50 protein-coding genes (2 of these 50 running past the window's edge) are annotated in these 56,471 nt (G+C 73.2%); 27 read left to right on the top strand and 23 right to left on the bottom strand.

Translation table 11 applies throughout. The annotated features are described in order from the left end of the window. Together ACZ5D2_RS11350 and ACZ5D2_RS11345 are read left to right on the top strand one after the other, a co-directional pair. Positions 1-917, top strand: the 3' portion of a protein-coding gene (locus ACZ5D2_RS11350) for a CoA transferase (RefSeq protein ID WP_371680371.1). It extends 868 nt beyond the left edge of the window; 917 of the gene's 1,785 nt are visible here — the last part of the coding sequence; the start codon falls outside the window, past its left edge; the stop codon is at positions 915-917. Next, a complete protein-coding gene (locus ACZ5D2_RS11345; RefSeq protein WP_371680372.1) occupies positions 914-2,611 on the top strand; it encodes a class I adenylate-forming enzyme family protein in 1,698 nt (565 codons plus the stop codon). Before ACZ5D2_RS11350 ends, ACZ5D2_RS11345 begins: the two co-directional genes overlap by 4 nt. Before the next feature lie 53 nt (positions 2,612-2,664). On the opposite strand, the gene ACZ5D2_RS11340 is transcribed toward ACZ5D2_RS11345, so the two are convergent. The 9 genes from ACZ5D2_RS11340 to katG all read right to left on the bottom strand — a co-directional run bounded on the left by ACZ5D2_RS11340 (position 2,665) and on the right by katG (position 13,098). After that, positions 2,665-3,495, bottom strand: coding sequence for a metal ABC transporter solute-binding protein, Zn/Mn family (locus ACZ5D2_RS11340; RefSeq protein WP_371680373.1), 831 nt, complete (start codon positions 3,493-3,495; stop codon positions 2,665-2,667). Further along, entirely contained in the window at positions 3,453-4,328 is an 876-nt protein-coding gene (locus tag ACZ5D2_RS11335; protein ID WP_371680374.1) for a metal ABC transporter permease, read from the bottom strand. The genes ACZ5D2_RS11340 and ACZ5D2_RS11335 overlap by 43 nt, the downstream gene beginning before the upstream one ends. Next, the gene (locus ACZ5D2_RS11330) at positions 4,325-4,960 is read right to left on the bottom strand and encodes an ATP-binding cassette domain-containing protein (RefSeq protein ID WP_371680375.1); all 636 of its coding nucleotides are present in this window, start codon (positions 4,958-4,960) and stop codon (positions 4,325-4,327) included. The genes ACZ5D2_RS11335 and ACZ5D2_RS11330 overlap by 4 nt, the downstream gene beginning before the upstream one ends. A gap of 205 nt (positions 4,961-5,165) precedes the next feature. Then, the gene (locus tag ACZ5D2_RS11325; RefSeq protein ID WP_371680376.1) at positions 5,166-5,693 is read right to left on the bottom strand and encodes a copper chaperone PCu(A)C; all 528 of its coding nucleotides are present in this window, start codon (positions 5,691-5,693) and stop codon (positions 5,166-5,168) included. Further along, complete coding sequence (locus ACZ5D2_RS11320; protein WP_371680377.1) at positions 5,690-7,990, bottom strand: heavy metal translocating P-type ATPase; 2,301 nt, start codon at positions 7,988-7,990, stop codon at positions 5,690-5,692. The genes ACZ5D2_RS11325 and ACZ5D2_RS11320 overlap by 4 nt, the downstream gene beginning before the upstream one ends. Positions 7,991-8,465: 475 nt before the next feature. After that, positions 8,466-8,924 carry an RrF2 family transcriptional regulator gene (locus ACZ5D2_RS11315; RefSeq protein WP_371680379.1) on the bottom strand — a complete coding sequence of 153 codons (459 nt, stop codon included), beginning with the start codon at positions 8,922-8,924 and terminating at the stop codon, positions 8,466-8,468. Positions 8,925-9,049: 125 nt separating this feature from the next. After that, positions 9,050-10,261 carry an acyl-CoA dehydrogenase family protein gene (locus tag ACZ5D2_RS11310; RefSeq protein ID WP_371680380.1) on the bottom strand — a complete coding sequence of 404 codons (1,212 nt, stop codon included), beginning with the start codon at positions 10,259-10,261 and terminating at the stop codon, positions 9,050-9,052. A 252-nt stretch (positions 10,262-10,513) separates the two neighbouring features. Beyond that, a complete protein-coding gene (locus ACZ5D2_RS11305) occupies positions 10,514-10,771 on the bottom strand; it encodes a hypothetical protein (protein WP_371680381.1) in 258 nt (85 codons plus the stop codon). A 137-nt stretch (positions 10,772-10,908) separates the two neighbouring features. Then, entirely contained in the window at positions 10,909-13,098 is a 2,190-nt protein-coding gene (gene katG, locus ACZ5D2_RS11300) for a catalase/peroxidase HPI (RefSeq protein WP_371680382.1), read from the bottom strand. 188 nt (positions 13,099-13,286) lie between these two features. Between katG and ACZ5D2_RS11295 the strand changes: the two genes are divergently transcribed. Beyond that, a complete protein-coding gene (locus ACZ5D2_RS11295; protein ID WP_371680383.1) occupies positions 13,287-13,715 on the top strand; it encodes a Fur family transcriptional regulator in 429 nt (142 codons plus the stop codon). A gap of 9 nt (positions 13,716-13,724) precedes the next feature. Here the strand turns inward: ACZ5D2_RS11295 and ACZ5D2_RS11290 are convergent, their stop codons facing one another. From ACZ5D2_RS11290 to ACZ5D2_RS11280, 3 genes are all read right to left on the bottom strand, one after another. Beyond that, positions 13,725-14,576, bottom strand: coding sequence for a class I SAM-dependent methyltransferase (locus tag ACZ5D2_RS11290; protein WP_468928737.1), 852 nt, complete (start codon positions 14,574-14,576; stop codon positions 13,725-13,727). Positions 14,577-14,666: 90 nt separating this feature from the next. Next, positions 14,667-16,145: a type 1 periplasmic-binding domain-containing protein gene (locus ACZ5D2_RS11285; RefSeq protein WP_371680385.1), complete on the bottom strand. Its 1,479-nt coding sequence runs from the start codon at positions 16,143-16,145 to the stop codon at positions 14,667-14,669. Positions 16,146-16,149: 4 nt separating this feature from the next. Beyond that, positions 16,150-18,150, bottom strand: coding sequence for a hypothetical protein (locus tag ACZ5D2_RS11280; protein ID WP_371680386.1), 2,001 nt, complete (start codon positions 18,148-18,150; stop codon positions 16,150-16,152). A 237-nt stretch (positions 18,151-18,387) separates the two neighbouring features. On the opposite strand from ACZ5D2_RS11280, the gene ACZ5D2_RS11275 reads away from it, so the two are divergent. The 6 genes from ACZ5D2_RS11275 (at position 18,388) to ACZ5D2_RS11250 (ending at position 25,677) form a co-directional block, all read left to right on the top strand. After that, positions 18,388-19,332, top strand: coding sequence for an aldose 1-epimerase family protein (locus ACZ5D2_RS11275; protein WP_371680387.1), 945 nt, complete (start codon positions 18,388-18,390; stop codon positions 19,330-19,332). 64 nt (positions 19,333-19,396) lie between these two features. Beyond that, on the top strand, positions 19,397-20,377 hold the full coding sequence (locus ACZ5D2_RS11270) for a cyclase family protein (RefSeq protein WP_468928734.1): 981 nt from the start codon (positions 19,397-19,399) through the stop codon (positions 20,375-20,377). A 150-nt stretch (positions 20,378-20,527) separates the two neighbouring features. After that, positions 20,528-22,108, top strand: coding sequence for a GMC oxidoreductase (locus tag ACZ5D2_RS11265; RefSeq protein WP_371680388.1), 1,581 nt, complete (start codon positions 20,528-20,530; stop codon positions 22,106-22,108). A gap of 151 nt (positions 22,109-22,259) precedes the next feature. Beyond that, a complete protein-coding gene (locus tag ACZ5D2_RS11260; RefSeq protein WP_371680389.1) occupies positions 22,260-23,099 on the top strand; it encodes an SDR family oxidoreductase in 840 nt (279 codons plus the stop codon). 47 nt (positions 23,100-23,146) lie between these two features. Beyond that, the gene (locus ACZ5D2_RS11255) at positions 23,147-24,625 is read left to right on the top strand and encodes a cytochrome ubiquinol oxidase subunit I (RefSeq protein ID WP_371680390.1); all 1,479 of its coding nucleotides are present in this window, start codon (positions 23,147-23,149) and stop codon (positions 24,623-24,625) included. Continuing rightward, complete coding sequence (locus ACZ5D2_RS11250; protein WP_371680391.1) at positions 24,622-25,677, top strand: cytochrome d ubiquinol oxidase subunit II; 1,056 nt, start codon at positions 24,622-24,624, stop codon at positions 25,675-25,677. Before ACZ5D2_RS11255 ends, ACZ5D2_RS11250 begins: the two co-directional genes overlap by 4 nt. Before the next feature lie 46 nt (positions 25,678-25,723). On the opposite strand, the gene ACZ5D2_RS11245 is transcribed toward ACZ5D2_RS11250, so the two are convergent. Continuing rightward, entirely contained in the window at positions 25,724-26,404 is a 681-nt protein-coding gene (locus ACZ5D2_RS11245; protein ID WP_371680392.1) for a DUF1345 domain-containing protein, read from the bottom strand. Between the two features lie 318 nt (positions 26,405-26,722). On the opposite strand from ACZ5D2_RS11245, the gene ACZ5D2_RS11240 reads away from it, so the two are divergent. Beyond that, entirely contained in the window at positions 26,723-28,501 is a 1,779-nt protein-coding gene (locus ACZ5D2_RS11240) for a cation:proton antiporter (RefSeq protein ID WP_371680393.1), read from the top strand. 18 nt (positions 28,502-28,519) lie between these two features. Here ACZ5D2_RS11240 and ACZ5D2_RS11235 read toward each other — a convergent pair whose 3' ends face one another. Continuing rightward, a complete protein-coding gene (locus ACZ5D2_RS11235; RefSeq protein WP_371680394.1) occupies positions 28,520-30,340 on the bottom strand; it encodes a glycoside hydrolase family 15 protein in 1,821 nt (606 codons plus the stop codon). A 291-nt stretch (positions 30,341-30,631) separates the two neighbouring features. Between ACZ5D2_RS11235 and ACZ5D2_RS11230 the strand changes: the two genes are divergently transcribed. After that, entirely contained in the window at positions 30,632-31,990 is a 1,359-nt protein-coding gene (locus tag ACZ5D2_RS11230) for a chloride channel protein (protein ID WP_371680395.1), read from the top strand. A gap of 55 nt (positions 31,991-32,045) precedes the next feature. Here ACZ5D2_RS11230 and ACZ5D2_RS11225 read toward each other — a convergent pair whose 3' ends face one another. Beyond that, on the bottom strand, positions 32,046-32,678 hold the full coding sequence (locus tag ACZ5D2_RS11225; protein WP_371680396.1) for a hypothetical protein: 633 nt from the start codon (positions 32,676-32,678) through the stop codon (positions 32,046-32,048). Positions 32,679-32,852: 174 nt separating this feature from the next. Between ACZ5D2_RS11225 and ACZ5D2_RS11220 the strand changes: the two genes are divergently transcribed. After that, complete coding sequence (locus ACZ5D2_RS11220) at positions 32,853-33,836, top strand: GNAT family N-acetyltransferase (RefSeq protein ID WP_371680397.1); 984 nt, start codon at positions 32,853-32,855, stop codon at positions 33,834-33,836. 55 nt (positions 33,837-33,891) lie between these two features. On the opposite strand, the gene ACZ5D2_RS11215 is transcribed toward ACZ5D2_RS11220, so the two are convergent. Continuing rightward, positions 33,892-34,566, bottom strand: a complete 675-nt coding sequence (locus tag ACZ5D2_RS11215) for a DedA family protein (protein WP_371680398.1) — start codon at positions 34,564-34,566, stop codon at positions 33,892-33,894. A gap of 155 nt (positions 34,567-34,721) precedes the next feature. Here ACZ5D2_RS11215 and ACZ5D2_RS11210 point away from each other — a divergent pair, with 155 nt between their 5' ends. Together ACZ5D2_RS11210 and ACZ5D2_RS11205 are read left to right on the top strand one after the other, a co-directional pair. Beyond that, a complete protein-coding gene (locus ACZ5D2_RS11210; RefSeq protein WP_266845957.1) occupies positions 34,722-35,093 on the top strand; it encodes a BlaI/MecI/CopY family transcriptional regulator in 372 nt (123 codons plus the stop codon). Then, complete coding sequence (locus tag ACZ5D2_RS11205; RefSeq protein WP_371680399.1) at positions 35,090-36,016, top strand: M56 family metallopeptidase; 927 nt, start codon at positions 35,090-35,092, stop codon at positions 36,014-36,016. Before ACZ5D2_RS11210 ends, ACZ5D2_RS11205 begins: the two co-directional genes overlap by 4 nt. Before the next feature lie 58 nt (positions 36,017-36,074). On the opposite strand, the gene ACZ5D2_RS11200 is transcribed toward ACZ5D2_RS11205, so the two are convergent. Further along, positions 36,075-36,911, bottom strand: coding sequence for an undecaprenyl-diphosphate phosphatase (locus tag ACZ5D2_RS11200; protein WP_371680400.1), 837 nt, complete (start codon positions 36,909-36,911; stop codon positions 36,075-36,077). A 265-nt stretch (positions 36,912-37,176) separates the two neighbouring features. Between ACZ5D2_RS11200 and ACZ5D2_RS11195 the strand changes: the two genes are divergently transcribed. Both ACZ5D2_RS11195 and ACZ5D2_RS11190 read left to right on the top strand, forming a co-directional pair. Next, positions 37,177-37,581 (top strand): BlaI/MecI/CopY family transcriptional regulator, encoded by a 405-nt coding sequence (locus tag ACZ5D2_RS11195; RefSeq protein WP_371680401.1) that lies wholly within the window; start codon positions 37,177-37,179, stop codon positions 37,579-37,581. A gap of 14 nt (positions 37,582-37,595) precedes the next feature. Further along, the gene (locus tag ACZ5D2_RS11190) at positions 37,596-38,537 is read left to right on the top strand and encodes a M56 family metallopeptidase (protein WP_371680402.1); all 942 of its coding nucleotides are present in this window, start codon (positions 37,596-37,598) and stop codon (positions 38,535-38,537) included. A 79-nt stretch (positions 38,538-38,616) separates the two neighbouring features. On the opposite strand, the gene ACZ5D2_RS11185 is transcribed toward ACZ5D2_RS11190, so the two are convergent. Continuing rightward, positions 38,617-39,315: an AAA family ATPase gene (locus tag ACZ5D2_RS11185; RefSeq protein WP_371680403.1), complete on the bottom strand. Its 699-nt coding sequence runs from the start codon at positions 39,313-39,315 to the stop codon at positions 38,617-38,619. 227 nt (positions 39,316-39,542) lie between these two features. Between ACZ5D2_RS11185 and ACZ5D2_RS11180 the strand changes: the two genes are divergently transcribed. The 3 genes from ACZ5D2_RS11180 (at position 39,543) to ACZ5D2_RS11170 (ending at position 42,720) form a co-directional block, all read left to right on the top strand. Beyond that, positions 39,543-41,525 (top strand): APC family permease, encoded by a 1,983-nt coding sequence (locus ACZ5D2_RS11180; protein WP_371680404.1) that lies wholly within the window; start codon positions 39,543-39,545, stop codon positions 41,523-41,525. Between the two features lie 82 nt (positions 41,526-41,607). Then, a complete protein-coding gene (locus tag ACZ5D2_RS11175) occupies positions 41,608-42,480 on the top strand; it encodes a helix-turn-helix domain-containing protein (protein ID WP_371680405.1) in 873 nt (290 codons plus the stop codon). Positions 42,481-42,597: 117 nt separating this feature from the next. Continuing rightward, a complete protein-coding gene (locus tag ACZ5D2_RS11170; RefSeq protein ID WP_371680406.1) occupies positions 42,598-42,720 on the top strand; it encodes a hypothetical protein in 123 nt (40 codons plus the stop codon). Between the two features lie 39 nt (positions 42,721-42,759). Here ACZ5D2_RS11170 and ACZ5D2_RS11165 read toward each other — a convergent pair whose 3' ends face one another. Beyond that, a complete protein-coding gene (locus tag ACZ5D2_RS11165; protein WP_371680407.1) occupies positions 42,760-45,156 on the bottom strand; it encodes an Orn/Lys/Arg family decarboxylase in 2,397 nt (798 codons plus the stop codon). 240 nt (positions 45,157-45,396) lie between these two features. Between ACZ5D2_RS11165 and ACZ5D2_RS11160 the strand changes: the two genes are divergently transcribed. From ACZ5D2_RS11160 to ACZ5D2_RS11150, 3 genes are all read left to right on the top strand, one after another. Beyond that, on the top strand, positions 45,397-45,591 hold the full coding sequence (locus ACZ5D2_RS11160; RefSeq protein ID WP_371680408.1) for a CsbD family protein: 195 nt from the start codon (positions 45,397-45,399) through the stop codon (positions 45,589-45,591). 234 nt (positions 45,592-45,825) lie between these two features. After that, positions 45,826-46,671 carry a class II glutamine amidotransferase gene (locus ACZ5D2_RS11155; RefSeq protein ID WP_371681382.1) on the top strand — a complete coding sequence of 282 codons (846 nt, stop codon included), beginning with the start codon at positions 45,826-45,828 and terminating at the stop codon, positions 46,669-46,671. 79 nt (positions 46,672-46,750) lie between these two features. After that, positions 46,751-47,173 (top strand): CBS domain-containing protein, encoded by a 423-nt coding sequence (locus ACZ5D2_RS11150; protein WP_371680409.1) that lies wholly within the window; start codon positions 46,751-46,753, stop codon positions 47,171-47,173. Between the two features lie 47 nt (positions 47,174-47,220). Here the strand turns inward: ACZ5D2_RS11150 and ACZ5D2_RS11145 are convergent, their stop codons facing one another. After that, a complete protein-coding gene (locus ACZ5D2_RS11145) occupies positions 47,221-48,342 on the bottom strand; it encodes an alkene reductase (protein ID WP_468928722.1) in 1,122 nt (373 codons plus the stop codon). A 205-nt stretch (positions 48,343-48,547) separates the two neighbouring features. Between ACZ5D2_RS11145 and ACZ5D2_RS11140 the strand changes: the two genes are divergently transcribed. From ACZ5D2_RS11140 to ACZ5D2_RS11130, 3 genes are all read left to right on the top strand, one after another. Then, a complete protein-coding gene (locus ACZ5D2_RS11140; protein ID WP_371680411.1) occupies positions 48,548-48,940 on the top strand; it encodes an STAS domain-containing protein in 393 nt (130 codons plus the stop codon). A gap of 87 nt (positions 48,941-49,027) precedes the next feature. After that, positions 49,028-49,207: a hypothetical protein gene (locus tag ACZ5D2_RS11135; protein WP_266845971.1), complete on the top strand. Its 180-nt coding sequence runs from the start codon at positions 49,028-49,030 to the stop codon at positions 49,205-49,207. A 396-nt stretch (positions 49,208-49,603) separates the two neighbouring features. Next, positions 49,604-50,383, top strand: a complete 780-nt coding sequence (locus tag ACZ5D2_RS11130; protein ID WP_468928719.1) for a crotonase/enoyl-CoA hydratase family protein — start codon at positions 49,604-49,606, stop codon at positions 50,381-50,383. Between the two features lie 202 nt (positions 50,384-50,585). On the opposite strand, the gene ACZ5D2_RS11125 is transcribed toward ACZ5D2_RS11130, so the two are convergent. After that, the gene (locus tag ACZ5D2_RS11125) at positions 50,586-50,933 is read right to left on the bottom strand and encodes a hypothetical protein (protein WP_371680413.1); all 348 of its coding nucleotides are present in this window, start codon (positions 50,931-50,933) and stop codon (positions 50,586-50,588) included. Positions 50,934-51,025: 92 nt separating this feature from the next. Next, entirely contained in the window at positions 51,026-51,703 is a 678-nt protein-coding gene (locus tag ACZ5D2_RS11120; protein ID WP_371680414.1) for a macro domain-containing protein, read from the bottom strand. A gap of 268 nt (positions 51,704-51,971) precedes the next feature. Here ACZ5D2_RS11120 and ACZ5D2_RS11115 point away from each other — a divergent pair, with 268 nt between their 5' ends. Together ACZ5D2_RS11115 and ACZ5D2_RS11110 are read left to right on the top strand one after the other, a co-directional pair. Then, complete coding sequence (locus ACZ5D2_RS11115; protein ID WP_371680415.1) at positions 51,972-53,594, top strand: ADP-ribosyltransferase domain-containing protein; 1,623 nt, start codon at positions 51,972-51,974, stop codon at positions 53,592-53,594. A gap of 408 nt (positions 53,595-54,002) precedes the next feature. Beyond that, positions 54,003-55,319 carry a polysaccharide deacetylase family protein gene (locus tag ACZ5D2_RS11110; protein WP_468928716.1) on the top strand — a complete coding sequence of 439 codons (1,317 nt, stop codon included), beginning with the start codon at positions 54,003-54,005 and terminating at the stop codon, positions 55,317-55,319. A gap of 46 nt (positions 55,320-55,365) precedes the next feature. Here ACZ5D2_RS11110 and ACZ5D2_RS11105 read toward each other — a convergent pair whose 3' ends face one another. Then, positions 55,366-56,471 carry the 3' portion of a transglycosylase domain-containing protein gene (locus tag ACZ5D2_RS11105; RefSeq protein ID WP_468928766.1) on the bottom strand. 739 nt of this gene lie beyond the right edge of the window, so 1,106 of the gene's 1,845 nt are visible here — the last part of the coding sequence; its start codon lies off the right edge, out of view; it ends in the stop codon at positions 55,366-55,368.

Below are 56,471 nucleotides of genomic sequence, written 5' to 3'. Positions count from 1 at the left end.
GCCGACCGCTGGCCGGGCTGACGGTGCTGGAGGCGGGCCGTCGCATCCAGGCACCCCTCGCCGCGCACCTGCTCGGCCTGCTGGGGGCCGAGGTCATCCGGATCGAGCCGCCGGGCGGGGACCCGCTGCGCGGCATGCCGCCCGCCTGCTCCGGGATCTCGGCCCGCTGGCTCGCCCTCAACCGGGGCAAGAAGGCCGTCGAAGTGGACATCAAGGCCGAGGCCGACCGCCGCCGGCTCCGGGAGATGGCCGCGGAGGCCGACGTCTTCCTGCACAACTGGGCACCGGGCAAGGCCGCGGAGTTCGCTCTGGACGCCGACGACCTCGCGCGGGTCAATCCGGCCCTGGTCCACGCGTACACGAGCGGCTGGGCCGAACGGCTCCAGGACGCCCCCATCGGCACCGACTTCATGGTGCAGGCCCGCACGGGGGTGGGCGAGGCGGTCCGCCCCGAAGGGGAGCCCCCCGCGCCCTCGATGATGACCCTGCTCGACGTACTGGGGGGTCTGCACGGTGCCGAAGCCGTTCTCGCGGGGCTGCTGCTGAGGGAACGCACCGGCCACGGCGTACGGGTGGACTCCTCGCTGCTCGGCGCCGCCGACTCGCTGACCGCCCCCGCCCTGCGGCGGGTGGCGCGCGGGGAGGCCGCCAGGCGGCCGGCGGGATTCCGGCACCCGCTGCCGACGGCCGACGGCTGGCTCGCCCCCGCCGACGAAAACGCCGGGGCCGCGGCCGCGTACGACCTGCGCGACCTCTCCACGAGCGACGCGGTCGACCGGCTGAGTTCCCACGGCCTCGCCGTCACCGCCGTCACCACCGACCTCCGCGACCTGCACCACGACGCGCGCTTCGCCGGCTCGGTCGGCCGTGACGCGCACGGTGCCCCCGCCGTCACCGCCCCCTGGAGCCTCGTATGACCGCCGACCGGCCCGTACTGCGCGACCTGCTGCCCGCCGATCTCCGCCGCTCCTGGGTGGTCGACGGCACCTGCCCCGACCTCGACGTCTACAGCCTCTTCCGGGCCCGCCAGATCGCCGGCCTGCACCGCACGGCCGTCCTGGATGCCAGGGGAAGGCTCTGCTACACCGCCCTGGACCGCAAGGTGCGATGTCTGGCCACCGGCCTCAGAGACCTCGGCATCCGCGAAGGCGACGTGGTCGGAGTGCAACTGCCCGACGACCGCAACGCCGTCATCGCCGACCTGGCCTTGGCCGCGCTCGGCGCCGTCGCCCTGCCGTTCCCCGTCGGCCGCGGCACCCTGGAGGCCGAGTGCCTGCTCCGCCGGGCCGGGGCCGTCGCCGTCATCGCCGCGGTCGAGCACCGCGGCTTCCACCACGCGGCCGGCCTGCACACGCTCGCGCGCGCACTGCCCGCCCTCCGCCACGTCGTCGCGGTGGGCCCCGGCAGCGCACCCGGGGGAACGACCTCGTGGTCGGACCTCATGCGCCGCGACCCCGGCGGATTCGTCCCCGCCCGCCCGGACCCCGACAGCGCCGCCCGGATCCTGGTCTCCTCGGGATCCGAAGCCGAGCCGAAGATGATCGCCTACTCGCACAACGCGCTGGCCGGCGGACGCGGGAACTTCCTCGCCTCGCTCATGCCCGACGGGACCCCGCCGCGCTGCCTCTTCCTCGTACCGCTGGCCTCCGCCTTCGGGTCCAACGGAACCGCCGTCACCCTCGCCCGGCACGGCGGCACCCTGGTCCTGCTCGACCACTTCTCGCCCGGGGCCGCCATCGAGGCCGTGCGCGAGCACCAGCCGACCCACGTCCTCGGCGTGCCCACCATGGTGCGCATGATGCTCGAACGCATCGACGCAGCGAGCGAGCGGCTGCCGGCCCCCACCGCCCTCGTCCTGGGCGGGGCTCCGCTCGACGAGGCCACCGCGGCCGCCGCCGCGCAGGCCTTCGGCTGCCCCGTGGTCAACCTCTACGGCTCCGCCGACGGCGTCAACTGCCACACGGGGCTGGCCGACACCGTGCCCCCGACCGACGCCGCGGGCGTCGTGGCGGGCCACCCCGATCCCCGGGTCGCCGAGATCCGCATCGCCGACCCCGAGACCCACGATCCGCTCCCCGACGGCGACATCGGGGAGATCGTCTCCCGGGGCCCCATGACCCCGCTGTGCTACGTGGGCGCGCCCGATCTGGACGCCCGCTACCGCACCCCCGACGGGTGGGTCCGTACCGGCGACCTCGGCTACCTCGACGCCGACGGCGTGCTGCACGTCGTCGGACGCCTCAAGGACATCGTGATCCGCGGCGGCGCCAACATCAGCCCGGCCGAGGTCGAGCGCGAACTCCGTTCGCACCCGCAGGTCCGGGACGTGGTGTGCGTGGGCGTCCCCGACCGGCTGATGGGGGAGCGGCTGGCGGCCTGCGTGGTGGCGCGGGGCCCGCAGGCTCCGACGCTGGACTCCCTCGGCGTCCACCTGGGCGCGCGGGGGCTGGAGCGGCGCAAGCACCCCGAGCGTCTCCTCGTGGTGGAGGAGGTGCCCCTGACGGCGGCGGGCAAGCCGGACCGGACCGCTCTGCGGGAACGCCTGGCCGGGAGCCCGCCGTCGGCGCGGAACGGTCTTCCCTGGACGCCGCCCCTGGCCCAGGCCGGATGACCGACGAGCCCGGCAGCCGAGGGCTGCCGGGCTCTCGCGGCGGGTCGCCCGGATCAGGAGCCGCCCGCGGCCTTCTTCAGCTCGGCCGCCGCGTTGCGGTAGACGGGCAGCAGATCGAGGTCCTCGGCCGGATAGTTGACGATCTCGACCTGCTTGGCGCCCGAGTCGGGCAACACGGTCCCGGTCGACATGTGGGCGTTGTCCAGGACCAGGGACGGCTTCTTCGCGGAGAGCCCGGCCAGCTGCGCCGGGGTCACCGCCTCCGGCCCGTAGGTACCCACCGTGGTGGCGCCCGCGAGCTTCGCGGCCCAGCCCGTGAAGACCTGGGCGACCACGGAGGGGCCCTTTCCGCCGGGCCACCCGGCCTGCAGTTCCTTGGTGAGCCTGCCGTACTCGCTGTCGAACCCGGACTTCCACTTCGTGGCCGCATCCTGCGTGCCGAAGAGCGCGCCCAGCTTGTCGACCTCGGCCCTGACCTTGGCAGGGTCGTTGTCGAGGTTGACCTCGACCAGCTTCGCCTTGGAGCCGGCGGCCTCCTTGATCTTCGCCGCGTACGGCTCGAAGGGCGCGTAGAGCACGAAGTCCGCCTTGGCGACGGCGGCGAGGTCGGAGGGCCTGGGGTCGTAGTCGGGGGCGTGGTGGACGGACTGCGGCACGATGACCTTGACGTCCTCGGCCCCGGCGGCCTTGGCGAACGCGCCCTCCCAGGTGGTGGTCACGACCACCACGGGCCTGTCCTTCCCGGGGGCCGGAGCGCCGCCCTTCGCGGGGGCGCCGGCGACGGCCTCCGGGCCGGTGCCGGCGCCGTCGCCACAGCCGGCGAGGAGGGCGAGGGCCGTGCTCAGTGCGAGGAGGGAAGAGGTTCGGACGCGGGTGCGCGCCATGAGCTGATTCTCCGTTCGGGAATGAAGTGGACGGCGAGGACGAGCGCCCCCGCCGTCAGGACGAGTACCGGGCCGGGCGGCCAGTCCAGCCACAGGGCCAGCAGGAAGCCGGTCGCGTTGACGGTCACGCCGATGCCGACCGCCCAGAGGGTGATCGACTTCAGAGAGCTGCCCAGGCGTCGCGCCGCGAGTGCGGGCAGCAGGGTCAGGGCGTCGACGAGCAGGGCGCCGGTGAGCTTGATGGCTCCGGCGACGGCGATCGCGACGAGCACCAGGAGGGCCGCGGTCAGGGCGCGTACGGGGACTCCGGAGCACTGGGCGAGCTCGCGGTCGTAGAGGAGGAGGCCGACGTCGTGCCGCCGCCACCAGAACAGGCCGGGTACGACGGCGGCCAGGACGCCGAGCACGACGAGGTCGGGCGTGCCGACGGAGAGGATCGACCCCCACAGCAGGGCGAAGGCCCCGGACGCGTTGACCCCCGACACGGCGAGGAGCAGCAGCGCCGCGGCGATGGCGAGGCTCATCAGCAGACCCATGGCTCCGGACAGGCCGTCCGGGGTACGGGCGAGCGGGGCGACGCCCGCTCCGGCCAGGGCGCAGGCGACGAGCGCGCACAGCATGGGGTCGAGGCCGGTGAGCAGACCGACCGCGATGCCCAGCAGCGCGACGTGCATCATCGCGAAGCGGACCGGCATGATGTCGAGCCCGACGATGACCACCCCGATGACCGGCAGGCCGATCGCGGCGAGCAGCAGCGCGAGCCCGGCCCGCTGGACCGGAAGCAGCTGCAGCAGCGCGCCGAGGTCGGCGGTGGCGAGGGACACCGGGGTCACCGGAGCTCCCGCAGCCGGCCCGCGGCCATCTCCAGCACCCGGTCGCAGCGGTCCGCCAGAGCCCGGTCGTGCGTCACCACGATCAGGGTGACCGGCAGTGCGGTGAGGACGTCGGCGGCCTCCGCCTGCCCGTCGAAGTCGAGGGCGGCGGTGGGCTCGTCGGCCAGCAGCACCTGTGCGCCCGCGGCGACGCAGCCGATCGCGCGGGCCAGGTACATCCGCTGCAACTGCCCTCCGGACAGGGTGTGCAGGGGGCGCTCGACCAGCGCGGCGACGCCCAGCCGGGCGGCGGCCTCGGCGGCGTCGTCCGGCGCGGTACTGCCCGCGAGCAACTCGGCCCCGAGCAGGGGGAACCGTCCGGCGGCCGGCTTCTGGGGGATCCAGGCGCAGGCCCGGCGGCGCCACGCCCACTCGGCGGCCGAACCGGTGGTCCGGCCGCCGACCCGGATCGAGCCCGTCACCTGTCGGTGCAGACCCAGGACCGCACGCAGCAGGGTGGTCTTGCCCGAACCGTTGGTCCCGGTCAGCGCCACGCGCTCACCGGCGGCGATCTCCAGGTTCACCTCGGAGACCGCCTCCACCCGGCCGTGCCGGCAGGCGACCGCCCTCATGTGCACATCGAGCCCGCCCATCCCACGCCTTTCCGTCGGTCCGTGCCGTGCGGGGCAACAGGTGTCCGCCGCCCACGTTCCAGTAGTCGGACGGCGATGGGCCGCAGTTCCCGGCGGGCCGGACATCGTCGCGGGTGAATCCCCTCCGACCCGCCGGGCCCCGGCATCCGCCGCCGGAGCGTTCGCACCGCCGCGGCGAGGTCCGTCGCCGCCGGACCGGTGGCGTTCAGCTGCCGGGCCGGATCGCGATCGCGATCGTCTCGACCGGTTCGCTGTGACGGAAGTGCAGGACGAAGCGGACGACCTGACCCGGCTGCCATCGTTCCTTCACCTTCACCATTACCCCCACCCCGAAGGGGGACATCTCCACCGCCCCTCCGGCCGGGATGCGAACGGGACCGTCCCTGTCCATGGAGTCGGCCCCGGTCCCCGTGCTCCGGTGCCGGCTCAGCACGGCCCGTTCCACGGCCGTGGAGGTCACGGACACCAACTCGTCCTCCCCGCCACCCAGGTTCGAGATCCTGAAGAACGCCGCGGTGTCCTCCCTGCCGGCGTACGGAACGAAGACGCGGCCGTCGTCGACCGCGATCCGGGGCGGGGTTCCGGCAGCCCCCGAGGCGGCCCAGGCCGTCAGACAGCACAGGCCCACCAGGCACGCGATCACCGGAGCGGCCGCGGCCAGGTACGCCTCGCGCAGACGCGGGCGCGCGGCCCAGCGGCCCTCCGTCGCTTCTCCTCGAACGGATTCGGTCATCGTCCACTTCCCGTCCGGGCGGTGCGGGCCCGCGCCCCGGCGGGCCGGCCGGCGGGGTCCCGGCCGCGCAGCCGCAGGCTGTTCCCCACGACGAGCAGCGAGCTCGCCGACATGGCCGCCGCGGCGACCATCGGGTTGAGCAGACCGACGGCGGCCGGCGGGACGGTGACGAGGTTGTAGCCGAACGCCCAGACCAGGTTGACCCGGATGGTCGCGAGGGTGCGGCGGGCCAGCCGGACCGCGTCGGCCACCGCCTCGACGTCACCGCGTACGAGGGTCACGTCCGCCGCACCGATGGCGACGTCGGTCCCGCCGCCCATGGCGATCCCGAGGTCCGCGCCGGCCAGTGCGACGGCGTCGTTGGCGCCGTCCCCGATGACGGCGACGCACCGGCCCTCGTCCCTCAGCCGTCCGACGAGAGCGGCCTTGTCCTCCGGCGCGCAGCGGGCATGGAGGCGGGCGATCCCGAGCGACGAGGCGACGGCCGCGGCCGGGGCCTCGCGGTCGCCGGTGGCGAGGATCGGCTCGACTCCCAGCCGCCGGAGGCGCTCGACGGCCCGGTAGCTTCCCGGCCGCGGCACGTCGCCGAGCGCGACGAGCGCCTGGGCGACGCCGTCGACCCGTACCAGGACGGGCGTGAGCGCGGCGGCCTCGGCGGCGGCCAGCGCCCGGGCCAGGGACTCGGGGAGATCGTCGCCGGGTGCGCACACCTCGACGGTACGGCCCTCGACCACACCGCTGACGCCCGCGCCGGGGACGGCCCCGAAACCGGTCACCGGTGGCAACGCCCTTTTGGGGACGCTCCGTTGGGCGTGGGCGGCCAGGGCCCTCCCGAGCGGATGCTCGGAGCCCTGTTCGACCGCGCCGGCCAGCCGGAGCACGTTCTCCCGGCCCAGGCCGTCGGGGACCGTCGTCAGCCGGGCGACGGTCATGTGCCCGGTCGTGAGGGTGCCGGTCTTGTCGAACACGACCGTGTCGACGTGCCGAAGGGCCTCCAGGGCCCGCGGTCCGCTGATCAGAATGCCCATGCGGGCGCCACGGCCCGTGGCGGCGAGCAGGGCGGTGGGTGTGGCGAGGCCGAGGGCGCAGGGGCAGGCGACGACGAGGACGGCGACGGCGGCGGTGACCGCCGGCTGCGGGTCCGCACCGGCGCCGAGCCAGAAGCCGAGCACGGTGACGGCCGACGCCAGGACGACGGGGACGAAGACGCCCGCCACGCGATCGGCCAGACGCTGAGCCGCCGCCTTTCCGGTCTGGGCCTCGGTGACCATGCGCGTGATGCGGGCGAGCCGGGTGTCCGCGCCCACCGCGGTGGCCCGCACGACGAGCAGCCCGCCCACGTTCACCGCCGCGCCGGTCACGGCCCGGTCCGGCCCGACCTCGACGGGATCGCTCTCACCGGTCAGCAGGGACAGGTCCAGGGCGGAGCTGCCGGAGACCACGACGCCGTCGGTGGCGACGCGTTCCCCGGGCCGGACCACGAATTCCTGCCCGACGGCCAGCTGTTCGACCGGGATCCGCCGCTCCTCGCCGTTCTCGCGCACGGTCACGTCCCCGACCGTCAGGGCGGACAGCGAGCGCAGCGCCGCGCCCGTACCGCGCCGTGCCCGCGCTTCCAGGAACCGGCCGGTCAGGACGAACAGCGGTACGCCGACCACCGCCTCCAGATAGACGTGGGCGACCTCGCCCCCGGCCGAGGGGAGGAGGGTGAAGGGCATCCGCATTCCCGGCAGGCCCGCGCCGCCGAGGAACAACGCGTACAGGGACCAGAGAAAGGAGGCGGCGACTCCGAGCGAGACCAGCGTGTCCATGGTGGCGGCCGAATGCCGCAGCCCCCGCAGCGCGCGGACGTGGAAGGGCCAGGCGCTCCAGACGGCCACCGGTGCGGCGAGCACGAGGCACAGCCACTGCCAGTTGCGGAACTGCAGGGCCGGGACCATCGACAGGGCCATGACCGGCGCACAGAGCAGGACGGTGATCAGCAGCCGGTCGCGCTCGCCGCGGTCCTCCTCCGGCGCGGCATCCGCCGCCTCCCCTTCCGCCCGTCTCCGGGGCTCCTCCGCGGGCACGTGGAGTCCGGCCGTGTACCCGGCGCGCTCGACGGCGGCCACCAGTGCGTCCGCCGTGACGCCGGGCGGATGGAGCACCCTCGCCCGGCCGGTGGCCAGGTTGACGGTGGCGCTGACCCCCTCGATCCTCCCGAGCCGCTTTTCGACGCGGTTGACGCAGGCCGCGCAGGTCATGCCGCCGACGGTGAGGTCCGTGGTGGTGCAGACGGCCGCCGGCTCCGGTGTCATCGGCCACCGTCCGACCGCGTGCCACCCGTGCCGTCGTGACCGTGCTGCCCCGGGCCGCCGCCGACGCCGCCCACCGGGGCGGTGCCGCCCCCGCCGGAGTGCATGCCGGGTGCGACCGGGCCCGCGGCGGAACCGACCGCGTACGAAAGGCAGAACACCACCGCCAGCAGGGCCAGGAACCCGGTGAGCGCCGGTGGTGGTACCCACCGCCGCGGCGGGGGGCCCGTCTCGCCGGGGGATCGCTGAGGTCGCGCCATCGCCACTCCCTGCACGGGCGCGCTCCGGCGCCCCTCGCTCGTCCGGTCCCGCGCTACGCGGACCGTTTCGGAGGCGGCATCCCCTGGTCCCGCGACGCCTTCCCCCTGAGGGGTCGTTCCGCGGCGTCGACGAGTTCCCGGATTCGGCGGACGCCGACCGGCAGCGGTACGCCCGGCGCGGTGCGGGGAACCTCAGGCGGGGCGGACGGCGGGGAGGGTCAGGGATTGGTCCAGGCGTCAGGGGTCCGGGTCAGCGCGGACACGTCGGCGGGCAGGTCGCAGGAGGCGACATCGGCGAGCGACACACCGTCGAGGATCTCGCGCACATTGGCCCGGAGCGCGATCCACAGGGGGAGCAGCGCCTCGGCCGGGCCGGTGTAGGAGAGGTCCGGGGGGCGGACCCCGCGTACCGAGACGAGCGGTCCGTCCACGACGCGGATGACGTCCGCGATGCTGATGGACCGGGCGGGCCGGGCCAGGCGGTAGCCGCCGTTGCCGCCGCGCCGGCTGAGCACCAGACCACCTCGGCGCATGTCGTTGAGGATGCCTTCGAGGAACTTGTGCGGGATGTCCTGGGCGTCCGCGATGGCTTCGGCCTTCACCGGCCCGCCGTCCTGTGACGCGGCGAGCTGCAGCGCGGCACGCACCGCGTAGTCCGCCCTGGCTGAGATCCGCATGCGGACATTATCCCGTACGGCTCGGGCCTGCGTCCGCCACGGGTGGGCCGCCCCCCGGCTGCCGGCCGGGTGCTCGTGCCCGGCAGCCGGGGACCGGGTGGGGCCGTCTCCCGGGGTGGCCGACGTCAGTGGAAGGCGGCCGCCACCGCGCGGTGGGAGCCGTTGAGGTAGTGCTCGCCGATGGAGCGCAGGCGGTGCGCGGCGGGATGGTGCGCGGTCAGCACGCGCGCGTTGCGCCAGAAGCGGTCCAGGCCGGGGGCGTCGGCGAGCTCCAGCACGCGCGCGGTGATGTGCAGGGCGGCCTTCGACGTCACCGTCTCGGCCGTGGCGACCAGGGCGCAGACGCCCGCCGGCTCCTCGGCATCGAGCCGCGTGCCCGGGTCGAGGGCCTGGGCCATCACCTCCGTCGCCCGGTCGACCACGGCGGTGGCCGTCTGGGCGGCGGAGGCGAGTTCCCCGTACGTCAGGAAGAGGTCCGGGTCCGCACCGGGCAGCCGGTACGCGCGACCGCCCCTGCTGAGGTCGCGGGCTTCCGTGAGCGCGCCCTCGACGATGCCGAGGCCGACGTGGCACAGGGCGAGCCGGAGCGCCGGTCCGGCGAGCGCGGTGAAGGGCGGGGCCGACTCCTCGTCGTGCGGCCGGCGGCCCAGCACCTGTCCCGGTGTGACGGCGACCCGGTCGAGGACGACCTCGCCGGCGCCGCCGACGCGCTGCCCGAGGCGGTCGTGGACGGGTTCGACGGTCATGCCCCGCGCGTGGGACGGGATCCGTACGACCAGGACGTCACCGGTCACGGGACAGGTGGCGTCGAGCACGATCTGGTCGGCGACGGTCACCGCCGTCTCCACGAACCGGCGCCCGCTCAGCACGTAGCCGGTGCTGCGCGGCCTCAGCGTGAGGTCGGTTCCATCGGTGTCGTCGCCGGGCCCGGGAGCGCGTACCGCGCCGGTCCACAGCCACTGTTCGCGAACCGACTCCTCTTCGAGGGCGGTCGCGTGCCGGTGCCCCGCGTAGAAGCGTCCGCTCCACGCGTGTACGTAGTGGCGGGCGAGCACGTCGCCGACGGAGCTGTCCGCGGTGGAGATCTTCCGTATGACGCTGCATCCGGTACGCCAGTCGGCCCCGCGGTCCGACGAGTGCGGGGTGAGGGCGGCCGGCAGCCCGGCCTCGCGCAGCCGGGCCGCCTCGTCGTGCGGCGGCTTGCCCGCCCGGTCGCGGGAGATGGCGTCCGCCGAGAGGTCGTCCGCCACGTCGCGGGCGGTGCGCAGGAGCGCGCGGCGCCGTTCGTCGGCTGACCGCCGGCCGACGGCGGTGCCAGGGGGGATGGCGGTGGTCATGTCGGCTACTCCGGAACGTCGTCGGGCGGTTTCGGCCGGTCGCCGAATCCCCACCTTTCCCATCGGATTGATAGGGATATTCGCCCGAAGTCGCCGTCCGGGCAAGGGTGCGACCGGATGATGGACAGTCCGGTCTCGCGATGGAAGACGACGTGGGGTCAGCGGCCCCGACCGCGGCCGCGTCTGCCCCCCGCCCCCCCCGCCACCCCGGGCCCTGTCCGTTCAGGCGCAGCCGGTCCGCTGAACCGGTGTTCAGCTCGTCCTGTCGCGGATCACGTTGCGGTGCTCCTCGTAGACGAGCCGGGCGTCGGCGTCCGGCATCGCCGGGGTCGTGAGGCCGCAGGCACAGGTCACCACCGTGAGATCGCGCGGAGCGTCCGTGCCGTACCTCTCGGGGCCGGTCCGTGCGGCCCCCGGCGGCCTCTCGTAGCGGAGGCGGTGCGGGGTCCGGGCAGCGGCCGGGGCGATGGGGGAGCCGGTGTCGTCGGGGGTGAAGCGGTGATCGCTCATGGGCCCAGTGTCGCCTGCCGCGCACGGGCGAGGGGCGCACGCGCGGCAGGGCACAGCGGCGGCGTCACCGAGTTGTACGCGGCCCGTCCCGGCGGGGTGCCCGAGCCCGGGGTGCCGTCCGGGCCCGGGCACCGGGCTCAGGCGAGGTCGAACCGGTCGAGGTTCATCACCTTGTCCCACGCCGCCACGAAGTCACGCACGAACTTCTCTCCGGCGTCCGCGGACGCGTAGACCTCCGCGACGGCCCGGAGCTGGGCGTGCGAACCGAAGACGAGGTCGACGGCGGTGGCGGTCCACTTGACCTCGCCCGTGGTGCGGTTCCGCCCTTCGAACACGTTCTCCGTCGCGTCCGACACCTTCCATTCCGTACCCATGTCCAGCAGGTTGACGAAGAAGTCGTTGGTCAACGTCTCCGGCCGGTCGGTGAGGACGCCGTGCGCGGACCCCTTGAATCCGGTGTTCAGGACCCGCATGCCGCCGGTCAGGACCGTCATCTCGGGTGCGGTCAGGGTCAACAGGGCGGCGCGGTCCAGCAGGAGCGTCTCCGGCGACAGCTTCTCTCCCGCCCGGAGGTAGTTGCGGAACCCGTCCGCCCTGGGTTCCAGCACACCGAACGACTCCACGTCGGTCTGCTCCTGCGAGGCGTCCGTGCGCCCCGGTGCGAACGGCACCGTGATGTCGTGCCCGGCGTTCTTCGCCGCCCGCTCGACGGCTGCGCACCCGCCCAGGACGATCAGGTCGGCGAGCGAGACCTTCTTCCCGCCGGCCTGCGCGCCGTCGACGTCCTGCCGGATGCCGTCGAGGGTCCGCACCACCTCGGCCACCTCGGGCAGGTCGTTGACCTCCCAGTCCTTCTGCGGCGCGAGCCGGATCCGCGCGCCGTTGGCCCCGCCGCGCTTGTCGGTGCCGCGGAAGCTGGCCGCCGACGCCCAAGCCGTGGCGACCAGTTGGGAGACGGAGAGTCCCGAGGCGAGGATCTTCTCCTTGAGGGCGGCGACGTCGGCGTCCGAGACGAGCTCGTGGTCGGCCTCGGGGACCGGGTCCTGCCACAGCTGCGGCTCGGGAATCCAGGGGCCGAGGTAGCGGGACAGGGGCCCCATGTCGCGGTGCAGCAGCTTGTACCAGGCCTTGGCGAACGCGTCCGCGAGCTGCTCCGGGTTCTCGTGGAAGCGCTTCGCGATCGGCCCGTAGACCGGATCCAGCTTCAGCGAGAGGTCCGTCGTCAGCATCATGGGGGCGTGCCGCTTCGACGGGTCGTGGGCGTCGGGCACGGTGTCCCGGGCCGCCGGGTCCGTGGGCGTCCACTGATGGGCCCCGGCCGGGCTCCTCGTCAGCTCCCAGTCGTACCGGAACAGGTTGTCGAGGTACCCGTTGTCCCACTTCGTCGGCGCGGTGGTCCAGGCGCCCTCCAGCCCGCTGGTGATCGAGTCGGCGCCCTTGCCGCTGCCGCAGGTGTTCCGCCACCCGAGGCCCTGCTGCTCCAGGGGGCCGGCCTCGGGCTCCGGACCGATGCACCCGGGGTCGCCCGCGCCGTGGCACTTGCCGAAGGTGTGGCCGCCGATGATGAGTGCGGCCGTCTCCTCGTCGTTCATGGCCATGCGCTTGAACGTCTCGCGAATGTCCCGGGCGGCGGCGATCGGATCCGGGTTGCCGTCGGGCCCTTCCGGATTGACGTAGATCAGTCCCATCTGCACGGCGCCGAAAGGACCGGAGAGCTGCCTGTCGCCGCTGTAACGCTCGTCTCCGAGCCAGGTGTCCTCGGGTCCCCAGAAGACCTCCTCGGGTTCCCAGATGTCCTCCCGGCCGAATCCGAAACCGAACGTCTTCAGTCCCATGGATTCGATGGCGCAGTTTCCGGCGAACACCAGGAGGTCGGCCCACGAGATCTTCCGGCCGTATTTCTGCTTGACCGGCCAGAGCAGGCGCCGGGCCTTGTCGAGGCTCGCGTTGTCCGGCCAGCTGTTGAGGGGGGCGAAGCGCTGGGCCCCGGCCCCGCCCCCGCCCCTGCCGTCCTCGATGCGGTACGTGCCGGCGGAATGCCAGCTCATCCGGATGAAGAGCGGTCCGTAGTGGCCGTAGTCGGCGGGCCACCAGTCCTGCGAGTTCGTCATCACCTCGAAGACGTCCCGCTTCAGCGCGTCGACGTCCAGGGTCGAGAACTCGCGCGCGTAGTCGAATTCCTCACCCATCGGATCGGACAGGGGCGAGTTCTGATGGAGAACCTGGAGGTCCAGTTGGTCCGGCCACCAGTCCCGGTTCGCCCGTGGGCGGGTCGGGGAAGGGGTCGGGGCGGGGATGACTGGGTTCTCGCTTTCGCTGCCGGACACGTCCGTCCTTCTTTCCTGTCTCGGTTTTTCCCCCCGCTGGCTGCGTCCGTATGGTCGCGCACCGCAGACCATGCCGCACGGGAACACGCAGGGGCCCCGCACAACGAGCACGCGAAGCCGAAAGACGGAATCCGGCCGTGCTCATCGGTAAACTGCTGCTTCCCCCGAGCCTGAACAGGTGAACCGATATGAGTGACCTGCTGGAGCGACTGCGCGGGCGAGGCTGGCGGATGACGTCCCAGCGGCGCGTCGTCGCGGAGGTCCTCGACGGCGAGCACGTGCACCTCACGGCCGACGAGGTGCACGCCCGCGCCGCCCGGCGGCTGCCCGAGATCGCCCGCGCGACCGTCTACAACACCCTGGGCGAGCTGGTCGCCCTCGGCGAGGTCGCGGAGGTCTCCACCGACGGCCGGGCCAAGCGCTACGACCCCAATGCCCACCACCCGCACCAGCACCTGGTGTGTTCCGGCTGCGGCACCATCCGTGACGTCCACATGACCGGCGATCCGCTGGCGGGCCTCCCGCGGGAGCAGCGGTTCGGCTTCACGGTCTCCAGGGCCGAGGTCACCTATCGCGGGCTGTGCCCCGCGTGCGCTTCCGGTCCGCCGCGGGGCTGAGCGGGAACGTCACGGGCGGACCGCCCGGACGGTCCAGGCCGCGGAGCCGTAGAGGACGCCGTGGTCGGTCCCGTGGGCGGCGAGGGTGGTCCTCAGGCCGTCGGCGGCGCGCCCGCGGCCTGCGGCGTCGAGGTCTTCGAGCATCCAGCCGAGCATGCCGAGCGTGAACCGCTCCGCGTCGTCGGCGCCCTCGCCGAACCACATCGGCTCTTCGTGGGCCTCCAGCCGGACCTGTGTGAAGCCGGCGGCGCCGAGGACGGCCCGGATCCGGTCCGGGTCCGAGAGCGCGAACGGCCCGGGGGAGCCGGGCTCGGGCGCGGGCAACGGGCGCCCCGCGGCCAGTGCCCCGGTGAAGGAGAGGAACCACTCGTTGCGGCTCAGGGGTTGCCAGACCGACTGCACGAAGCGCCCCGCGGGGCGCAGCGCGCCGCCGATGTTGCGGAACGCGGCGACCGGATCGGCGAAGAACATCGTCCCCATGCGGCTCACGGCCACGTCGAAGGCCGCGGCGGGGAAGGGGTGGACCTGGGCGTCGGCCCGGACGAAGTCGGCGTTGTGCAGCCCTTCGGCCGCCGCTCGCTCCCGTGCCACCCGCAGCATCGCGGCCGACAGGTCCACGCCCAGGGCCCGGCCTCCGGTTGCCGTCCGCGCGGCGTCACGGGTGATCTCACCGGTGCCGCAGCCGACGTCCAGCACCTGGTCGGCGGCGGACACGTCGGCCGCGGCGAGGAAGTCCGGGCGGTAGGCGCGTAGCGCGCGGTCGAACCGGTCGGCGTGCTCCGCCCAGTACGCGCCCTCCCGCCCGTCCCAGGCGCGGGCCTGCTCGGCGTTGGAGGGATCGACCCCGGGAACGCTGGTCATGGACACCACCACCTCACCATCACCTATGATCCCAAATTACTACCAAAGGGATGATTCGCCCCGTCCTGGCCCGCCGCGGGGGCCCCTTCCTCACTGCTCCTGCGGTGGTTTGCCGTCGGCCGCGGAGACCTCGACGAACTCCACGTGCCCCTTGCCGTCGAGGCGCAGGACGGGGACGGCCTTGTTGCGCGGATTGCCGTTGTTCTGGAAGGAGATGAACCCGCTGGCCCCGGCCACCTGCTGGGTGCCGTCCATCTGGTGGAACATCCGGGCCACCGCGTCGCCGACGACCTGACCCTGCCAGCGGGCCGCCATCTGGATGCCGTGCGCCGCGGCGAGCACCGCGTCGTGCCCCATCAGGGCCCCGCCGTCGTCCCGGGTGTCGCGCGGGAACCACTGGTCGAGCAGCCCGCCCGGCTGGAAGTTCTTCGCGGACGGCGCGGACACCGCCTGGGGCGCCGAGCGGTACATGTCGGGGTGGGAGAGGCCGGTGTAGAGCACCTCGATGTGCGTGTCGGCGGCGTGGGCGAGCTGCTCGGCGCTCAGGTTGGTCGTGTCGTCCCCGGTGAACACCGTGAACTGCTGGTCGGTGCAGCTGCGGTTGGCGAGCGCGTCGAGGAAGTGGGTGAGGTGCTGGCCGCGGCCCGCGAAGTACACCAGCTGGGGGCGCTGCTGGCACAACTGGCCGGGCATGTAGCGCAGTTCGTTCTGCCAGGCGCTGCTGACGGAGGAGTCGTAGGTCATCCGCTCGGCGACGAGCCGGTGCTTGTCGCCGTCCTGGAAGGCCTTGGTGAAGGCCGTGCCCAGGGTGGAGGCGTAGAGGTTCCCCTCCGCCACGTCCTGGATCACGACGGCGGTGGCGACGCCGCGCCGCTTGAGGTAGCCGGCCGCCGCGTACGCCTCGTCCTCGTTGGTGGGCGCGATCCGGACGAAGCCGTTGATCCCCTGGATGTTCGTCGCGGTCAGGGTGGCGCCCACCATGGCGATGCCGTGTTCGGAGAGACGCCTTATGGCCGCGAGGTTCTCGTTGTTGCTGGGGCCGAGACCGGCCACCGCGACGAGCCGGTCCGGGGAGTCCTTGCGGGCGATCAGCTCGTCGACCGTGTGCTTCCACTGGGTGGACTTGCTGCCCGGATTGGCGATCAGCAGACGGATCTTGGGGGTGGCCGCGAGGTCGCCCTGGTTGTGGCGGAACTGGGCGAGGTAGGCGCCCTGGAGCTCGTGCCGGACGCCCTCGGCCGAGTTGCTGTCGTCGGCGGTGCTCGTGAAGGAGGTGAAGTAGGCGACGCTGACGTACGGTTCCTTGTCCGCGTTGGCGAGGACCCGGCGGTTCTCCGCCTCGATCCTGCGGGTGACCGCGTCGAGGTGCGGGGCGAACACGTAGGCGCCGTCGGTCACTCCGACGCATTCGTCGTCCGGGCCCTGTTCGACGACCCCGTCGGCGCATCGGGCCTGGCGCTCCTGGAGCCAGCCGACCCCCAGCCAGAGCGCCGCGACCAGCGCGACCGCGGCGGCGGTGGCGAGGGCGACGCGGCGCACGACGTGCAGGGGCCATTCGAGTCTGGGCACGCGCTCAGCCCTCCCAGCCCGCGGTCTGGGGATCGCGCCAGTGGCGGTAGCGCTCCGCCTCGTCGTAGAGGGCCACGATGTCGTTCCTCCGCAGTTGGGACAGCTGCGCGCAGCCGTCGGCGATCAGGTCGTTGAGGCGCATGGCCGGGTCGGCGAGCGGATCGCTCCACACCCAGCGGGTGGTCACCAGGGTGTGGATCACCGACTCGGTGTCCATCACCCGTCCGGGCCGGCGCGGGACGAGTCCGGCGAGGAGCTCCACCGGGCCGCTGTCGGTGGGGAGGCGGTTCGGGGCGGCGGTGATCGCGTCGAACTCGGAGATCCACTGCGCGGCGGGTACGGCGGCGAAGCGCCGCGTCAGGTGCGCGGCGACCTCCTCGGTCCGCCCGCGGGCCAGCTGGTGGTACATCTGCTGCACCGGCTTCCCCTCGCCGCGGTAGTACTCGGCGAGGAGTTCGTGCGCCGCGTCCCACCCGTCGGGGCGGGCGGCCAGCCGCCACAGGAGCAGCCGGCGCAGCCACGGGTGCAGTACGGGGACGACGGCGACGGGCCCGGTCAGCAGCCAGCGGGAGCGGATCTCCCCGAACAGGGAGTCGTCGGGGCTGAGCAGCCGCGTGGCGACGGAGAAGTCCCGTGCGGCGGCGCATTCGGCGAGCGCGGCGCGCTGGGTGTCGTCGAAGTCGCGCAGGAGGTGGCCGAGGGCCGTGTCGGCGAGGGTGGCGGACTCCTCCCCGGAGCGCAACGGCCGGTCGGGCAGGGTGCGCAGCCAGCGGTCCTGCCGGGGGCCGGAGTCGGGGGGCGGCCCGGCCTGGCGCAGTACGTCCAGTACCTGGTGGACGGCGCGCGGCAGCCCTCCGGTCAGCCGGTGCACGAAGGAGGTGAGGCGGGTCAGCGGGGCCAGGTCGCCGTTCCCGCCGAGCTGGAGCTCTATCCGGATCCGCACCTCGTCCAGGTTGAGGTCGCGCAGGCGCAACGGGTACCACCAGGTGTCCTCGCTGTCGCGGGTGGGCCGGTGGGCGTTCCAGTCGGACAGGGAGGCCCGGTCGGGACCGCGCAGCTGCCAGGGCCAGGAGTCGCCGGTGGCCGGGCCCCAGCGGGGCAGCCAGCGGTTGGAGCTGGCGACGACGGTCAGCGGGTCGCTGGCATGGCCGGCCACGACCGTCTCGTCGTGCCGGGAGCGCACCAGCAGGTCGAGGAAGCGGCGGCCGTACCCGGTGTGGGAGTTGTCGAGGAGCAGCAGGTAGGAGCGGGGCATGAAACTGCGGGCCGAATTGCGTCTGAGGTCCTCCAGGAACGCGGAGAACAGGACGAGGTCGAGCCGCTCCTGCTCGTTCTCGTCACCCTCGTGACGCCAGAGGTTGAGCTCCACGAGGGCTTCCATGGGGTCCGCGCTGCGGGTCATGGGGTGGCGTCCGTACCAGTGGGCCCCGGAGGTCAGCCGGCTGCCCAGCCTGCCGCCGAACAGGCCGGGCATGGTGCGGCGGCCGCGCCGCAGGGCGTCCTGGAAGAGGGCGAGGGCGGCGGTCGAGGCGCCTTCGGGCATCCCGACCGCGCCCATCCCCACCTCGAAGAAAGCGGCCAGGTAATCCCCGTGCCGGGCCTCGTTCTCCTCCTGGAACCGGTCGAGCTGGCGCTGCACCGCGCGCCGGCCCTCGGCGAGGCTGCGCATGCGCAGCTCCTGGTCGGAGGCGAGCAGGCCCAGGCTGAGCAGCGGGAAGTGGGAGCGCCCGTAGCGGGGCAGCTTGCGTTCGAGCTGGCGGGCCAGGAGCCCGAGGGCGTAGCGCGGCAGCAGGGACTGGGCCCCGCCGAAATTGACGAAGGCGAAGGGGTAGTCGGGCCCGAAGTGCTCCATGAGCGCGCTGTGCGCCTCGCTGGCCCCGCTGCCCGCCGGCCCGAGGAGCATGGTCAGGGGCCGTTCGGCAGCCGGGTCCTCCTTCAGGCACGCGTCGACGAGCGACAGGATGCCGCTCCGGCCCCGCAGGCCCATGCCCGTGCCCGGCTCCATCACGTGTGATCCCCCCCAGGACGACGCTTCCGAGGAGTAGAGACTGCCATCCGGACCGGGAGTCAGACAGGGTTTTCCCCTCCTTGATTCGGTCCGGTCGCATCCGCGCAGGTGCCGCGGGGTTCCGGGCCCGGGGGAGGGGCCGGCGGCCGGCCCGTGACGAGGGCCCCGACGTGCGCGGCGTGGGCCGCTGACCGAGATTGGATGTATCCGTTCCACCTGCCCGAGGAGACGCCCGTGTCCGCGCAGACCCCCGGGGCCTCCGGCCCGACAGGTGAGCAGTGGGAGCTGCGCCACGGCGGCCAGAGCGCCGTCGTGGTGGAACTCGGCGGCGCCCTGCGCCACTACGAGGCGGACGGCCGGCCCCTGCTGGACGGGTTCGCCGCCGACGCCCCCGTCACCGCCGGGCGCGGGCAGCTGCTGGTGCCCTGGCCCAACCGGGTGGGCGGGGGCCGCTACCGGTTCGACGGCACGGACCTGCAACTCCCGCTCAGCGAACCGGAGCACCACAACGCGATCCACGGACTGCTGCGCTGGACCCCCTGGCGCCTGCTCGACCGCTCCGGCGACGCGCTGCGGGCCGGCACCACGCTCCACCCCCAGCCCGGGTACCCCTTCCAGCTGGAGGTGACCGCCGACTACCGGCTCACGGACGAAGGCCTGGAGGTCCTGGTCCGCGCCACCAACACCGGCACCGCGCGGGCGCCGTACGGCGTGGGGCAGCACCCCTACCTGACGGTCGGCACCGGCCCGGTCGACGCGGCGCTGCTCACCGTGCCCGCCCGCTTCCGGCTGCGCACCGACGACGCGGGTCTGCCGGTCGGCGAGGAGCCCGTCGAGGGCACGGAGTACGACTTCCGCACCCCCCGCCCCATCGGCTCGCAGCACCTGGACACCGCCTTCACCGGACTCGACCGCGACGGGGACGGCCGGGCCGTGGTCCGGCTGGCCCACCCCTCGGGGCGGCACGGTACGGACGTATGGCTCGGCGAGGGCACCCGGTGCGTGCAGGTCTACACCGGTGACACCCTGGCGGAGCCCGAGCGGCGCCGCGGGGTGGCCGTGGAGGCCATGTCCTGCCCGGCGGACGCCTTCCGCACGGGCACCGATCTGACGGTCCTGGAGCCCGGGGCCCGGCACGTGCTCCGCTGGGGCCTGAGCCCGTGGGGCAGCCCCGGCTGAACGGGACCGGACGGCGGCGACGTACCCGGCACACCCCCAGCGTCGGCGGGAAGGCGGCGATCCGATGGCCCGGCACCACGAACCCCCGGCCGGCCGGCGCATGAGCGCGCAGGACTTCCGGGCACTGTACGAGAGGCTCCGCGCGGCGGGCCGCTCCGGCCGGGATCCGGACGGCCGGCCCGGGGCGCTGCGCCACCTGACCCCCGAACGCGTCGCGGCGGCGGCCGCCGAGGTCCGGCTCGGTCACACGGTCTCCCTCGCCGCGCCGATCGGGACCCGGCCGGGTCCGGACGATCCCGAGCCCGCCGAGTACCGGGTGACCGGGCCCGCCCCCGGGGAGGCCGGCGCGGACGGTCTGCACTTCGCCCTCGACCGCTTCGCCATGAACGTCCACGGGGACGCCGACAGCCACCTCGACGCGCTCAACCACGTGATCTTCGACGGAGAGCTGTACGGCGGGGTCCCGGCGGGGGACACGGCGGTGGTCCCGGCCGGGGACACGGCGGCGCAGGGCGCCCGCCGGCTCTCCCTCGACGCGGTCCGCGACGGCATCGTGGGACGGGGCGTACTGCTGGACGTACCGCGGTCGCGGGGCGTGCCCTGGCTGGAGCCGGGGGAGCACGTGACGGCCGGGGACCTGACGGCCGCCGAGGCCGCCCAGGGCGTCCGGGTCGGCCCCGGGGACCTGCTGCTCGTCCGGGTGGGGCACCGGCGCCGCCGCGCGGAACTCGGGGCGTGGGAGGCGGCGCGGGCGAGGGCGGGCCTGCACCCGGACGCCCTGTCCTTCCTGGCGGAGCGCGAGGTCGCCGTCCTGGGCGGCGACGGCAACAACGACACCGCCCCCAGTGCGGTGGCGGACGTCGCCTTCCCCGTGCACGTCCTGGCGGTGCAGGCGATGGGCATGCACCTGATGGACTACCTGAGCTTCGAGGCGCTGGTCACGGCCTGTGAACGGGCAGGCCGCTGGAGCTTCCTGTGCGTGGTCGCCCCGCTGCGGCTGCCGGGCGCCACCGGGTCCCCCGTGAACCCGATCGCCGTGCTGTGACGGCGGTGCGCGCCGGTGCCGGCCCGGCCGGGTCGCCGTCCGGGGGAAGGGCGGCTACGTTCGAATGGGCGGACCCGCCCGGACTCCGCACCGCGGAGCGACAGGTTCTGGCGCGATGGCAGGACCGCGACCCCAAGGACGGTGGTCGACGTGGGCGACACTCCCCACTACGACGTCATCATCATCGGGACCGGCGCGGGCGGCGGTACCCTCGCCCACCGGCTGGCGCCGTCCGGCAAACGCGTCCTCCTCCTCGAACGCGGCGGCTACCTGCCGCGGGAGCGGGACAACTGGGACTCCACCGCGGTGTTCGTCAAGGGCAAGTACCGGGCCCCGGAGTTCTGGTTCGACAAGCACGGCGAAGCGTTCCCTCCCGAGGTCAACTACTACGTCGGCGGGAACACGAAGTTCTACGGAGCCGCCCTCTTCCGGCTGCGGCCCGAGGACTTCGGCGAGCTCCGCCACCACGGCGGCATCTCGCCCGCCTGGCCCCTGCGGTACGAGGACCTGGAGCCGTACTACACGCAGGCCGAGCACCTCTACCGCGTGCACGGGCGGCACGGGGAGGATCCCGGAGAGGGGCCGGTGAGCGCGCAGTACGCCTACCCGCCCGTCGAACACGAGCCGCGGATCCAGCAGTTGAGCGACGACCTGGAGAGGAAGGGGCTGCACCCCTTCCACCTGCCCATCGGGGTCGACCTCGTACAGGACGCCGACGGGCGGGCCGTTCCCTCCAGCGTCTGCATCCGCTGCAACCGGGTGGACGGCTTCCCCTGTCTGGTGCGGGGCAAGTCCGACGCCCAGGTGATCTGCGTGGAGCCCGCCCTGGAGTACTCCAACGTCGAACTGCTCACCCACGCCCACGTGGTCCGGCTGGAGACCGACACGACCGGTCGCAGCGTCACGGCCGTCGTCGTCAGGGGCGCCGACGGCTCCGAGAGCCGGTTCTCCGCGGACATCGTGGTCGTCTCCTGCGGGGCGGTCAACTCCGCGGCCCTGCTCCTGGCCTCGGCCAACGACCGCCACCCGCGCGGACTGGCCAACAGCTCCGACGTCGTGGGCCGCCACTACATGCGGCACAACAACCTGGCCCTGATGGCGGTGTCGAAGGAACCCAACGACACGCAGTTCCAGAAGACCCTCGCGCTGCACGACTGGTACCTGGGCGCTGACGACTGGGACCACCCGCTGGGCGGCATCCAGATGCTGGGCAAGTCGGACGCCGAGCAGATCCACGGCGAAGCCCCGCGCTGGGCCGGAGCGATCACCCCCGACATGCCGTTCGAGGTGCTGGCGCACCACGCCGTCGACTTCTGGCTGTGCGGCGAGGACCTCCCGATGCCCGACAACCGGGTCACCCTGGACCGCGAAGGCGCCATCCACCTCGCACTCGACGAGAAGAACAACACGGAGGGCCTGGAGCGGCTGCGGCACAAGCTCCAGGGCATGCTCGGGCACCTGGGCATGCACGAGCGGCACCTGCTGCCGCACAGCATCTACCTCCACAAGGGCATGCCGATCGGGGCCACCGCGCACCAGGCGGGCACCGTCCGGTTCGGCACGGACCCGGCCGCCTCCGCCCTGGACACCGACTGCAAGGCCCACGACCTCGACAACCTCTACGTGGTCGACACGAGCTTCTTCCCGAGCATCGGCGCGGTCAACCCGTCCCTGACGGCCATCGCCAACGCCCTGCGGGTCGGCGACCACCTCCTGGCCCGGCTGAACTGACCGCCCCGCCTCCTGGGCCGACCGGAGGAAGATCTTCGGCCGAACGGCCCAACCGGGGCCCGCCCGGCGGGCCCGTGGCGGCCGCCGCTGCTTGTGTGGGCCTTCGGTCGGTCCGGTCGCCCGGGACCGCGCATCGAGGAGGCAGCACGACGTGGATTCCACCGTGGGAGCACCGCAGGGTGTGATTCCGCCGCATCTGCTCAAGGGACAGAAGGCACTGGTCACCGGCGCCAACTCGGGCATCGGCAAGGCGACGGCCATCGGGCTCGGCAAGGCCGGTGCCGACGTGGTCGTGAACTACGTGGCCGACCGCGACTCCGCGGAGGAGGTGGTCCGCGAGATCACCTCGTACGGGGTGCGCGCGGCGGCCTACGAGGCGGACGTGTCCCAGGAGGACCAGGTCGTGGCCATGGTGGACCGGATGGTCCAGGAGTTCGGCACGATCGACATCATGGTCGCCAACGCCGGTCTGCAACGGGACGCCCCGTTCACCGAGATGACCCTCGCCCAGTGGCAGAAGGTGCTGGACGTCAACCTCACCGGCCAGTTCCTGTGCGCCCGTGAGGCGACGAAGGAGTTCATGCGGCGCGGTGTGGTCCCCGAGGTGTCCTGCGCCGCCGGGAAGATCATCTGCATGAGTTCGGTGCACCAGATCATCCCGTGGGCCGGACACGTCAACTACGCCTCCTCCAAGGGCGGCGTGCAGATGATGATGGAGACCCTGGCCCAGGAGCTCGCACCGCACCGGATCCGGGTGAACGCGGTCGCCCCCGGGGCCATCAAGACGCCCATCAACCGCGACGCCTGGGAGACCCCGCAGGCGCGCGAGGACCTGCTGAAACTGATCCCTTACAAGCGCATCGGCGACCCCGAGGACATCGCGCACGCCGTCGTCGGCCTCTCTTCCGACCTCATGGACTACGTGGTCGGCGCCACCCTCTACGTCGACGGCGGAATGACCCTGTTCCCCGGATTCGCCACCGGCGGCTGACCTCCCTCGCCCGTGCGCCGGTCACGGCACTAGCAGCGAAGGCACGCATGCACACCACGGTCCACCTGCTCGCCGACGCCCCCGCCCAGCTGCTCCCCGCCAGGGAGCTGATGGCCTTCACCCTCGCCTCCCACATCATCCTCGTGCCCATGGGCGTGGCCCTGCCGCTCATCACCCTGGTGATGCACTACCGCGGCCTGCGCCACGACGACCCCACCGCCCTGTTGCTGGCCCGGCGCTGGTCGGCCGTCATGGCGGTGCAGTTCGCCGTCGGCATCGTCACCGGCACCGTCCTCTCCTTCGAGTTCGGCCTGCTCTGGCCCGGCCTGATGGGCCGGTGGGGCGACGTGTTCGGCATCGGGTTCGGGGTCGAGGCGTGGGCGTTCTTCCTCGAAGCGGTGCTCATCGCCATCTACCTCTACGGCTGGCGCCGGCTCAAGCCCCGTACGCACTTCCTGCTCGGGCTTCCGCTCCCCGCCGTCGCGCTGATGGGGGCGTTCGGCATCCTGGCCGCCAACTCGTGGATGAACACGCCACAGGGCTTCTCCCTCGACCCCGAGGGCAACCCGGTCGACGTGAACATCTGGAAGGCCATTTTCACCCCGATGTTCGGGCCGCAGTACTGGCACTTCGTCGTGGGCATGCTGCTCACCGCCGGGTACGTGGTGGCGGGTGTCTACGCCGTCGGCTGGTTGCGCGGACGCCGGGACCACTACCACCGGCTCGGCTTCGCCGTCCCCTTCACCCTCGCGGCCATCGCCACTCCGGTCCAGTTCGTGCTGGGTGACTCCATCGCCCGGTCGGTGTTCCACAAGCAGCCGGTGAAGTTCGCCGCACTGGAGATCGTCTGGGACACCGGCACCCACGTGCCCGAGTACATGTTCGGCCGCCTCCAGCCGGACGGATCCGTCGTGGGCGGCATCAAGATCCCCCAGCTCGACTCCATCCTGGCCGGCTTCAGCCCGGACACCAAGGTGGTCGGACTCTCCTCCGTCCCCGCGAGCGACCGGCCCACGGCCCTCCAGGCGACCATCGCCCACTGGGCCTTCGACCTCATGGTCGTGATCGGATCCGTGCTGATCCTGCTCGCCCTCTGGTACGCGCTGGTCTGGTTCAGGCACCGCCGCCCGCCGGGCTCCCCGTGGTTCTACCGCGGCGCCGCCTGCGCGGGCGTCGCGTCGGTGGTGGCCGTGGAATGCGGCTGGGTCGCCACCGAGGTGGGGCGCCAGCCCTGGATCGTGTACCAGAACATGCGGGTCGCCGAGGCGGTGACCGCGACCCGCTCCACCAGTCTGTGGATCATGTTCGGCCTGGTGGTCGCGGTGTACGTGTTCGTCTTCGGCTCCTTCCTCGCCGTCCTCCTGAAAATGCGCACCCGATGGCGGCTCGCCGACGCGCGGCAGGCGGCCGACGGCCTGGCGGGGGCCCCGGAGACGGACACCCCGTACGGGCCCCGTCCCTCCGTCCCGGCGGGCGGCCCGCCCACCGCCGGCGGATCCGCCCCGACCGAGGACGGCCGGTCGTGACCGCCGGGCTCATCGCCCTCGTCCTGCTGCTCGCCGTGGCGGCGTACGCGTGCGCGGGCGGCACCGACTACGGGGCCGGATTCTGGGACCTGGTCGCCGGAGGGACCGAACGCGGCAAGCGGCCGCGGTGGCTGATCGACCACGCGATGGCCCCGGTCTGGGAGGTCAACAACGTCTGGCTGATCTTCGTCCTGATCATCATGTGGACGGGATTCCCGGTCTTCTTCCAGACCGTGTTCTCGGCGATGTGGCTCCCGCTCGCCCTGGCCGCCGTCGGCATGGTCCTGCGCGGCGCCTCCTTCGCCTTCCGCAAGGCCGCGCGGCGGCTCAGCCGGCGGCGGCTGCTCGGAGTCCTGTTCGCCCTGTCCTCGCTCGTCACGCCCTTCTTCCTCGGCGCGGCCGCCGGCGGGATCGCCTCCGGGCGGGCGGCGCCCGGCACGGAGGCCGAGGCGCACGTCTGGGTCAACCCCACCTCCCTCCTGTTCGGACTGCTGGCCGTCACCGCCACGGCCTTCCTCGGAGCGGTGTTCCTCGCCGGTGACGCGCGCCGCTTCGACGCGCCCGATCTGGTCGGCTACTTCCGGGCGCGGGCCCTGGCGGCACTCGCCGCGGTCGCCGTACTGGCCGTGATCACGCTGTTCGTCACCCGTACGGACGCCCCCTACGTCTGGCACGGCCTCACCCACGGCGTGGGGCTCGTCTTCACCCTCGTGGCCGGGGCGGCCACCTGCGCCACCGCGTGGCTGCTGACGCGCACGCCGGGCATCCCGGTCCGGGTCACGGCGGTGGCGGTCGTCGCGGGGGCCGTCCTCGCCTGGGGCCTGGCCCAACGCCCCTACCTCATCCCCACCTCGCTGACCGTCGCCGACGCGGCGGGCGCCCCCTCCACCCTGACGTGGCTGGTGTTCGTCACGCTGGTGGCCGTGCTGCTCGTCGGCCCGGCCGTCTTCCTCCTGTACTGGCTCGACACCCACGGAGAGCTGGAGGAACTCACCGACGCCGACCTGCGGCGCGGCGGTCCCGAGCCCGATGGGACGGCCGGTGGCGGCTGACGCCCGGCCCCGCGGACGGCGCCGGGCGCGGGGGTCCGGCCGCCCGTCAGACGAGGACGTTGACCGCGCGGGCGATGACGAGGCCCAGGATGGCCAGGGAGATGACGGACTGGACGGTCATGATGCTCTTGGCCCAGGGGGCGAGCGGCATGACGTCGGTGGGGCTGAACGCGGTCGAGTTGGTGAAACCGAGGTAGAGGTAGTCGATGTACTGGGGGCGCCAGTTCACCGCGCGCACTTCGGGGCTGAGGTGCTGGGGAAAGGCGAGTGCCGGGGGGTGGGGCATGCGGTGGGCCCGGGCGGCGGGTCCGCCGCTGTCGAGTTCGAAGTACAGCAGGGAGAACGCGAGGACGGTGGTGACCCAGACGATGCCGCCGGCCAGGAGGAGGGCCGAGGCGGACGAGGTCTCCTTCCCGCCGTGGACGAGGTCGTCGATCAGCCGGACGGTCGACCACGAGGCCCCGCACGCCATCACGACGACCAGGGTGATCGACACCGCGCGCAGGACGTCCGAGCGGCGGCTGATCCGGATGGGATCGGCCGAGACCAGCGCCACCAGGAGCAGTCCCTCGGCGAGGGGAAGCGCCCACCGGGGTCCCAGTCTCAGGTCGTCGGGCAGCAGGAGGGTCAGTACCGCCGAGACGATGACGGCCGCGGCCATCGGCCAGCGGGTCTCGGGATTCACCGCCGGTCGCGGTGCGGGCTCCGGTTCGTGCGGGTCGCTCATACGGTTCGCATCCGAGGGGGTGTGTCCGGTGAGGGGCGGACTGCTGCGAGGGGGCGGGGCGGGCGGGTCGCACCGGCCGCCGCGGTCACCCGACGCGGGGGAGCCGGGGTCGCGGGTCCTACCGTAGACCGGGGTGAAGGCGCGGCAAGGTGACCGACACGCTCCCCGCCAGCATCCCCACCGAGCCGTTCCGGCCGTCGCGGCACGTCACAATGGCCCGCACGACGGGGTGGGGCCGGACCTCGGCGCAGGTGTCCTGCGCGGGCCGGGAACCCCCGCGCGCCCCTCGGGTGTGAACGCCACCACGGAAGGCCCGCCATGACAACGAGTCAGATCCTGCTCGGCATCGGACTGGTCCTGGCCCTCGCCGTGGGCTGCCAGGTGGTCGCGAGCCTGCTGCGCCTCCCGGCGATCCTCCTGCTGCTGCCGACCGGGTTCATCGCGGGCACGCTGACCGACGACGTCAACCCCGAGAAGCTGCTCGGCCCCGCGTTCTCCCCGCTCGTCTCCCTCGCCGTCGCGGTCATCCTCTACGACGCAGGCCTGGGGCTCGACCTCCGTCACCTCAAGGGCCACACCCGCACGGTCGTGGTCCGGCTGGTCTGGCTCGGCGCCCTCGTCACCGCGGCGGCCGCGGCCCTGATCGCCGTCCCCGTCCTCGGCATGTCGACGGGCGCCGCCGTGATGCTGGGCGCGATCCTCGTCGTCAGCGGGCCGACCGTCGTCGGGCCACTGCTGAGGTTCGTCCGCCCGACGGAGCGCCTGCAGCGCGTCCTCGTCTGGGAGGGGTCCCTGATCGACCCGCTCGGCGGCATCCTGGGAGCGCTGGTCTTCCACGGCGTCCTGGCCAGCGGACAGTACGGCTTCCCCCGCCAGCTCGCCGCGTTCTGCGGCAGCGTCGGGGTCGGGCTCGCGGGCGGCGCCGTCGGAACGGCCCTGCTCTGGCTGCTCCTGCGCCGCCTCACCCTCGACGAGGCACTCGCCACGACGGTGCAGCTCGCCGCCGTGGTCTCGGTCGCCGCGGCCTGCGACGCCTACCGCGACGACACCGGCCTGATCGCCGCCGTGGTCATGGGGATCGCCCTGGCCAACCTGCCCGGCCTGGACATGCCCGCCCGCCGGTCCTTCTTCGAGACCCTGGTCTCGCTCGTCATCGGCCTGCTGTTCATCTCCATCTCGGCCACCGTCACCCCGCAGTCCCTGCGCCACGTGGCGCTGCCCGCCCTGGGCCTGGTCGCCGCGCTCGTCCTCGTCGTGCGGCCGCTGGTGGCGCTGCTCTGCACCGCCCGCACCGACGTCCCCTACCGGGAGCGCTGGTTCATCGGCTGGATGGCCCCCCGCGGCATCGTCGCCGCGGCCACCGCCTCGACCTTCTCCGTCTCCCTCGTCGGGGCCGGTATCGGCGGCGCACAGAAGATCCTTCCCGCTACCTTCGTCGTGATCGTCGCCACCGTCACGGTGTACGGCCTGACGGCGGTTCCCGCGGCCCGCCGGCTCGACGTCCGCCGCTCGGCCCGCTCCCGGCCGCTCCTGGTCGGCGGCGACCCCTGGGTGATCGAGCTCGGGCGCGCCCTGCGCTCCGCGGGCCTGGACGTGCTCATGTGGGCCGGCCTCGACCGCCAACGGCGCGGCATCACCGACGCGGGCCTCGACCTGGCCCCGGGCGAACTGCTCGCCGCCGCCGCCGGCTCCGGCGCCGAACTCGAAGGCATCACGGACGTCCTGCTGCTCACCGACGAGGACGACTTCAACGCCCTCGCGTTCATGACCCTCAAGGAGACCGTGGAGGGACCCGTCCACCGCCTGGCACCACCCACCCGCGGCCACGGCGCCGTCGCCCCGTACACGGGCAGCGAGGCGCTGTTCGGGCCCGGCCTCAACCGGCCGGAACTGGCCCACCGGTACGCGGACGGCGCCCGCATCGTCGTCGTGCCGGCCGACGAGGGCGTCCCGGCCGGACACGACACGCTGTTCCTGGTGCGCCCCGACGGACGGCTCGCCGCCGCCACGGAGGCCGGACCGCCGACGCCGGGCGACGGCGACACCGCGATCCTCCTGACACCCGCGGCCCCGTCCCCGCCGAGGCCCGCGGCGTAGTCCCCGCCGTGGTCTGTCTCAGCCGCGCTGCCGGTCCAGCGCCTCGTCGAGGGTGCTCGCCGCCATGATGAGCGACAGGTGGGTGAACGCCTGCGGGAAGTTGCCCAGTTGCTCACCGCTGGGGCCCACCTCCTCGGCGAAGAGACCGACGTGGTTGGCGTAGGTGTGCATCTTCTCGAACGTGTACCGGGCGGGCCGCAGGCGGCCGGCGCGGGCGAGCGCGTCCACGTACAGGAAGGTGCAGAGGCTGAAGGTGCCCTCGGAGCCGCGCAGGCCGTCCGGGGAAGCGGCCGGGTCGTAGCGGTAGACGAGGCTGTCGGAGACCAGGGTGCGGTCCATGGCGTCCAGCGTGGAGAGCCAGGACGGGTCCCTGGGCGCCACGAAGCCGACCCGGGGCATGAGCAGGAGGGAGGCGTCCAGGACGGCGTCGCTGCCGTAGTGCTGGACGTAGGCCCGGGTGGACTCGTTCCAACCGCGCTCCATGACCTGGTACAGGATGTCGTCGCGGGTCCGCGTCCAGCGCTCGGTGTCGGCGGGCCGGCGGAACTCCTCCGCCAGCCGCAGGCCCCGGTCGAAGGCGGCCCAGCACATGATCCGGCTGTAGGTGAAGTCCTGGCGGCCGCCGCGCGTCTCCCAGATCCCCTCGTCGGGGCGGTCCCAGGAGCCGGCCAGCCAGTCCAGCGTCCGGGAGAGCACTTTCCAGCCCTGGTAGCCGGCCTGCACGGCGATCTCGTGTCCCTCGGACAGGGCGTAGAGCGCCTCTCCGTAGATGTCCAGCTGCAACTGGTCGGCGGCGGCGTTGCCCAGCCGGACCGGCGCCGAACCCCGGTAACCCTCCAGATGACCCAGGATCTCCTCGGTCAGCAGCGGTTCGCCGTCGACCCGGTACATGATCTGCAGCGGTTCGCCGTTCCTGCCCGCGGACTCGCGCAGCCGGTCACCGAGCCAGTGCGTGAAGTCGGTGGCCTCCTCGACGAACCCGAGGTCGAGCAGGGCGCGTACGGAGAGCGACCCGTCGCGGACCCAGGTGTAGCGGTAGTCCCAGTTGCGTTCGCCGCCGACCTGTTCGGGCAGGCCCATGGTGGCGGCGGCGACCGGGGCGCCGCTGGGCGCGTACGTGAGGAGCTTGAGGGTGATGGCGGAGCGGTTGACCATGTCGGGCCACCGGCCGCGGTAGTTGGAGCCGCGGACCCAGCTCTGCCAGAAGTCGGCGGCCTCCCAGAGCTGGTGGGTGATCCCGTCGACGGAGAGCGGCGGCGGGGTCTGCGCGTCGGCTCCGCGGACGGTGAGGACGACCGCCGCCGCTTCGCCCACCTTCAGCGTGAAGGAGCCCCGTACGTCCTCGCCGTCACGCTCCACCGGGAAGGTGCTCTGCAGGTGCGCGCAGACTCCCGGCGCCCGGAAGGCGGCGCCGTCGGGGCCCAGCTCCAGCCGGTGGGAGGCCCGGCCGTAGTCGAACCGGGGGCGGCACTCCATGTCGAAGCGGACGGTGCCGCGCACGGTGCGGACGGTGCGGATCAGGGTGTGCCGGACCGCCGGGGTGCGGCCGGTGTGCGGCGGCATCCAGTCGAGCACCTCGCCCACCCCGTCGGGGGACATGAAGCGGGTGACCAGGACGGCGGTGTCCGGGTAGTACAGCTGTTTGCAGCGGGCCTCCGGGTCCGCCGACGAGATCCGGAAGTAGCCGCCGCGATCGTGGTCCAGCAGGGCGGCGAAGATGCTGGGGGAGTCGAAGCGGGGCGCCGCGAACCAGTCGACGACGCCGTTGGAGGTCACGAGCGCGGCGGTCTGCAGATCACCTATGAGACCGTGCTCGGCGATGGGCGGATAGCGGTCCATGAGCATCCCCGGGTCAGGGTGGTCCTTTGGATTCACTATCGGTCAGCGCCACCCGAAGCGCCCGCCGAGCCGGGGACCGGCGGGCTTCGGCCCTGGTCCGCGCCGGTGCGCGCGGGCCCCGGACACCCGGCGCGCGCGGGGTCGGAGCGTGCCGTCGGAATGACGTTCCGTGACTCGCCGGGACGTCGCGGACCGTACGCGCCCGACATGACCCGGTGCCGTGATACGACCACCGTGAGGCCTGTCGCCCGACGTGTCCGGGTGGATCCCTGAGCTGAGGAGACGATGCGCATGTCGGCCGTACCCGCCGGGCCGCCCACCGCGACACCGCCGGACGCCTACGCCCTGGTCCGCACCCGCGGGTACGTGGTGCTGCTGGTCATGACGGCGCTCCTCGGCATCCCGGTCTCCGCGGTGGCCTTCGGCTTCCTCGCGCTCGTGTCCGAGCTGCAGTCGCTGACCTACACCGACCTGCCGAGGGGGCTGGGCTTCGACGGAACGCCCTCGTGGTGGCCGATCCCGCTCCTCGCCGTGGGCGGCCTGCTGGTGGCCCTGACCATCCGCTTCCTGCCCGGGGAGGGCGGCCACAGGCCGGCCGAGGGCCTGGTCACGAAGGGGCCGCCGACGGCGGCGGAGCTGCCCGGCATCGCGCTCGCGGCGATCCTGTCGCTGGGCGCGGGCGTGGTGCTGGGACCCGAGGCGCCGCTCATCGCGCTCGGCGGCGGCCTGGCGGTGTTCGCCGTCCGCACCGTGAAGCGCGGCCTCGACGCCGGCACCACCGCCGTCCTGGGGGCCTCGGGGAGCTTCGCGGCCGTCAGCACGCTGCTGGGCTCACCCCTGCTCGGGGCGTTCCTCCTGATGGAGGTGACCGGCATCGGCGGCGCGATGATGGGGATCGTCCTGGTACCGGGCCTGCTCGCGGCCGGCGTGGGCGCACTGATCTTCACCGGCCTGGGGTCGTGGACCGGCCTCGGCACGTTCTCGCTGGTCCTCGGCCACGTACCGGAGGCCGCCCGGCCCGATCTCGCGGGCTTCGGATGGGCGCTGGCCATCGGGGTGGCCGGGGCCCTGCTCGGAGCGGCGCTCCACCGGACGTCCCTGCTCCTGGAGGCCCGGGTCGAGCGCCGGCGGCTGCCGCTCACCGTGCTGGCCGGTGCGCTCATGGGCGTGGCCGCCCTCGTGTACGCCGAGACGACCGGCCGGGAGGCCTCCGAGGTGCTCTACTCGGGGCAGAGCGCCCTCGGCCCGCTGCTGGCGGGCCAGGCCGGATACGCGGTGGGGACCCTGGTGGTCCTGCTGGTGTGCAAGTCCGTCGCCTACGGCCTCGCCCTCGGCGCCTTCCGCGGCGGCCCGGTCTTCCCGTCGATGTTCGCGGGAGCGGTGGTCGGCCTGGCCCTGTCCCACCTCCCCGGGCTGGACGTGACGTCCGGTTTCGCGATGGGGGTCGGGGCGATGTGCGTGGCGATGCTGAAACTGCCGATGACCTCCGTGCTGCTGGCCACCATCCTGATGGGAACCGAGGGGATCACCGTGATGCCGCTCGTGATCGTCGCGGTGGTGGTCTCCTACGTGCTCTCGCTCAGACTCACTCCCGCCCCGCGGCCGGCCCCGACACCCGCGCCGCCCGCGCCGCCCCCGGCGTCCCCGTGAACGGTGCTGCGCCTTCCCGCCCGTCGGGACCCCCACGGGCGGGACCCGGGCTCGCTCAGCCCGGGTAGCGGGCGGAGGCCGCGACGAAGGGGGCCGCGTCGCGGGACACCGAGGCGACGAGCGCGACCCAGGAGCCGTCCGTGAACTCGATGTCCATGCGGCCCTTCTGGAGCACGCCCGTCGGCTTGGCGCGCAGGGCGGAGACGGCCGATCGGGGCGTCTCCCAGTACTGCTTCATCACCGGCGTCATCTGCCACAGCTGTGAGACGTCGCTCAGGGCGTACCAGCGCCGGTCCGTGACGGCCAGCACGCCCGTGACCGAGCCGCGCGCGCCGGCCCGGGAGATGACGAAGCGTCCGGCCGCGCTCTGCCAGCCGCCCTCCATGCTCGTCCCGTGCATCAACCGGTTGCCGAGGTTGTCCACCGCGTCCGGCATCCGGTCGATCGCGTTCGCCGCCGCGGCCGGCCTGGACCGGCGGGGGTCGAGCACGCGCGCCCTGACCAGCTGCTTCAGGGGCCCGGGCAGCCTTCCCTCGATCCGCCGCTGGAGTTCGGAGGGCTCGGGCGGCGGGAGCAGCGACTCGGGAGGGGTCGGCACGCCCGGCCCCGGTTCGTAGGAGCACCAGGCGATGAGCCGCTCCCCGGGTCGCAGGAACGCCTCGGCTTGTTCACGCCCGTCATCGGTCAACGGACCCGCTCCTGTTCGTCGTTCGGCCGGTCTGTCCGGCGCTCTGGATTCTGCCTCACCTGCCGCCTTCGATGATCACCGGGGCGGCGGTGCTCCCGGGCCCCGAGGGTTCGGACGATCGCCTATGGTCTGCGGGAACGTGACGGAGCAATACGGGACGAGGGGGATTCCGCGATGTTCGCAGTGGTCTACCGGTGGCGGCTCCACGAGGGCAAGGAGCAGCAGTTCATGGACGGTTGGCGGCGGGTGACCGCCGCGATCCACGCCCGGTGCGGCAGTTACGGCTCGCGCCTGCACCGGGCGGACGACGGTACGTGGGTGGCCTACGCGCGATGGCCGGACGCGGAGAGCCGCGAACGGTGCGCGGTGCCCGATCCGGAGGGCGTGGCCATGATGAGCGGGGCGATCGCGGAGCGCTTCCCGGAGACCCGCCTGCGGATCGTCGACGACATGCTCGCGGAGCCGGCCGGCCCCTCGGTGGCCGAGTCCAAGGGGCCGGCGGTCATGGGCGATCGGTGGGAGACCGCACGGTCGTGGGTCGAAGGGTGGGCCGTGGCCCGAGGGGCATCCGAGCCGGTGGACGTGGCCTGGGGGCTGCGGATCGAGATCGGTCGGCCGGCCCGGACGGTCCGTCACGTCCTGCTCGACGCCGACGCCGCGACCGCCCGCGGGCTCATCGGCACGGTCACCGAGCCCGGCACGTGCATCAAGGCGTTCCTCCCACCGGGCGACATGGAACCCTGGTTCCCGTCCGCATGGGAGCCCACCGATCCCTGCTTCCTGATGACCGTCGACCTGCGCCCGTCGCCCGTGCGCCCGCCGGACGGGTACGCCGTCACCGTCGAGACCGCCGACGGTGCCACCCTGGTGCGCGTCCTGAGCGCCGACGGGGAACTCGCCGCGTGCGGCCGGACCGGTCTGGCCGGTACGGCCTGCGTCTTCGACCAGATCGTCACCGAACCGGCTCACCGGCGCCGGGGCCTCGGGACGGTGGTGATGGCCGCCCTCACCGACGCGGCCGTCGAGAGCGGAGCGACCGTGGGCGTCCTGGGCGCGACCGTCCAGGGCCGGGCGCTCTACGAAGCGCTCGGCTGGACGTTCCTCTCACCGTTGTCCGGATTCGTCTACAAGCCGTCGGCGATCTCGCCGCCGAGGTAGATCCGGGGCGTCCTCCACGACGGTCAGGATCGCCGCTCCCTCGGCGGGGAGGATGTCACGCGCTGTCGCCGGCGCGGCCCGCGCGGCGGGAGCGCCGCAGCTCCAGGCCGACGGGGACGAGGGAGACGGCGACGATGAGCGCGATGATCGGCAGGAGGTAGCGGTCCACGTCGGGTACGGAGGAGCCGAGCGCGTACCCGGCCAGGACGAGGCCGGTGGTCCACAGCAGACCTCCCAGGACCTGCCAGAGGGCGAAGGTGCGCGCCGGTACGTTCAGGATCCCGGCCAGGGGGTTCAGCACCGTCCGCACGATGGGCAGGAACCGGGCCAGGACGATGGCCTTCGCGTGCCCGTAGCGCTGGAGGATCTCGGCCGCGCGGGCGGCGCCCTCGCCGATCTTGCGGGACCCGGCCCGGGTCAGGAAGGCGGGGCCCGCCTTCCGGCCCAGCAGATAGCCGGTCTGAGCGCCCGCGAGGGCGCCGGCGGCCGAGGCGAGCAGGACCCAGGGCAGCGAGAGGTGCCCGGTGGTGGTGGCCGAGCCGGCGCACAGCAGTCCGGCCGTGAAGAGCAGCGAGTCGCCGGGCAGGAAGAACCCGATCAGCAGGCCGGTCTCGGCGAACAGGACGACCGCGATGCCGGCCGTCCCGAACGCGGCGAGCAGGGACTGGGCGTCGAGGAGGTTCACGGCGAGGTGCACCGGCGCGGGTGCGGCGAGCTGTGCGAGGGGCATCGGCACGGTCCCATCGATAATGGTGGTCGGGGTGGGGCTCACAGCGGTGGGCGAAAGGTTTCCGGATCGCCGTGGAGGCGGCCGGCCCATCTCGGCGTCTACAGAACAGTAGTCGGTCTACCCCGCCGTAGACGACTCCGTGAGAGGAAACTTCCGTGGTGGACAGCGCGAGCGAACGCCGACCGGCCGGCGAGCTGGAGTCGAGCGTTCTGGCTGCCCTGTGGGCCGCGGGCCAACCGCAGTCGGCGGCGCAGGTCAGGGCGGCGATACCGCAGCCGCTGGCCCGGACCACGGTGGCGACGCTGCTCGCCCGGCTGTACGAGAAGGGCGTCATCGACCGCAGTCCGGGCGGGCGGGGCTTCCTTTACTTCCCGTTGGAGGACGCGCACGGAATGACGGCCCGCCGGATGCACCGCGAGCTCGATCAGGACGGCGACCGCAGCGTCGTCCTGGCCCGGTTCGTCGAAGGGCTCAGCTCCGACGACGAGGCGGAGCTCAGGCGGCTGCTGGAGGGAGGCGGACAGTGATCGTCCTCCTTCTCGTCCCCCTCGTACTGCCCTGGATCCTGCCGCCGCTCGCCCGGCGGGCGGCGGCCCGGGTGAGGCCCGAGGCGGCGCTCTGGACGGTCACCGCGGCCACCGCCGCGCTCGCCGTCGCGGTCGCGGCCTGCCTGGGCGTCCTGCTGCTGCCCCTCGCCCTGGCGATCGCGCCCCTGGCCGCCCTCCTGCACCTGATCCGGCCGCTCCAGGCCGGTCCGGCGCCCGTGGCCCTCGGCATCTCGGCGCTGTCCGCCGGGATCGTCGCGGTCACCGGCGTGACCGTGGTCCGGCGTGGGCTGTCCGAGGTGAAGCGCCTGCGCGGTGCCCACGGGGACGTCGCGCACCTCCCGCAGGTCGGAGGGCTGTGCGTACGGGAGGACTCCCGCCCGGACGCCTACGCCCTGCCGGGCCTGACGGGTCCGGGCCGGATCGTGGTCACCAGCGGCATGCTGCGTTCCCTGGACCCGCGCGAGCGCGAGGCGCTCCTGGCCCACGAACGCGCCCACCTCGCCGCGCGCCACCACCTCTTCCTCGCCGTCGCCCAGCTCGCCGGATGGTGCCACCCGGCACTGGCCGCCGTCGTGCCCCAGGTACGGTTCGCGGCCGAACGCGCCGCCGACGAGTCCGCCGCCCGGGTCACCGGCAGCCGGACGCTCACGGCGCGCGCGGTGGGGCGCGCGGCCCTGGCCGCCACCCGTGGCGGCCGGCGCCCCGGCGGATCCGTGCTCGCGGCGGGAGCGGTCACCGGGCCGGTCCCCGCCCGGGTGAAGGCCCTGCTCGGCCACGCCCCCGTCCGGTGGGTCGCCCCGGTGCTCCTGGCCGTGGCCCTGCTGTGCACGACGGCCGGGACGTCCGCCCTGTCCGGTGCCGTCTGGCTGCACCGGGGCGTGGAGATCGCCCAGGGGGAGTAGGACGCCCGGTCGGCCCGGATCGGGAGCCGAGAGCCGGGCCGACCGGCGGCGCACGCCGTCAGGCGGCCAGGACGCCGGTGCCCAGGAGGCCGAAGAGCAGGACGCCGATGACGATCCGGTAGACGACGAAGGCGTTGAAGGAGTGCTTGGCGACGAACTTGAGCAGCCAGGCGATCGAGGCGTAGGCGACGGCGAAGGACACCACGGTCCCGACGGCCAGCGGGAGCATGTCGACGCCGGCGCCGACGGCGTCCTTGAGCTCGTACAGGCCCGCGCCGGTCAGGGCGGGGATGCCGAGGAAGAAGGAGAGGCGGGTCGCGGCGACGCGTTCGAGGTCGAGGATGAGGCCGGTCGACATGGTGGCGCCGGAGCGGGAGAAGCCGGGGAAGAGCAGGGCGAGGATCTGGGAGCAGCCCACCAGCATGGCGTCCTTGAAGCCGGTGTCGTCCTCGCCGCGCTTGTGCCGGCCCATCTGGTCGGCCGCCCACATCAGGCCGCTGCCCACGATCAGGGAGCCGGCCACCACCCACAGGGAGGCCAGGGTGCTCTCGATGAGCGGTTTGGCCGCCAGGCCCACGACCACGATCGGGATGGTGGCGAAGATGACCCACCAGGCGAACTTGTAGTCGTGGTGGTAGCGCTCCTCCCGGTTGGTCAGGCCGCGCCCCCACGCGCTCACGATCCGCACGATGTCCTTGAAGAAGTACACCAGCACCGCGGCGATGGCCCCGACCTGGATGACGGCGGTGAACGCGACGACGGCCTTGTCGTCCACCGGAATGCCCATCAGGCCCTCGGTGATCTTCAGATGCCCGGTGGAGGAGACCGGCAGGAACTCGGTCACCCCCTCGACGATGCCGAGGATGGCTGCCTGACCGATGCCGATGGTGCTCAATGGGTCCGTCCCTGGGGTTGGCTGGATGGAGTGGCGGATGCCGGAGAGGGCCGGTGCCCCACGCCGCGTGCGGCCCGCGCGGCCCGCGCGGGTCGCCGGGGGCGTCCTGGTGGCGAGTGCACGGGATCCCCGTCGTCACGCCGCAGGGGACGGCGGGGGTCATGGGTGAAGGGGGCTCGTGGCACACTCGGGGAAGACCCTCGTCTTCTACGCGCGTGTAGAAGACGAGGGTGACTGTAGAGGATGACCGAGGAGGCGGCCAACATTGGACGGGCACGAACACGCCGGACCCGCGCACGAGGGGGACCGCCGCCTGGCCAACGGCAAACGCGAGGCCGAGGTTCTGGCCGTACTCCGGTCGGCCCCCGGTCCGCTCACGCCCCGTCAGGTGCTGGAGGACATGGGCGGTGACCTGGCGTACAGCACGGTCGTGACGATCCTGACCCGCCTGTACGACAAGCACGTGCTCACCCGGCGGGCGCACGGCCGCGCCTACGCCTACGCCCCCGCCACGGACGAACCGGGATTCGCCGCCCGCAGGATGCACCAGGCCATGGAAGAGGTGCCCGACCGCGAGCGGGTGCTCACGCGCTTCGTCGACGACCTCTCCAGCGGGGACGAGGCCTTGCTGCGCCGCCTGCTGGGCGGCGACCTCGACGCGGACCGGTAGGAGCGGGGCCCGCCGTGCACCTCGCCGTCTACCTCCCCCTGCTCCTCCCGCTGCTCGCCGCCCCCGGGGCCCGGTGGCTGGACGACCGCCTGCACCCGCGTCCGGCCGCGCTGCTCCTGGCCGGGGGCGCGTTGGTGCTCGCCGCGGGCAGTACCACCGTGCTCGGGCTCCTGGCCCTGGCGGGCCTGGTCCGCGTCCCGGCCGTCGCCCGACTGGCCGAGCTGTCACCGGCCGTGCTCCAGCGCGACGACCCCGCCTCGGTCTCCGTCGCCGTCGTCGCCGCGCTGCTCCTCCCGGTCGTCGTGGTGGCCGGTTCCCGTTTCGTGTACCGGCGGGTGCGGGCGGTGTGCGAGGCCGTCCTGGAGGCGGCCTGTTTTCCGGGGCAGGACCCGCTCGTCGTCCTGGAGGAACCGGCCGCGGACGCGTTCGCGATGCCGGGGCTGCCCGGCCGGATCGTCGTGTCCACGGGCATGCTGGCGTCCCTCGACGCCGCCGAGCGTGAGGTCCTCCTCGCCCACGAGCGCGCCCACCTGCGCGGCCACCACTACCTGTACACCGCGGCCGTCCAACTGGCCGTCACCCTCAACCCGTTGCTGCGACCGCTCGCGGAACGGGTCGCGTACACGCTGGAACGCTGGGCCGACGAGGCCGCCGCCGAGGCGACCGGGGACCGGCGCCGGGTCGCCGTCACCGTGGGGAAGGCCGCGCTGGCGGCCAAGAACTCGGGCGGTCGGCGCCGACTGCCCGCGGCGGCCCTGGGGCTGCTCGGCCGCTCCCCGCGGCGCGGGACGCCGGGGCCCGTCCCCCGGCGCGTGGCCGCACTGCTCGCACCCCCGCCGAAGGGCGGCGGCTGGCGCGGGGCCGCGGCCACCGCCTGCGTCGCGGCCGCCGCTCTGTGCACCGCCGATGCCGTACAGGACCTCCACGAGGTGGTCAGGAGGGCCGCGGGAGGGTGACCCGGGCGTCACCGGAGCGGACTTCCGGGCCGTCAGGTCCGGCCGTCTCCCCGGACCGGCGGCTCCGGCCCCCGGACCGTCAGGTCCGGCCGCCGCCGAACCGCACCTCGGTGACGCGGTCCCTCAGTCCGCGGTCGAACAGCACCATGGAGCCCAGGCCGGAGGCCGCTGGCAGGCCGTCGCGCTCGACGCGCGCCAGCAGCCTCGAAAGTCCCCGCTGATGGACTGCGAAGACCCTGCGCGAGGTCACGCGCCGACGGGCGTGCTGGCCGAGCAGCGCCTCCCGGCGCCCGACGTCGAGCACCACCATGTGCAGGGGACGCCCGGCCCGCAGGGCCGTACGGGCCAGCCATCGACGCATCCAGGGCCTGCTGCCGCAGTCGTGGACGAGGAGGGGCCCGCCGCCCCGTATCTCCGAACGCAGACGGCGCAGGTGACCCAGCCGCGCCCACGGCCGGTACACCGCGTACGGGAGCCAGCCGGGCAGCCGCGCCTCGTAGGAGGTGCGGGTGGTACGGGGATCGACGACGCGGGCGGCCGAGGACCAGGCGCGCAGCAGGGTGCTCTTCCCGCTGCCGGGGAGCCCGGCGACGACGACCGCCGCGTCGGACGGGTAGGACAGCGTGACGTCCCGGCCGTTGCGGCCCCGCAGATCGACGATCCCCCGCGGAGCCAGGAATCCGGCGGGCCTCCGGGAAGGGCCGTCGTCCCCGCCCGTTCCACCGCCGCGGCCCGTGGGCCGTACCGTCGCGTGCTCGGTGCCGGGGGAGGTGCTCACAGGTGACGGGCCGTTCGAGTGGGGAGCCGTGGAAGCCCCCGAGACTACGCGAGCCGTCCCGTCGTCACCCGCCGGGGTCCCCGGCGCGGTCGCCACGGTAAGACACCCTTGACCGGATCATGGCTCGGCGCGCCTCCGGCAGCCCTCATACTCGTTGATCGCTGCCGAACCGCGAGCGCAGCGACGGTCGGGCCCGGAACGCCGGGCGGGAAAGGTTGTTGGGGGCCATGAAGGACACGGACGAACTGCTCATACCGGAAGTGGTGGACAGTCCGGCACTCCGGCCGCAGGCCGACGGAGGCCTGGGACGGTGGATGCTCCGCCACCGGGTGCAGCCCGTCGGATCGACGTCAGCCGAAGGACACGGCGAATCGCACGCCTGGTGGAAGGTGATGTGCCTCACGGGCGTCGACTACTTCTCCAGCCTGGCCTACGTGCCGGCCATCGCCGCGCTCGCGGCGGGCGCCGTGTCACCCCTCGCGACCCTCCTGATCGTGGGTCTCACGCTGCTCGGCATGCTGCCCATGTACCGGCGGGTGACCGGTGAGAGCCCCCACGGCGCCGGATCGGTGGCGATGCTGGAGGACCTCCTGCCGTTCTGGCGCGGCAAGGTGTTCGTCCTGGTGCTCCTCGGCTTCGTGGCCACCTCCTGGATCATCACGATCACCCTGTCCGCGGCGGACGCTTCCGTGCACATCGTGGAGAACCCCTTCTTCCCGCACGCCCTGCACGGCCACGAGGTCGCCATCACGGTGGCCCTGCTCCTGTTGCTGGGCGGGGTCTTCCTGCTGGGCTTCAGCGAGGCCGTGAGCGTGGCGATTCCCCTCGTCGCGGTCTTCCTGCTGCTCAACGCGGTGGTCATCGGAATCGGTTCGGTCGAGGTGTTCACCACCCCCGGCGCCTGGTCCGCGTGGACGGACGCGCTCGTCGAGGGCGGAGGCGGCCTCGGTGACGTCGTGGGCCCGGCCCTGCTGGCCTTCCCCCTGCTCGTTCTCGGCCTTTCGGGCTTCGAGACCGGGGTGAGCATGATGCCGCTCGTCGAGGCCGAAGGCGCCGACCCCGAGGAACGGCTGCGCTCCCGGATCCGCAACACCCGCAAGCTCCTGACCACCGCCGCGCTCATCATGAGCGTCTACCTGCTGGCGGCCAGCTTCGTCACCACCGTCCTCATCCCGCACAAGGAGTTCGAACCCGGCGGCGGCGCCAACGGCCGTGCGCTGGCGTGGCTGGCCCACGAACACGTCGGTGAGGCCTTCGGCACCGTCTACGACATCAGCACGATCCTCATCCTCTGGTTCGCCGGAGCGTCGGCGATGGCGGGGCTGATCAACATCGTGCCCCGCTACCTGCCGGACTACGGGATGGCCCCGGAATGGGGACGCGCGGTGCGACCGGTCGTGCTCGTCTACACGGTCCTCTGCGTCGTCATCACCGTCGCCTTCGACGCCGACGTCAACGCCCAGGCCGGCGCCTACGCCACCGGGATCCTCGCCATGATGGTCTCCGGTGCCTTCGCCGTGACCGTCTCCGCCCTGCGCCGTCGCCGGCGCGCGGCGACGGCCGGCTTCACGCTGCTCACCGCCGTACTGCTCTACGCGCTGGTGGCCAACGTCGTCGACAAGCCCGACGGCCTCGCCATCTCGGGCATGTTCATCGCGGGCATCATCGTCGTGTCCCTGGTCTCCCGCGTCTCGCGGACCACGGAACTGCGGGCCGACAGCATCGTCTTCGACCCGGCCGCCCGCCGGTTCGTCACCGACACCATCGCGTACGACAACGCCGTCAACATCATCGCCAACCGCCGGGAGACCGGGGACAGCGCCGAATACGCCGGCAAGGAGCGGGAGCAGCGCCGCTCCAACCCGGTCCCCGGGCCCGCCGACATCATGTTCCTGGAGATCGACGTGGTCGACCCCTCCGACTTCAGCGAGACCCTCACCGTGCGCGGCATCGAGGTGGACGGCTACCGGGTCCTGCGCGCCGAGGCGCCGGCCGCGCCGAACGCCATCGCCGCGATCCTGCTCGCGCTGCGCGACACGACCGGCGTCAGGCCGCACTGCTACTTCGCCTGGGCGGAGGGGAGCCCGATGCGGCACATGTTCCGCTACTTCCTGCTCGGCCGCGGCGATACGGCCCCGGTCACCAGGGAGATCATCCGCAGGCACGAGCCCGACCCGGACCGTCGCCCCGGCATCCACGTCGGCGACTGACGGGCGGGGCGCGTACGGCCCGGCGCGGACGGTCCGGCGCGTACGGACCAGGAGGGGCCGAGGGAGGAGGGGGGACATACCGGTGGTCGCGAAGGCGGGCCCGTACCCGATCGGTCGGGGGGTCGACGTCACCAGGGTCGGCGGCCGATGGCGGGTGACGCGGCCGTGGCCCGCCGCGCTGCGCCCCTTCGTGCACAGCTACGCCGGCTACTGGGAGGCGACGGCGTCCCCCTACCGGGTGAGGCTGGTGCCCACGGGCCGGGCCGTCGTCGTGCTCAGCCTGGCCGAGCCGTTCACCCGCGTCCGGCGGCTGGGGGACACGGGCCCGCCCGGCCCGGTGACCGGTTCCCTCGTCGCCGGGCTGGAGGACGGGCCCCGCGTCTGCGACCACCCCGGCGGCCAGGAGGCGATCCGGCTGGAACTGACCCCGCTGGGCGCCTTCCGGCTGTTCGCCGTGCCGATGGGCGAGCTGACCAACCGGGTGGTCGAGCTGTCCGACGTCCTCGGCCCCGGGGCCACCCTCCTGGTGGAGCGGCTGGCGGCGACCGGGGACTGGGGAGCCCGCTTCGACCTGCTGGACGCCGCGTTGACGGCCCGGCTCGATCGCGGGCCGCGCCCCGCGCCCGAGGTCGGCCACGCCTGGCGGCTGCTGACCCGCGCCGGCGGGGCGATCCCCGTCGGCCGGATCGCGGCCGAAGTGGGCTGGAGCCAGGGCCACCTGGTGCGCCGGTTCACCGAACAGGTCGGCCTGACGCCCAAGACCTCCGCCCGGGTGCTGCGCTTCCACCGGGCCGTGGGGCTGCTCACCCGCGACGGCGCGAACCCCACCGACGTGACCGCCGCCTGCGGCTTCTACGACCAGGCGCACCTCAACCGCGAGTTCCGCGCGCTGGCCGGGACCACCCCCGGCCGGATGGCGGCGGCCCGCGTGACGGAGGGGGCGCTCGCGCTGTGAGGGGCGAGGTCAAATTCGTCCAAGCCAGGCCGCCGGTACGCCGCTAGTGTCCCCGTTCGGAGTGGATCAGGCACCGGTCCCAGGGGCCGGTGGACCTGACTGAGAGGGGAGTACCCGATGGAGAACCTGCTGCGCGTCCTCGTGTCCGGAGCGCTCACGGGAGGCTTGATCGCCGTGGTGGGGACGCTCGGCCGGCGCAGCCGCAGGCGCCGCGAGGGCCGGGACACGGACGGGAGCTGACCTCCCGCCCGCCGTCGCTCCGGCCCCCGGGGGTCCGCGTCAGGAAGGCGTCCCGGCGTCCGTTACGGTGCCGGGACTGCGCGGGGCGCCGTCCCCGTCGGCGTCCGTGCGGACGCATTCGATCAGGTAGTCGCCGGTCTCGGGGTCCACGCTCACCCCGTGGGCCTCGCTGTGGAAGCCGGGGAAGGCCCGGTCGAAGGCCTCCAGGGCGCGCAGGTAGCGCAGCAGGGGGCCGTCCGGGGCGCCGGTGGACTCTCCGGGCATCAGTACGGGGATCCCCGGCGGGGTCACGGTCACCATGGCCGCCGCCACCCGTCCGGCCGCCTCGGCCAGGCGGACGCGCTCGGTGCCGCCCCGGATCAGCGACTGGTAGCAGTGGCGGGGCGGCGAGACCGGCTCCGGGAGGTCCTGGAACGCCGCGTCGAGCGCGCTGATCAGCTCGGCGCGGGTCAGGTGCTCGTGCATCCGCCGGCACAGGGCGGCGAGGGTCGTGCGGCCGTAGCTGCGCGGGAAACGTTCGACCAGTTCCGGGAGGACCCGGTCCAGCGGGGCGTCCGCGTCGTGCAGTGCCTTGAAGTCCATGAGGGCGTCCATCAGGGTGCCCCACTTGCCCTTGGTGATGCCCATCGAGAAGAGGACCAGGGCGGTGTAGCCGTCGGTCTTCTCCACGACGATCCCGCGCGCCGCGAGGTAGGCGGTGAGGATCCGGGCCGGAACGCCCCAGTCGCCGGTCTCACCGGTGGCCGTCACCCCCGGGCAGGTCAGCGTGACCTTGACCGGGTCGAGCAGGCAGTAGCCCTCGCTCAGCCCGGTGAAGCCGTGCCAGTCGGCGTCCGGCTCCAGGTGCCAGCAGGACGGTTCGCCGGCGAGCAGCGAGGGCGGTGCGTCCGCGAAGGCGACGCGTTCGCCGGTCGCGGGATCCGTGACCGACTCCGGCTGCCAGACGCCGAAGAACCAGCCCGGCCGGTCCCCGGCGGCGGCGATGCGGCGCCCGGTGCGGACCACGGCCTGACGGAAGCGGATCGCCTCGGTCACGGCCTCGTCGATGAGCCACTGGCCCTGCGGACCGTCCATCATGGCCGTGGCCACGTCCAGGGAGGCGATCGCCGGATACAGCGGCGAGGTGGTGCCGTGCATCATGAACGCCTCGTTGAACCGCTCGTGTTCGACCGGGGCCCGCGGTGACGACCGGACGTGGACCATCGCGCACTGGGAGAGGGCGGCCAGCAGCTTGTGCGTCGACTGGGTCGCGAAGACCGTGGGCCGCCCCGGCTCCGCGCCGGCGTCCGGGAAGGTGTCCGGTCCGACGGCCATGCCGTAGCGCCCCGCGTACAGCGGGTGGAAGCGGGCGTACGCGAACCAGGCCTCGTCGAAGTGCAGCCGCGGAGTGCTCGGAGCGAAGGCCCGTGCGGCCGCGACGGTGTCGTAACACAGGCCGTCGTACGTGGAGTTGGTCAGCACCGCGTACTGGGCCGCGGGGGAGACCGCGCCGGCCGTGAGCGGGTTCGCGGCGATCCTCGCGGCCACCGCCGCCGGGTCGGTCACGGCGGGCGGCAGGGGCCCGGCCAGCCCGAAGCCGTTGCGGGTCGGAACCAGGTACACCGGACGGGCCCCGGAGATCACGAGCCCGTGCAGCACGGACTTGTGGCAGTTGCGGTCCACCAGCGCGATCTCGTCGGTCGTCACGCTGTAGTGGCCCACCATCCGGTCGGCGGTGGAGTCGCCGTGCAGGACGAAGTAGGTGCGGTCGGCGCCGAAGACCCGCGCGGCGTTTTGCTCGGCCTCGCCGATCGGACCGTTGTGCTCGAAGAGCGACCCGAGCTCCCCGACGGACACCGACAGGTCGGTGCGGAACAGCCGTTCCCCGTAGTAGTCGAAGAACGCCCGCCCCGCCGGGGACTTGAGGAACGCGACCCCGCCGGAGTGGGCGGGGGTGTGCCAGGAGTACTCGTGGGAGTCCTCGAAGCGGCGCAGCGCCTTGAAGAACGGTGGCAGCAGGTCCCGGTGGTAGCCGCGGGCCGCCGTCGCGACCCGGCCCGCGATGAAGGACGGGGTGTCCTCCAGCGGCCAGACGTAGCCGACCACGGTCTCCGAGACCCACAGCGGCAAGCGCTCCAGGTCCTGGTCCGCGTCGTCCGCCATCACCAGGAAGACGGGCAGGTCCTTGAAGCGGCGCCCGATGTGCCGCAGCACCTCCCCGCCACCGCCCTCCTCGACCGCGCCCTGCGCCGTGCGCGGCAGGTCCCAGGCGACCACGGCCGCCACGAGGCCCGCCTCGGCCTGCAGGGCGCCCCGCGCGTCACGCGCACTCGGCGCCCACCGCAGCTCCAGTCCCTGGTTCTCCAACTCCTTCCCGATCCGGCGCAGTTGCTCGACCCCGACGCCGCCGCCCATCGGGTTCTCCCGCAGTGCCAGCAGGACCGTACCGTTCGCCATGTCTTCCGCTCCCCGCGCCCAGGGGTACGGCCACCCGTACCGGGCCACAGTCTCGCGGCCCCGCGGGCAGCGCCGCCGATCTTCCGCGGGGCTTCACCCGCAGGTGGGCGTGGCGGCCCGGTCGTCATGCCCCGGGACCCGCGCGGGCCGGTGGGGGGCGGGGCGGGCTCGCCATGCGGTATGTCCGGTTCTCGCATAATTTGGCAAGCGTTGGACCGACCCACACGTCAAGGAGTTCGCATGGCTGACAAGGGCAAGATGGACCAGGCCAAGGGCAAGGCCAAGGAAGCGGCCGGGAAGATCACCGGCAACGAGCGGATGCAGGGCGAAGGCAAGATGGACCAGGCCAAGGGGAAGGCGAAGGAGGCCACCGCCGAAACGGCGGAGCGGGCCCGCGGCGCCGCCGACAGCCTCCGGGGCAAGAAGAGCCAGTAGGCCCCCCTCGTGACCCGACCGGGCCCGCCCCAGTACGCGGGGCCGGCCCGGTCGGTCCGCGTCCGGCCCGCCGTCCCGGCGCGCACGGGTACCCCGTCCCCTGCGCGTGCCGACCGTCCGCGGGCCATGACCACGGGGTGTCCCGGCGCACCCACCTGCGGTGACGGCGTACCGCAGGGCGGATCGCCGTCACGGAGTTAGGCTCGGATCATGCCGCGGAAGGGGATGGTGCGCATGTGCCGCTGGCTCGCCTACTCGGGTTCGCCCATGCTGCTCGATGCCGTGCTCTACCGTCCGGAGCACTCCCTGATCAACCAGAGCCTGTATGCCCGTATGGGCGCCGAAGCGACCAACGGGGACGGCTTCGGCATCGGCTGGTACAGCGCGGACCCGGCCGGAGACGGCACACCGGCCATCTTCCGGGACGTCGCGCCGGCCTGGAACAACCGCAACCTGCGCGAGCTGGCCGCCCACGTCCGATCGCCCCTGTTCTTCGCGCACGTACGCGCCTCCACGGGCTCGGCCGTTCAGCAGACCAACTGCCACCCGTTCCGGCACGGCCGCTGGCTGTGGATGCACAACGGGGCCATCGCGGACTTCCAGCGGCTGCAGCGGGACCTCTGCATGGCGGTCGACCCGGCGCTCTTCCCGTTCATCGAGGGGTCCACCGACTCCGAGGTGATGTTCTACCTGGCGGTCACCTTCGGCCTCGACCAGGACGTCCCGGGCGCGGTGGCCAGGATGGCCGGGCTCGTGGAACGGCTCGGCAAGGAGCACGGAGTGCCCGAACCGCTCCAGATGACGGTGGCGGTCAGCGACGGCGAGCGGGTCTGGGCCTTCCGGTACTCCAGCCAGGGCGCGTCCCGGACGCTCTTCTACAGCAGCCGCGCCGATACCGTCCGCGATCTCCACCCGGAGATCGACTACCTCCGCGAGATCTCGGACGCGACCCGCATCGTGGTGTCCGAGCCGCTGGGGGACCTGCACGGCGTGTGGAACGAGCTCCCCGAGGCCAGCTACGTGGTGGTCCCCTCCGGCCTGGAGACGGACTACCTCCCCTTCGTCCCCGAACTCCCCTGACGTCCCCCGGCGCGTGCCACCCCGTGCGCGGGAGGGCAGGAGCCCGGCACAGGGGCCGGTCCCAGCAGCGGGAGGTCCGATGACCCGTCGAGTGCACGAGGTGATGACCGGAAATCCGGTGACCGTGGACCGGCAGACGTCACTGGCGGAGGCCGCGAGGGTGATGCGGGACGCCTCCATCGGGGACGTGCTGGTCCTCGACGGGGGCCGGCTCTGCGGAATCGTCACGGACCGTGACATCGTCGTCCGGGCGCTCGCGGAGGTTCGGGACCCTGCCGTTACGACGGTCGGCGAGATCTGCAGCACCGAGCCGGTCACGATCGGGCCCGACGAGCACGTCGACCGGGCCGTCGAGGTCATGCGCCGGCACGCCCTGCGCCGGCTGCCGGTGGTGGGCGAGGACGGCGGCCTCGTCGGCATCGTCACCCTGGGTGACCTCGAAGTGGAGCGCGATCCGGGTTCGCCCCTCTCGTTCATCTCCGCGGCGGAACCCGAGGCCTGACCCCGGGCCCACCGGACGGACACCGGTCCGCACGCCCCGCAGCGCCGTCACCGGGACGTCGCGGTCCGCTCCAGCGCGGGGTAGTCGTTGTAGCCCTCGGCCCCGTGCACGTGCATCAGGAACTCGGGACGCAGTTCGTTGAGCGGGGCGCCCGTGCGCAGGCGCTCCGCGAAATCGGGGTTGGCGATGAAGCCCCGTCCCAGCGAGACCAGGTCGGCACCTACCGCGAGCAGGCGTTCGGCCCGCCGCAGGCCCCCGTCGGCCGCGACCTCCTCGCGCGTGAGAGCGGGGTTGGCGACCAGCGTGCCCGCCCAGGTCCGGCGGATCTCCGCGAAGACGGCCTCGTCCGGGTCGGCGTGGATCTGGTGCAGGTAGACGGGATCGAGGTCCGCCAGGGCCTTGAGCAGGGCGGGGTAGAGCTCCCGGGTGTCGCCCTCCTCCACACCGTTGACGGTCGCTCCGGGCGAGACGCGGACGCCGACCCGCTCCGGGCCGACGGCCTCGACGACGGCCCGCACCACCTCCACGGTGAACCGGATCCGCCGTTCGGCGGAGCCGCCCCATCCGTCGGTGCGGAGGTTGGTGTTCTGCGAGAGGAACTGGTGGAGGAGGTGGCCGTTGGCGGAGTGCACCTCCACCCCGGCGAAACCGGCCGCGACGGCGTTGCGGGCGGCCGTCGCGAAGTCCGCGATCGTGGACCTGATGTCCCGCGCCGTCATCGCGCGGGGTACGACGGCGTCCTGGAAGCCGCTCGGGGTGTGCAGGGGCTCGGGCAGCGGCACCGCGGACGGGGCGAGCGGGACGTGTCCGCTGGTGTCGGGATGGCCGACCCGGCCGCCGTGCTGGAGCTGGAGGAACAGGCGCCCGCCGGCCGCGTGCACGGCGTCGGTGACCCGCCGCCAGCCGGCGACCTGCGCCGGGGTGTGGATCCCGGGGATGTGCGGGTAGGACTGGCCCACCGCGTTCGGCGTCGTGGCCTCGGCGATGATCAGACCCGCCGAGGCGCGCTGCGCGTAGTGGGTGGCCATGAGTTCGCCCGGGACCCCGTCGGCCCCGGCGCGGCTGCGGGTGAGCGGCGCCATCACCAGTCGGCTGGGGAGCTCCAGGCCGCCGAGCCGGGCGGGGACGAAGAGCGGGGATGCGGAGGGGGTCTGCTGCGTCTGGTCCATGCGGGCACCGTAGAACCTCACATCGGTGTCAGGTTCAAGGCCCGGGGCCGGGCTCGGGCCCGCCGCGACCGTTCCCCGGCGGGTGCGTTCGGGCGCGCCTGGTGCCCGTTGCGGTGGTGGTGGCGCCAGGATGGAGGCCCCCCGCGCCGGGACCGCGCGCGGGGCCGCCGGTGGGAAGGGAAGGCCGCGGGTGAAGCCCTCGTTCATGACGGAGACCGAGTGTCGTGGCAGCACGTTGTTGATCACCGTGACCGGCGATCTCGACACGGCCGCCGCGCCGGCGCTGCGGGCCTGCCTGTGGGCCGTCGCCGAGGGCCACTCGGTGGTCATGATCGACCTGCACGGGGTGCCCTTCATGGACACCGCCGGCCTGCTGCTCCTCCTCGACGTCCACCGCAGGGCCGAATGCCTCGGCCTGCGGGTGCTGGTCGTCGGCTGGCAGCGCCAGCCGCAGGAGCTGATGGCCGAGGTGGCCCGGATCCCCGGGCCCGGCTCGGCCACCGGGGAGCGCTACGGTCTCGCGAGCTTCCGCCGTCTGGTCGAGCAGCGCGCCCGTGTCCGCAGGGGCGAAACCGTCGGGGTCCCTCCGCTGGGTTAGGACCGGTCCCGGCGCGGGGCGTCGGCGACGGGGCCGGGTGGAGCAGGCCCGGCTGCGTTCCGGCGGCCGGGCTGGTCGCATCGAGGCATGAAGGATCCTTTCGGCTGTGACGACCCGTCCCTCCTGGCCCCGGGCGGTGCCGGAGACGACCGCGCGGCCGCCCGCCGCACGGTCGCCGCCCACGCCACCGACCCCGCCGAACTCCTGCTGCTCCTGGACATGCTCGGCCTGCACCCCGACGACGACCCGCCCGGAGCCGCCCGATGACCACCTGACGAGGGCGCCGCCCCGCCCCCGCCCCCGTCCCTCACGTCACGGGCCCTCCTACGACGGTGCGGGCGGCCCGCCGGCGCGGTGGCAGGGTCCGGCAGCCTCGTGCCCGCGGGCGCGGACCCCACCCGGCCGGGCGGCAACGGTGCTGGTCCGGGGGGCGTCTGACGGTGTGCGATCCCGGTGTATTGTTGGCACTGTTCCTGCGGCCGAGATCCTCGGTCGTGAGTCCGGCGTTGGTGGTCCAAGGAAAGACACCCCACTTCCCGTGGGGGAATGCAGGTGCAAGGCCTGCCCAGCGCTCGATCGAAAGGCCCCGGCCTCCTCATGGAGACCGGGGCCTTTCGCTGTGGCACGATCACGCACCATCAGTGTCCGTGAGAGGGGTGCGGGGTGGACGAGAAGGCGACCGTGCGGATCGAGCGGGACGGGCCGGTGTTCACGGTGATCATCGGCAGGCCGGAGGCGCGCAACGCCGTCGACGGCCCGACGGCGGCCCGACTGGCCGATGCCTTCCGGGAGTTCGAGGCCGACGAGGACGCGGCCGTCGCCGTGCTGTGGGGCGAGGGCGGAACGTTCTGCGCGGGTGCCGACCTCAAGGCCGTCGGCACCGGGCGCGGCAACCGGGTCCTCCCGGACGGCGACGGCCCGATGGGCCCCACGCGGATGCGGCTGGGCAAGCCGGTCATCGCGGCCGTCGCGGGCCATGCGGTCGCCGGCGGCCTGGAGCTGGCCCTGTGGTGCGACCTCCGGGTCGTGGAGGAGGACGCGGTCTTCGGGGTGTTCTGCCGGCGCTGGGGCGTACCGCTCGTCGACGGCGGCACGGTGCGGCTGCCGAGGCTCATCGGGGAGAGCAGGGCGATGGACCTCATCCTCACCGGCCGGCCGGTCGGCGCCGCCGAGGCCCTCGACATGGGGCTGGCCAACCGGATCGTCCCCCCGGGCCGCTCCCGGCCGGAGGCGGAGGAACTGGCACGCCGGATCGCGGGCTTTCCCCAGCTGTGCCTGCGCCACGACCGCCTCTCGGTCCTCGATCAGCACGGTCTGGCGGAGGCGGACGCACTCGCCGCCGAGTACCGGCACGGGATCGTCCCGCTCGGGGCCGGCGAGACCCGGTCCGGCGCCGACCGGTTCGTGGCCGGCGCGGGGCGGCACGGCTCGTTCGAGGAGTGAGCGGAGGAGCCTGCCCCGGTTCCCCGCCCGGCAGCGGTCCGGCAGCGGTCCGGCCCCTTCGGCGCCCTGCCGGTCGGGCGCCGCGCCGCAGGGGGCGTGGTCCACGCGCGGCCGGCCCCCTGCCGACTCCTTCGCGGGGATGATCGCCGGACCTGTTCACGGCATGCGCAGTGCTCCGGCCCTTGAGGGGGGCGGCCCCACGTCAGCCGTTCTTCGCCCTCTCCGACGCGGCGGCCACTCTGCGGCACCACCGGATCACGAGCAGCAGCAGGCCGACCAGGGTGAGCACCCAGAGGGCGGAGAAGGCCCAGATCTGGGCCGGGGAGGAAGTGACCACGGCGCGCACGAAGAACACCGCGCAGACCAGGCCCAATGCGGCGGTGCACGCGCCGAGCCAGTGCCGCCGGGGCCAGTCCCTGGCCGAGGACCAGGGCCGCAGCCCGCGGTGCAGGGTGCGCAACCGGCGGTCCAGGAGCTGCTCGGTGCGCAGCTCCTGCTCGATGCCGTTGAGAATCTCCAGCTCCCGCCGGGAAAGCTCAGGGCCGTCCATGGCAACGCCCCCGTCCTCCAGATGTGTGCCCATTGTCCCTCGTGTGGCGATTCCGCGCGTCCCCGGCCGCGTCGGCGGTCGGTCGGGGGTGGTCAGGGCCGGCGGGCCGGTGTCCGGGGCGGCGTGATGCGTATGGGCTCCTCGGCCGGAGCGTTCTCGATGTCGTCGAGCTGCGCGATCACCGTGCGGCGCAGGTCCTCATAGTCCGCGAAGGAGTGGTCGTTGAAGAGGGTGTGGCCGGTCCACATCAGGTTGGCGCACACCCTGGCCGGGACCCGGCCGGTCCGGGCGCCCATGCCGACGAGGGCCACCGACCGGACGCTGCCTGGCGCCAGCTCGTTCTGCCGGTGGACCGCCTGGAACGCGGCCGCGCAGGCCAGGGCCACATTGAGGGTCTCGCTCACGTCCTGCGACGACGTCTCCATGGTCGGCGTCGAGATCAGGTACTTCGGATTGACCGCCCCGGAGGGCACGCACACCGCGCTGCCCACCGGCAGGCTGCCCCCGAACCCGTCACGGATGGCCCGCTGCACGCGCAACTGGATGCCCGCCCCCAGGTGCCGCTTCACGGCCGCGTCGACCCCGCCGTCCATCCGGCCCCGGGAATTGGTCGGACTGACCCACGCGTCGACCACCTCGTCGAGGATCGACCCCGAACGGATCTCCACCCCCGGTGTGCCGGCGAAGGCCGCGCGCCATGCCTCCACCACTTCGGCGTTGAGGTCGGTCAATACCACCCTGAGCGACGACTGCGCCAGGTCCACGGCCATGGTCCACTCCCATCGAGATACGGCTTCTCCACTGCTCACGACGTTAGCGCCCCCCACTGACAACGCCCGTTGAGGAAGCCTCCCGTGACGTACCGTCACGATGGCGGCCACTGTCAGGGGCCGCTGTTAGCCTGCCGCCAGATTCCAGCGGACCGGCCCCGGCGGCCGACGCCGGTACCGGCGCGGGTCCGCCGGCGGCGCGAGCCGGCCGGTCCGCGACCGCGCCGCCCCTCCCCAGCAGGCTTCTCTCATCCGGAGTGACTTCACCATGCGCGACGACAACGTCCCGGCCGAACCCGACACCAACGACCCACTGGCCCTCGCCGGCCTGTTCGAAGGCGGCGGCGAACCGTGGCTCCCGCTCCTGAAGCCGGTCATCGAGGCGCAGCCCGACGCGGCCGGGTTCATCGGACCGGGCCGTGACCCGCAGGTCGTTCCCGTCCGCGAACTCACCTTCCAGGCGCTCAAGCCCCAGCCGCCGCACAAGTGGAAGGTGGTGATCTTCGGACAGAACCCGTACCCGCGGCCGGAGAGCGCCACCGGCATAGCCATGTTCGACAACACCTTCCACGACTGGAAGGACAGCCAGTTCGGCCGGGTCGTCAGCATCCGCTGCATCATCAAGGCGGCGGCGATGTGGAAGTACGGCATCCAGAAGAAGACCCCCATCGCCGACGTCCGCGCACTGCTCCGGGAACGCGACACCGTCCAGCCCCCGGAGTGGTTCCAGGCCATGCTCACGCAGGGCGTGCTGCTCCTGAACGCCGCGCTCACCGCCAGCGCCGACGGGGCGACGGGCACCGACCGCCACACCGCCTTCTGGCGCCCGGTCGCCGAGCGGGTCGTCGAGGAGATCCTCCGGGCCAAACAGAACGCCGACGAGGAGGACCGCGGCGTCGTCTTCGCGTGGTGGGGAGCCCATGCCCGCAGCCTGAAGAAGGCCGTCCTGCGTCTCCAGGAGAAGTACCCGGAGGTCGAGGTCCGGCACATCGACCACCCCAACCCGGCGGCCCAGGGCGACATCTTCTGCGAAGGCGACCATTTCGCCATGGTGAACGAGGCACTCGCGTCGGTCGGCGCGGTCCCGGTCGACTGGCTGCCGAGCAAGGGGTGGAACGAGGCCGCGGCCGAGTCCGGCGGGACGGACGGCGACGGCGGCGTCGCCGCGCGCATGGGCGCCTTCATCGCGTCCACGATGGAGCTGCACCAGCTCTACCTGGACCGGCTCGCGGGGGTCAAGGACGAGGGACTCGTCCTCCCCGCCATCACCGGAGTCTTCGACACCCCGCTCATGGACTTCCAGCAGGCCGTCGCCCCGGTCGCCGGGCTGCTGTCCTCCCTCGACCGGCACGTCGGGCTGTCCCGCGAGTTCGGCAGGCGACGGGCGCGGACGTCGGCCGGCGGCCTGTCCGCCGACGCGATCGCCGCCCTCCACCTCTACACCTGCGAGTCGGCCTTCTACCGGGAGATCAACGCCGTCCTGCGCACGCCGGACCGGTCCAGGGTCGTCCCGTACCTCCCCTACCTGCGTCTGCTGTTCTCGGCGGTGTCGCAGCTTCCCGTCCGCACGGAACCGCTGTGGCGCGGGGTGTCGCTGGACCTCCGCACGCAGTACCCGCTCGGCCGCACCGTGACCTGGTGGGGCGTGTCCTCCTGCACGCCCGAGCTGGGTGTGGCCAAGGCCTTCCTCGGCAGCCGCGGCAAGCGGACGCTCTTCGAGGTGGTCCCCCTCCGGGCGGTGGGCATCAGCGAGTTCTCCGCGTTCACGGCCGAGGAGGAGTTCATCCTCTCGCCGGGTACGCAGCTCAAGGTGACGGACGTCAGGACCGAACGCGGCGGCCTGTGCACCGTACGGCTGACCGAGCTGGCCGAGCAGACCCTCGTGTCCTGAGCGGGCGGGGGCGGAGCGGGCGGGGGCGGCCGGCACCACCGTGAGTACCCGCGAGGTGGCCCTCAGCGACACGGCCGCGCGCATCATGGCACGGGCCGGAGCGGACCCGGAGGGGGAGCAGCCGGTACCGGCCATGTCCGCGGAACCGGTCCGGCCCGCCCGCGACGGGTCCGGCAGGCCCTCCGAGGCCCCGGGCCCGGAGCGGGGGGAGGCGTGCCCGCACGGGTGTCTGCGGGGCCCCGGCGGAATCCCCCGGCGGGTTCCCGCGGCGCGGCCGGGGGCTGTGGGTTGGCTGTGAAGCGACGTCGTTGATGGACATGGGTGCGGCAGCTGTGCCGACAAGTTCTATATTCGTACGAACCATCCATGCGCGGCCCTGCTGCGGTGATCAGGGGGGATACGACAGCGATGGCCGAGACCGACCTCGCTCCGCACTCCGGCGCGGAGCCCCGCAATGCCCGTAGGGAACGCAAGGAACGCCGCAAGGCCCAGAACCGCAAGCGCCTGGGGATCGGCGCCGCCGTGGTCGCCCTGGGCGGCGGCGCGGCCGCGTACGCCTTCACCCTGGGCGGCTCGGCGGGCTCCACCGGTCGCGACGCGAACTTCGCGGCCCCGGCCCCCTCGAACGGGGCGAAGGGGCCGGAGGGGCCCTGGGACGGCAAGGTGAAGGTGCTGGGGGACGGCTCCACCTCCAACACCGGGCCCCAGCCGGGACAGCTCAAGCCCGAGAAGCTGAAGCCGGGCGAGAAGCCGCCGCAGTTCGTGGTGTTCTCCTGGGACGGAGCGCTGGAGGGCGACGACCACCTCTTCTCGCACTTCCGTCAGGTGGCCAAGGACAGCAACGCCCACATGACCTTCTTCCTCACGGGCATCTACCTGCTGCCGGACGCCAAGAAGATGCTCTACAAGCCGCCGCAGCACGCCCAGGGCGCCTCCGCGATCTCGTACCCGACCGTCCCGCACGTGAAGACCACGCTGGAGCAGCTGCGCGGTGCCTGGGCCGACGGAGACGAGATCGGCTCGCACTTCAACGGGCACTTCTGCGGTCCCAAGGGCGGCGGGGACTGGAGCGTCGACGAGTGGAAGAGCGAGATCGACCAGCAGTACTCCTTCATGAAGACCTGGAAGACCAACACCGGGTTCGCCAAGGAGGCGCCCCTGCCCTTCGACCCGGACCGGGAGATGGTCGGCGGCCGGGCACCCTGCCTGGAGGGCCAGAAGAACCTGCTGACCGCGATCAAGCCGTACGGCTGGCGCTACGACGCGAGCTCGTCCGGGGACTTCCAGATGTGGCCGTCCAAGCAGCAGGACATATGGAACTTTCCGCTCCAGCTCGTCCCCTTGCAGGGCAAGGAGGCGCAGGTCCTCTCCATGGACTTCAACTTCCTCTACAACCAGTCCGGTGACAGCACCCAGGGGGACCCGACGAAGTTCACGGCCTGGCAGACGCAGACCCGGATGTCGTACCTCAACGGCTTCAACCGGGTCTACAACGGCAGCCGGGCGCCCATGTTCATCGGCAACCACTTCGAGGACTGGAACGGTGGCATCTACATGAAGGCCATCGAGGACGTCATGAGGGACGTCTGCCCGCGCAAGGAGGTCCGCTGCGTGTCCTTCCGTGAACTGGCGGACTGGCTCGACGTCCAGGACCCGAAGGTCCTGGCCCAGCTGCGGATGCTCGACCCGGCGCAGGCGCCGGACTGGAAGAAGCTGATCAAGTAGCGGGGCGGGTCACGGGCGGGCGGCGCGCGGTGCGCCGCCCGCCCGGCTACTTCACGGCCTTGGCGTAGTCGGCCCACAGCCGCACCGCGCGCTCACTGCCGGGGGTGCCCGGTGCGTCACCGCCCAGCCCGGTGAGCGGAAGCGGAATCAGGTCGGTCAGCGACATCCGGTAGACCACGACGGCCGTGGACTCCTGCCCGGTGCTGGCCACGAACCAGCCCGCCGTGTTCGCGGCCGTCGTGCCCGTCTTGCCGGCGGCGCCGGGGCGGGCCTTGCCCGCCGTCTTCGCCGACCCCTCGGTGACGGCGTCCCGCAGGGCCTCCGTCACCGTGCGCGCCGTCTTGGCGGACATCGCCCGGACCGGCTTCGGGGCGACGAGCGGCACCGCGGCGCCGTTGCGGCTGACCGAGCGCACCGAGTACGGGTCGGTGTGCATTCCGTCCGCGGCGAAGGTCTCGTAGGCGCCGGCCATGCGGATCGCGCTCGGCGTCGAGTTCTCCCCGAGGGCGAAGGCGGGGATCCGCGGGCCCAGGCTCGACGCAAGCAGCCCCGAACGCTCCGCGAACGCCTCCGCCCGGTCGAGGCCGACGTCGAGGCCGAGCTGCAGCATGGGGGTGTTGACCGAGTCGGCCACGGCCTGGCGCAGGGTCACCTGGCCCCAGTTGCGGCCCCCGTCGTTGCGCCCCTTGACCACCTTGCCGCTTCGGTCCCAGTAGGGGCCCTCGGGCGTCTGCACGGTGACCTGGTCGTTGCCGTCGTAGGTGGCGGTGGGGGAGAGGGGCGTACGGGCCTTGCCGCGCGTGCGCAGCACCCCCTCTTCGAGTCCGGCGGCGTACACGAGGGGGGTGAAGGCCGAGCCGGCCGGGATCGTGGTCGCGTTCGACTCGTTGAAGCCCTGCTTGAGGTAGTCGGGGCCCCCGTACACGGCGAGCAGGCGCCCGTCGGGGGCGACGCTCGCCGCGCCGATCTTCGCGTGCTTGTCGGTGTCGGGCCGCTTCTCCGCGTCGAAGCCCTTCTCGGCGTTCTGCACGGCGGCGGTCAGTGCCGCCATCCGGGACTGGTCGAAGGTGGTGTAGACCTGGTAGCCGCCGAGGTCGAAGTCGGAGTCCTTGATGTGGCCGGACTTGACCGCGTACTGCTTGGCCAGCTCCA

Source organism: Streptomyces sp. NPDC031479 (assembly GCF_055581065.1).
The sequence above is the reverse complement of the archived record's forward strand: the minus strand, read 5'-3'. Positions and strand labels throughout refer to the sequence as shown.

What these genes read in the sequence shown, in the direction of transcription:
- ACZ5D2_RS11345 (WP_371680372.1), top strand. Translation starts at nt 914, where the DNA reads ATGACCGCCGACCGGCCCGTACTGCGCGACCTGCTGCCCGCCGATCTC.
- ACZ5D2_RS11340 (WP_371680373.1), bottom strand. Translation starts at nt 3,495, where the DNA reads ATGGCGCGCACCCGCGTCCGAACCTCTTCCCTCCTCGCACTGAGCACG.
- ACZ5D2_RS11330 (WP_371680375.1), bottom strand. Translation starts at nt 4,960, where the DNA reads ATGGGCGGGCTCGATGTGCACATGAGGGCGGTCGCCTGCCGGCACGGC.
- ACZ5D2_RS11325 (WP_371680376.1), bottom strand. Translation starts at nt 5,693, where the DNA reads ATGACCGAATCCGTTCGAGGAGAAGCGACGGAGGGCCGCTGGGCCGCG.
- ACZ5D2_RS11320 (WP_371680377.1), bottom strand. Translation starts at nt 7,990, where the DNA reads ATGACACCGGAGCCGGCGGCCGTCTGCACCACCACGGACCTCACCGTC.
- ACZ5D2_RS11315 (WP_371680379.1), bottom strand. Translation starts at nt 8,924, where the DNA reads ATGCGGATCTCAGCCAGGGCGGACTACGCGGTGCGTGCCGCGCTGCAG.
- ACZ5D2_RS11310 (WP_371680380.1), bottom strand. Translation starts at nt 10,261, where the DNA reads ATGACCACCGCCATCCCCCCTGGCACCGCCGTCGGCCGGCGGTCAGCC.
- ACZ5D2_RS11305 (WP_371680381.1), bottom strand. Translation starts at nt 10,771, where the DNA reads ATGAGCGATCACCGCTTCACCCCCGACGACACCGGCTCCCCCATCGCC.
- ACZ5D2_RS11295 (WP_371680383.1), top strand. Translation starts at nt 13,287, where the DNA reads ATGAGTGACCTGCTGGAGCGACTGCGCGGGCGAGGCTGGCGGATGACG.
- ACZ5D2_RS11290 (WP_468928737.1), bottom strand. Translation starts at nt 14,576, where the DNA reads ATGACCAGCGTTCCCGGGGTCGATCCCTCCAACGCCGAGCAGGCCCGC.
- ACZ5D2_RS11280 (WP_371680386.1), bottom strand. Translation starts at nt 18,150, where the DNA reads ATGGAGCCGGGCACGGGCATGGGCCTGCGGGGCCGGAGCGGCATCCTG.
- ACZ5D2_RS11270 (WP_468928734.1), top strand. Translation starts at nt 19,397, where the DNA reads ATGGCCCGGCACCACGAACCCCCGGCCGGCCGGCGCATGAGCGCGCAG.
- ACZ5D2_RS11255 (WP_371680390.1), top strand. Translation starts at nt 23,147, where the DNA reads ATGCACACCACGGTCCACCTGCTCGCCGACGCCCCCGCCCAGCTGCTC.
- ACZ5D2_RS11245 (WP_371680392.1), bottom strand. Translation starts at nt 26,404, where the DNA reads ATGAGCGACCCGCACGAACCGGAGCCCGCACCGCGACCGGCGGTGAAT.
- ACZ5D2_RS11240 (WP_371680393.1), top strand. Translation starts at nt 26,723, where the DNA reads ATGACAACGAGTCAGATCCTGCTCGGCATCGGACTGGTCCTGGCCCTC.
- ACZ5D2_RS11235 (WP_371680394.1), bottom strand. Translation starts at nt 30,340, where the DNA reads ATGGACCGCTATCCGCCCATCGCCGAGCACGGTCTCATAGGTGATCTG.
- ACZ5D2_RS11230 (WP_371680395.1), top strand. Translation starts at nt 30,632, where the DNA reads ATGTCGGCCGTACCCGCCGGGCCGCCCACCGCGACACCGCCGGACGCC.
- ACZ5D2_RS11220 (WP_371680397.1), top strand. Translation starts at nt 32,853, where the DNA reads ATGTTCGCAGTGGTCTACCGGTGGCGGCTCCACGAGGGCAAGGAGCAG.
- ACZ5D2_RS11215 (WP_371680398.1), bottom strand. Translation starts at nt 34,566, where the DNA reads ATGCCCCTCGCACAGCTCGCCGCACCCGCGCCGGTGCACCTCGCCGTG.
- ACZ5D2_RS11180 (WP_371680404.1), top strand. Translation starts at nt 39,543, where the DNA reads ATGAAGGACACGGACGAACTGCTCATACCGGAAGTGGTGGACAGTCCG.
- ACZ5D2_RS11170 (WP_371680406.1), top strand. Translation starts at nt 42,598, where the DNA reads ATGGAGAACCTGCTGCGCGTCCTCGTGTCCGGAGCGCTCACGGGAGGC.
- ACZ5D2_RS11165 (WP_371680407.1), bottom strand. Translation starts at nt 45,156, where the DNA reads ATGGCGAACGGTACGGTCCTGCTGGCACTGCGGGAGAACCCGATGGGC.
- ACZ5D2_RS11160 (WP_371680408.1), top strand. Translation starts at nt 45,397, where the DNA reads ATGGCTGACAAGGGCAAGATGGACCAGGCCAAGGGCAAGGCCAAGGAA.
- ACZ5D2_RS11155 (WP_371681382.1), top strand. Translation starts at nt 45,826, where the DNA reads ATGTGCCGCTGGCTCGCCTACTCGGGTTCGCCCATGCTGCTCGATGCC.
- ACZ5D2_RS11150 (WP_371680409.1), top strand. Translation starts at nt 46,751, where the DNA reads ATGACCCGTCGAGTGCACGAGGTGATGACCGGAAATCCGGTGACCGTG.
- ACZ5D2_RS11145 (WP_468928722.1), bottom strand. Translation starts at nt 48,342, where the DNA reads ATGGACCAGACGCAGCAGACCCCCTCCGCATCCCCGCTCTTCGTCCCC.
- ACZ5D2_RS11140 (WP_371680411.1), top strand. Translation starts at nt 48,548, where the DNA reads ATGACGGAGACCGAGTGTCGTGGCAGCACGTTGTTGATCACCGTGACC.
- ACZ5D2_RS11135 (WP_266845971.1), top strand. Translation starts at nt 49,028, where the DNA reads ATGAAGGATCCTTTCGGCTGTGACGACCCGTCCCTCCTGGCCCCGGGC.
- ACZ5D2_RS11125 (WP_371680413.1), bottom strand. Translation starts at nt 50,933, where the DNA reads ATGGACGGCCCTGAGCTTTCCCGGCGGGAGCTGGAGATTCTCAACGGC.
- ACZ5D2_RS11120 (WP_371680414.1), bottom strand. Translation starts at nt 51,703, where the DNA reads ATGGCCGTGGACCTGGCGCAGTCGTCGCTCAGGGTGGTATTGACCGAC.
- ACZ5D2_RS11115 (WP_371680415.1), top strand. Translation starts at nt 51,972, where the DNA reads ATGCGCGACGACAACGTCCCGGCCGAACCCGACACCAACGACCCACTG.
- ACZ5D2_RS11110 (WP_468928716.1), top strand. Translation starts at nt 54,003, where the DNA reads ATGGCCGAGACCGACCTCGCTCCGCACTCCGGCGCGGAGCCCCGCAAT.